Here is a 57,671-nt window from a genome sequence, read left to right on the forward strand (position 1 = left end):
GATACCGTTCCGTCACCGGCACCGCACGCCTCTCTGGCCAGTCCGCACTCAGCGCAATCCGAGACCTCGTCGACGGACGCTTCGCGGTCGCTTGATCGGCCTCATTGCCAACCACCTGAGCAGTTACGTTTTATTGGGCTCATGAAGAATACCTCGGCCTATGCATCTGCGACAGGCGTAGTTGCTGCCGCCGTCCTTTCCATTTCTGCAACCGATGCACAAAACGTGGCCGTGCAGGTGATCGATGCGCGTGGCTTGCCGGTACGCGATGCGGTGGTGGAGATCGCGCCTCCGGTCGGAGATTCGCGCCCCCTCGCGTTTCCCTGGCGCAATGCAATGGCGCAGCGCGACCAGACTTTCGTTCCCGGCACCCTGATCGTTCCGCTTGGCAGCAATGTCGCCTTCCCCAACCTCGATACGGTGCGCCACAGCATCTACAGCTTTTCGCGCCCCGCGCGCTTCAAGATCGACCTGTACAGCCGCGACCAGACCCGCTCCCAACGGTTCGCCATTGCCGGGACGGTCGTGCTGGGGTGCAATATCCATGACCAGATGCGCGGCTATATCCGCGTCGTGTCTACGCCTTATGCCGCCCGGACGGACACCAACGGCTATGCGCACATCGCCGGGCTCGGGGCTGGCCGGTATGCGGTCACGGTGTGGCATCCGCGCATAAGGGCCAACGATGGCGAAGTGCGCCAGACGCTCGCGCTCGGAGCGGCAGCGGCGCAAATTCGCGTGACGGCAAGTTGACGTGATGACCGCACAATTCAGGCCGCTGCTCAAGCGGTTCGGGCGGTTGCGCCAGCGACTGGAGGAATCGCTGCAGGCGCGCATCCTCTTCCTGTTCATCGGCCTGCTGTGCGCGATCATGGCGGTCTCGGTCATAGCTGCGGGCACGGGGATCGCCCAGTTCACACGCAATTCCGCTGCGCGTGACATGGCGGCCAATGCCCGCGTGTTCGATCAGGTGATCAAGCTGCGGACCCAGCATTTGCGCGAATCCGCTACGCTGGTCGCGCGCGATTTCGGCTTCCGCGAAGCGCTGGCGCTGGGCGATCAACCGACGATCGGGTCGGCGCTTGACAGCCTTGCCTCGCGCACCAGCGCCAGATCCGCTGCCGTGATCATGCTGGATGGATCGGTCATTGCCGATCCGGCGATGCCGCTGCCGCAAGGCAAGCTGGTGCTCCCCATGCTCGAAAAAGGGCGGATGGACGGCATCGTGCGGCTCGACGGGCGCTATGCGCTGGCCGTGGCCACCCCGGTCGAGATGCCCGATCTGGTCGGCTGGCTGCTGTTGTTCCAGCCGATGGACAAGGCCGAACTGGCATCGCTTGCCAGCCTGGCAGCCGTCCCGATCGAAGCGCGACTGATCGACCGCGCCGCACGGCCCGCTGCGCTCGCTTCGGCCCGATCCGGTCAGATCCTGCTGCTCGATACCCCCACCGGGCGGCAATTGACCCGCGTGTCAGACCTGCCGGGCCTTGAACAAGGGCTGGCGCCGCAATTGCTGCTGCGCCACTCGCTCGACAAGGCCATGGCCAGCTATCGTTCGTTGGAGTTCATCCTGATCGGGATCGCGTTGGCCGGGGCCGTACTTGGGCTGTGGGTGGCCTTGCGGCTGTCGCGTTCCATCATCAGGCCACTGAACAGTCTGGTCGAGGCGACGCAACGCGTGGCGGCTGGCCATGTCACCAGCGTGCCGGTGTTCGGGCACGACGAGGTCGCGACGCTCGCATCCAGCTTCAACGCGATGGTCGAGGCGATCGACGATCGCGAGCGCAAGATCGTCCACACCTCGCTCCACGACGGCCTGACCGGACTTCCCAACCGGTTGTTCATGATCGAAAAGCTCGATCGGGCGGTCGCCCGCCAGTCCGATCGCGCGCGCACGCTGCTGGCGTTCATCGACCTCGATGACTTCAAGGCGATCAACGATTCGCTGGGCCACCCGCTGGGTGACGCGCTGCTTTGCCATATCGGCAAGGAGATCCAAGCGATTTTCCCCGACGCGATGGTCGCGCGCTTCGGTGGCGACGAGTTCGGCATGTTCCTGTCAGGGCTGGATCAGAATGCCGATTGCCCGCGGATCGCCGCGCGCCTGCACGAGGCGCTCAACCGCGCGACGGTTCTCGATGGGCATGCGATCCCTGTTTCGGCCAGCTTCGGCATCGCGATCGGACCGGATGATGGCCACGACAGCGAAACCTTGCTCAAGAACGCCGATCTGGCGCTGTATCGGGCCAAGACCGAGGGCAAGGGCACTTACACGTTCTTCGAGGCGTCGCTCGACGAACTGGCCCGCCAGCGCCGCCAGATGGAAGTCGATCTGCATCAGGCGATCCGCGAAGGCGGCTTCGAGCTGTATTTCCAACCGCTCTACAGCCTGTCGGAAAACCGCTGCAAGGGATTCGAGGCGTTGTTGCGCTGGAACCATCCGCAACGCGGCCGGGTCAGTCCGGTGCAATTCATTCCCCTTGCCGAGGAAACCGGGCTGATCGTGCCGATCGGCGACTGGGTTATCCGCGAAGCCTGCCGGCAGGCCGCGCAATGGCCTGAGCAGGTTTCGGTGGCGGTCAACGTCTCACCCCGCCAGTTCGCCAACCCGGCCTTTGCCCAGACGGTGGTTCAGGCGCTGGCGGCGTCGGGCTTGCAGGCGACACGGCTCGAACTGGAAATCACCGAAAGCATATTCATCGGCAATGTCGAACGCACGCTGGCTTCGCTGCATGCCTTGCGCTCGCTAGGTGTGCGTCTTGCGCTCGATGACTTCGGCACGGGCTATTCCTCGCTCAGCTATCTGCGCTCGTTCCCGTTCGACAAGCTCAAGATCGACCAGAGCTTCGTGCGCACGCTCGACGACGACCCGGCCGGGCAGGCGATCATCCGCGCGATCACCACGCTGGCGCGCGCGCTGGGGATCGAAACGCTGGCCGAAGGGGTGGAAACCGACAGCCACATGCAGATCCTGCGGCTGGAAGGCTGCGATCTGATCCAGGGCTACCTCATCAGCCGTCCGGTCTCGGCCGGCGAGGTTGCGGCATTGATCGATGGCACAAGCCATCCGCATCTGGCCGCGCGCAACGCCGCTTGAGGTCTGGGCCTTCATCAGTCCTGCTCTAACCGCCAGTCGATCGGCGCTTGTCCGTGCGCTTGCAGAAAGGCGTTGGTCTGACTGAAAGGGCGGCTTCCGAAAAAGCCGGTGCGGGCCGACAGCGGGCTGGGATGGGGCGCGCGCAGCACCAGCAGCGGGCTGCCGATGGCTTGCTCCGCCGCGGCCAGCGCCGGGATGCGGGCGGCCTTTTTCTGGGCATGGGCGCCCCACAGCACGAACACGCATGGCTGCGGCCGCGCGGCGACGGCAGACAGGACGGCATCGGTGAATTCCTCCCAGCCGCGCCCCTGATGCGAACCGGCCTTGCCTGCCTCTACCGTCAGCATGGTGTTGAGCAGCAGCACGCCTTGATGCGCCCAGCCTTCTAGGTGGCCATGCGCCGGGCGCGGCAGGCCAAGATCGCTGGCCAGTTCCTTGGCGATGTTGACCAGGCTGGGCGGTGGCTTGACGCCGTTCGGCACGGAAAAGGCGAGGCCATGCGCTTGCCCCGCGCCGTGATAGGGATCCTGCCCCAGAATCACCACCTTGACCGCATCGAGCGGGGTCAGTTCAAGCGCGGCCAGCCGCATGTCACGCGGAGGGAAGATGGCTTTGCCCGCCGCTTCCTCGGCCGCAAGGAGCGCATTCAGCGCTTGCAGGGCAGGGCTGGCAAGGACGGGCGATAGCGCAGCCGCCCATGAAGGTGGCAACGGACGTGTGGAGATGTTCATCGCGCTCAGCGTAGCGCGGGCGATGGCCATGCGGCAACGCCTTGGCGTGGGATGCGCCCTTGTGTGCTTGCGGTGCGGCGTCCGAGCGCCTAAGCATCCGCCAATGGCCGTATACTTGCACGAAGAAGATCTGCCCGAAGGCGCGTTGGCGCCGGGCGTTGTTGCCGTCGACACCGAGACGATGGGTCTGATCACCACGCGTGACCGCCTGTGCCTTGTCCAGATTTCGGATGGCAGGGGTGATGAACACCTTGTCCGGTTCGGCATCGGCAGTCGGTTCGATGCGCCGAACCTGAAGGCCGTGCTGGCGGATCCTTCGCGGATCAAGCTGTTCCACTTCGCCAGGTTCGATCTGGCCGCGATCCACCACTACCTTGGCGTGATGGCGACCCCGGTCTTCTGCACCAAGATTGCCAGCAAGCTGGTGCGCACTTACACCGACCGCCACGGGCTCAAGGATCTGGTGCGCGAGCTGACCGGCAAGGAAATCTCCAAGCAGCAGCAATCCAGCGACTGGGGCGGGGCGGTTCTGAGCGATGCGCAGCTCGAATATGCCGCCTCCGACGTGCGTTATCTGCATGCCTGCCACACGGTGCTGGTCGAGCGGCTGGCGCGCGAAGGACGCACGGCCACGGCTCAGGCCTGTTTTGACTTCCTGCCGACCCGGGCGCTGCTGGATATTGCCGGCTGGGCCGACCGGGACATCTTCAGCCACGAATGAGCATGGGGCTTCGGCGATGACCAACCGCGCCGATGCCATGCGCACCCGTCGCCACCTGCTGGCGGCACCCGGCGGTTCGCACGACCGCATGGTGCGGATCCTTTCGGTCGGCCTGCCAGGGCTGGTCGGGGCACTGCTGGCGGTGATGGTGCTGACCCCGCTCAGCCCGCGCGGCGAAATCAGTTTCCTGCTCGATCGCAACAAAGTGGCGGTGCTGCAGGATCGCTTGCGGGTATCGAGCGCGATGTACCGCGGACAGGATGGCAAGGGCCGAGCCTTTTCGGTCAGCGCAGGCAGCGCGGTGCAACACTCCGCGCACGAAAGCCTGGTGCAGATGCGGGAAGTCACTGCGCGGATGATGCTCGATGATGGCCCGGCGATCCTCGCTGCCGATGCGGGTGCCTATGACTTTGACCGGCAGACCATCGATGTGCCCGGCCCGGTCGATTTCCAGAGCGCCGATGGCTATCGCATGGTCACGACGGGTGCCGATATCGACCTCAATACCCGCCGCATGGTCAGCAAGGGCCGAGTGGAGGGCCGCATTCCCGCTGGCACTTTCTCGGCCGACAGGATAGTTGCCGACCTCGACAACCGCACCGTATCGCTCGATGGGCGGGCACGACTGCGGATGGAGCCAGGCAAGCTCAGGATGCCAGGAAAGCCGTGATGACACCCCAAAGCGCCCCCGCACTGCTCGACAAAACAAGCCTGCAGCGCGCGTTGCGCAATGCCGCGCTGGGCTTTGCCATATCGGCCGCCGTCATCGCCGGGGCGCAGCAGCTTGGCGCGCAGGCGATTGGTGCCCACAATTCGGATGCGCCGGTGAACTTCGGTGCTGACCACATCGAACTGCAGGACAAGCAGAAGCGTGTGGTTCTGACGGGCAATGTCGACATCGTGCAGGACGAACTGCATCTGACCGCCGCACGCACCACGCTGGCCTATACCGATGCTGCCAAGCTGACGCTCAACCGCATCGATGCGGCTGGCGGCGTGGTCGTGACGCGGGCCAACGAACGCGCCAGCGGCGATGTGGCGGTCTATGACTTCGACCGGCGGATCATCACCATGGCCGGCAACGTTGCGCTTCGTCGGGGCAAGGACACGCTCAACGGCGGGCGGCTGGTGATCGATCTGACCACCGGTCAATCCAGTGTGGATGGGCGCAGCGGTGGCGGTTCGGCGGCAGGCGGTGTTTCGTCGACGGCGAGCGGACGCGTCACCGGCACGTTCAGCGTTCCCAAAAAGACCAACTGAGGCAGCAGAAGGGCCTGAAAGTGCTCTAAACGGCAGACCTGCCGGGGCTCTATTCCTCGGTACGGATGAGCACCATCTCGCCGATCAGCAGGAACAGCGCGAAGGGCGCCCATGCGGCAAGGAACGGTGGGTAGCCGCCAAAGTTGCCCATCGCCAGCGCCGCATTGTCGACGACGAAATAGGCAAATCCCAGCGCCATGCCGATCACCGCGCGGACGAACAATTTGCCCGACCGGGCAAGGCCGAAGGCGGCAACCGCTCCCAGCAGCGGCATCAGCACCGCCGACAGCGGGCCGGACAGCTTGTGCCACCATTTGCCATCGAGCTCGCTGGTGCGGAAACCGGCGGCTTGGATCGCCGCGATCGAGTTCGACAGTTGCGGCAACGATTCGGCATCGGCATCGGTCTTGCGAATGATGACTTGCGTGGGGTCGACACCCGGCGCGAACGTGCGTGGCCCATCGAGCGGGGTTCGGCGTGTGCTCTGCACATCGAAGCTGACGGGGCGATCGAACCGCCAGCCGGGGCGGGCGAACGTGGCGCCGGGCGCACGGACGATCTCGGTCACCATGCCGGTGGGATCGCGTCGGTACCAACTGACGTCGGTCATCCGCATCGCAGCGCCGCTGCCGGTTATGGTGTGGGCAAACAGGATGTTCTGGCCATCCTGCAGCCACACGTTGGCCTTGACGTTGCCATCTGTTGGAACCGGACCATAGTCGGCGGCCTGCCACGCTTTCAACGTGGCGGTAGAGCGCACGACTACGCGTTCGTTGAAGGCAAAGGTGCACGCGCTGGTGATGGCCGCGACAAGGAACAGCGGGGCAAGCACCTGATGCGCCGAAAGCCCGCCGGCTTTCATCGCGATGACTTCGCTGTTCTGGTTGAGCTGCATCAGCGTTATGATGGTTGCCAGCAACACCGAGTAGGGCAGAAAACGGCTGATCAACTGCGGTATCCGCAGCATCACGTAAGTCCACAACTGGGCCTGCCCGTTGCCCGGCGCGGCCAGAATGTGGCCGCTCTCGCTCAACAGGTCGAGCATCTGCAGGATCAGCACCAGCATCAGCATGACCGCGACAATCCGCACCGCGAACATCCGGCCGATGTATTGCGTCATCGTACGCGACGGGAACCACTCAGCCAGCATGGGCAGCCTCGTCGCTCGGCAAAGGCGCGGCAGTCTCGGCCGGGGTCAGCCCGTGCTTGTTCTGGCGTCGTTTGAACAGGCGCACGATCAGCCCCGCACCCTTGGCAAACATCGTTTCCAGCCCACCGATTGGTTGGCCGCCGGGCACATAGGCCAGACGCCAATACATCCACACGATGATCGCGGCAAAGATGGTGAACGGGCCCCACAGCGCCAGCGTCGGATCGACGCGGCCAAGGCTCGACACGTCCTGCCCGTATTCGTTGACCTTGTGATAGGCCACAACCATCACGATCGACACGAACACGCCCAGCGCCGAGGATGAGCGCTTTGGCGGCACCGCCAGCGACACCGCCAGCAATGGCAGCAGAAACATCATCGCCACTTCGGCAAGCCGATAGTTGAGACTGGCGAGGCTCTGGTAGCGCATTTGCGGGGTCGAATTGGCGCTCCAGCCGATGCGCAGCAGTTCGGGCAGGAAGTATTCGCGTTCCTTGTCGCCGCGCCTGCGGAACTGCTCGATCTTGGGCAGATCGATCGGCAGATCGTGGCTGGCGAAAGTCAGCACACGCGGGTTGTTGAGCCGCGGCCCGTCCTGCACGATCTGGCCGTCGGTCAACCGCAGGATCACCGTGTCGGGATTTTCGCGGTTGGCGAAGAATTGGCCCTCACGCGCCGAGATCACCAGAACCTCGCCGGTCGACATCGCGATCCGGGCGAAGATCCCTTGCAAGGAACGGCCTTCGTCGCGGCTGGAATCGACGCGCAGTGCGGTGCGATCCTGCAGCGAGTTGAACTCGCCGACCTTGATCGACGCACCCAGCGCGCCCGATTGGAGTTCGAATTGCAACTGCTCGTAATAGTATCGCGAAAGCGGCTGGACATAGCTGACGATCAGCAGGTTCAGCGCGGCCAGAACCAGCGCGAACAAGTAGGGCACGCGCAGCATCCGGGTGTAGGACAGGCCGACCGCGCGCATCACGTCGAGCTCGGACGACATCGCAAGCTTGCGGAAGGCGAACAAGATGCCCAGCATCAGCCCGAGCGGGATCGCCAGACTGGCATATTCGGGCAGCAGGTTGGCGAGCATCTTGAAGACGATGCCTACCGGCCCGCCTTGCGTCGCCACGAAGTCGAACAGTTTGAGCATCTTGTCGAGCACGAGCAGCGATGCGGCAATCACGAAAACCGCCAGCATGGGCACAAGGACCAGCCGGGCGATGTATTTGTCCGTGGCAGTGAGAAATTTCACAGGCTGCTGATCGTGGCGCTTGTCACAAGAGAAGTCCGGGGCCTAGCCGGGTTCCGCAGTGTGCGGAAGCCGAAAAACGTTGAGCCGAACAATGTACGGCAGTCGAGCGCAAGTGAGAGCTGGTCTGTTCCGAAGGTGCAGGCCGACAGCGCGATCAGGCCTTTTCCAACGTGCACTGCAACGGGTGCTGGTTCTGCTTGGCGAAATCCATCACCTGGTTGACCTTCGTCTCGGCGATTTCATACGGGAAAATACCGCAGACGCCGACGCCCTTCTGGTGAACGTGAAGCATCACCCGCGTCGCCTGTTCCAGATCCATGTGGAAGAACCGCTTGAGCACCATCACCACGAATTCCATCGGGGTGTAATCGTCGTTCAGCAGCAAAACCTTGAACATGCTGGGTTTTTTGGGGCGAGTGCGGGTCTTGGTGGCAATGCCGACCGAGTCGTCCTCGCCCGGACCGCGCTCGCCATCATCGTTGCCAGCGCCGCGAACGGAATGCTGCGCGCCCGCTGCACGGACTGAAAGGGGTCGCGACTCGTCCGCCAGGGGACCGGAAGTGAGGGCACAAAGTTGCATGGTCATGGAAATATCGCATCGCCGGCCCCCATGTTCAAGGGGGCGTGCGGGCAGTGTGTGGCAATACCGGTTGCCGAAACGCAAACGAGCCGAACGGGGTATCCCGTCCGGCTCGCGTGATCCTGTCGCGGTGGCCGCGTACGGCCGGTCCGATCAGGCCGCGTGCTTGATCTTTTCGACCGCGAGGCTGACGCGGTTCGAGATCGGCTGGAACGCTTCGCTGGCGAGCTTGAGGAACGCTTCGCTGTTCTTCGAGCTGGTGGCGACCGCTGCGTCAAAGTGCTTGCGCAGCAGGGCGCTCTGCTTCTCGAGGAATTCGGTCGGCGACTTCACCGTGGTCAGATCCTTGATCTCGACGGTCAGCGCTTCGACGGCCGACTTGCTTTCGGTCACGTAGCCCTTGCCCAGTTCCTGCAGACCGGTGGCGAGGATCTTGCTCGACTCGACGATGGCTTCAACGTTGCCCTTGGCAAACGCGGTCACGTCGCCGAGGTTGGCCTGGCTCTTTTCGAAAGCGGCCTTGGCCTTCTCGGTGGCGTCCTTGATGGCGGACTGGAACTTGTCGGTGAGTTCGGTGGTGGTAGCGGTCATGATGGTCTGTTCCTTGCGGGGTGCCGTCGCTTTCACCGATACGGGTGTGGCGGCTGGCGTTGATTTGGGAGCATTGGCGGCGGCTGGTTTGGCAGGTGTTTTTGCAACTGCCTTTACCGGCCGGGATACGGGCGTCTTCGGAGCGGGCGCCTTGGCAGAAAGCACTTTGGCAGTTGGTGCTTTGAGCTTCGCAGGTGCCTTGATCTTGGCAGGTGCCGCGATCGCTGGCGCCACGTCCGCCTTTGCCGGTTCGCCGGCTTCGCTGACGGCAGGGCGCGCACCCTTGCGAGGACGTCCAACCGATCGCTTCTGCGCAATCGGTTCTGGCGTCGGCGCAGTTTCAGCCGGTTCGGCGACAACTTCCGTCAGCGGTGTTTCAAGCGGTAGGGAACCCCCGCTGTCAATGGCGGGCGCGGGGCCCGCCACAGTGGGGGCGTCCTCACGCAGATCAACCTGTTCGGTCATGTCGGTGCGACTCCTGCTATGCAGCAACGCGCTGACGGTCAGTGGACTCGATCGTCGACCAATGCTGCACTGCACAAAATAGGAATGCGCCCGCAAAAGTCAAGTGAGTTTTGTGCGCTGCACAATGGGTTTTGCGTCCAATTCGGCCCGATCACCGGGACTTTACGTAGCGCCCCGGTGCATCCTCGATGACGGGATCGCCGCGCCCGCCCGGCGCGCGCTTGCCCTTCGCCGTGGTCGTGGCGGGGCTTTGGGTCGTTAGCCAGTCCAGCCAGTCTGGCCACCAGCTTCCCTTGGTTTCGCTGGCGCCTGCGACAAATTCGGCAAAGCTGGCGTGCTCACCGGGGTTGAGCCAGTATTGATACTTACCCGATGAGGGCGGATTGACCACCCCCGCGATGTGACCCGACCCGGCCAGCACGAAGCGGAACGGTCCGGACAGATGCCGCGTCAAGCGCCACACGCTTTCCGCAGGTGCGATGTGGTCCTGACGACCGGCTTGAATGTAGCACGGTGTTGCAATGCGGTGCAGGTCAATCGGCGTGCCATCCACGCTGAGCGCGTCGGGCACCACCAGCCGGTTGTCGCGGTACAGGTCGGTAAGATAGGATTTATGCCACTTGGCCGGAAGGTTGGTGGTGTCGCCATTCCAGTGCAGCAAGTCGAACGCCGGGTACTCCTCGCCCAGCAAATAGTTGTTGACCACGTAGTTCCAGATCAGGTCCGACCCGCGCAGCAGATTGAACGTCACGGCCATGTAACGACCGTCAAGGTAGCCGTCCGCTGCCAGGCTATCGAGCAGCCGCAATTGGCCTTCATCAATGAACACCTTGAGGTCGCCGGCGAGCTCGAAATCGACTTGCGCAGTGAAGAAGGTGGCGCTGGCGACCTTGTCTGCCTGATTGCGTCGCGCCAGCACGGCCAGCGTCGCCGCCAGCGTGGTGCCAGCAACACAATAGCCGATGGTGTGGACGGCAGGCACCTTCAGCCGCGCCCGGACCACGTCGATCGCGTCGATCTGGGCCAGCACGTAGTCGTCCCATAGGACATCGGCCATCGTGGCATCGGCCGATTTCCACGATACAACGAACACCGATATGCCCTGTTCCACCGCCCAGCGGATGAAGCTGTTCTTGGGGTTCAGGTCGAGGATGTAGAACCGGTTGATCCACGGCGGGAAAATGACCAGTGGCGTCTCAAGCACCTTCTCGGTGGTGGGCGTGTACTGGATCAACTGGTACAGCGGCGTTTCGTGCACCACTTTGCCCGGCGTTGCCGCGATGTTGCGGCCCAGTTCAAACGCATCCGGGTCGGTGTGGGTCAGCTGCCCCTTGCGCAAGTCACCCAGCAGATGGTCAACCCCGCGCACCAGATTTTCGCCGTGGGTTTCGAGCGTGCGTTCGACCACCACCGGGTTGGTCAACGGGAAGTTGGCGGGGCTTAGCGCATCGGTGATGACCTTGGTCAGGAACACGAGTTGGGTCTTGCGCTCCTCGGGCAGGCCCTCGACATCGGCGGCCATCGCGTTCAATCGGTCGGCGAGTAGCAGGTACGTCTGATGCAGCAATGCAAAGACGGGCTGTTCGCGCCAGCGCGCATCGGCAAAGCGGCGATCCTTGCGCGGCAGTTCGGGCGCGGCATCGCCGGGCACCGGACGCCCGCCCGAATTGCCGTAAAGCGTCAGCACTTGCGTCCACAGCGTCAGGCTCTCATCCCAAAGCTTGAGCTGGGTTTCGGGCTTGACGATCGGCAGCGCGGCCAGCCAGTCGCGCGTCCATGTGGTCCAGCGAGCCGGATCGGCCAGCCGGGCCAGCATCGGCTCGGCCTTCCCCGCTTGCTCTGCACCGAAATCGAGCCACATTTTCTGCAACTTGGCCGCCGACATCGCCCAGTGCTGCAAGTCGGTAGGGTCTGGCGCGGGGGTTTCGGCTGTGGGCATCAACGGCGCGAACAGCGCGCGCAAGGCTTCGCCTTGCTGGCGGAACAGGTCTTCGACCACGGCCCGACCTTGGGCCTCGTCCGATACGGGGGAATCGTCTGTCGGGGTGTTCTGTCGCTTGTCCATGCGTCCCTCCATCGTGTCCGTACCTGGCCTGTATAGAGCCAATCTGACGGGATGTTAGCCCTGAGGTTTCCTTGAACGAACGATTGGCGTAAGGCCGCCCGGCGGCAATCGGGCCGCAGCCATTATTACGAGTAGTCGGAACCGTGGACGAAGAATTCTACCGCATGAAGCGCCTGCCGCCCTATGTCATCGCCGAAGTCAACGGCATGCGGGCAGCGGCACGCGCCGCCGGGCGGGACATCATCGACCTCGGCATGGGCAATCCCGATCTGCCGCCGCCCCAGCATGTGATCGACAAGCTGTGCGAGGTGGCGCAGAAACCTTCGGCCCACGGCTATTCGGCGTCCAAGGGCATTCCCGGCGTGCGCAAGGCGCAGGCCAACTACTATGCGCGCCGCTTCAACGTCGAACTCGACCCTGAAACCGAAGTGGTGATGACGCTTGGGTCGAAGGAAGGGCTGGCCAGCCTTGCCACCGCGATCACCGCGCCCGGCGATGTCGTGTTGGCACCCAACCCCAGCTACCCGATCCACACGTTCGGTTTCATCATCGCCGGGGCCACGATCCGTTCGGTGCCGACCACGCCCGATGATCGCTATTGGGATTCGCTCGACCGGGCGATGCGCTACAGCGTGCCGCGCCCGTCGGTGCTGATCGTCAACTACCCGTCGAATCCGACGGCCGAAACGGTCGACCTTGCCTTTTACGAGCGGCTGGTCGCTTGGGCGCGCGAGAACAAGGTGTGGGTGCTGTCGGACCTTGCCTATTCCGAACTGTACTATGACGGTCAGCCGACCCGCTCGATCCTCGAAGTGCCGGGGGCAAAGGATGTCGCGGTCGAATTCACCTCGATGTCCAAGACGTTCTCGATGGCGGGCTGGCGCGTCGGGTTTGCGGTGGGAAATCCCAGGCTGATCGCCGCGCTCACCCGGGTCAAGTCGTACCTCGACTATGGCGCTTTCACCCCGATTCAGGCCGCAACCTGTGCGGCGCTCAACGGGCCGCAGGAAATCGTCGAGCAGAACCGCCAGCTTTACCAGCGGCGGCGTGACGTGATGGTCGAATCGTTCGGTCGTGCCGGTTGGGACATTCCCAGCCCCAAAGCCTCGATGTTCGCCTGGGCACCCCTGCCGCCAGCGCTCAAGCACTTGGGCAGCCTTGAGTTTTCCAAGCAGTTGCTCACCCAGGCCGAAGTCGCGGTGGCTCCGGGCGTGGGCTATGGCGAGGATGGCGAAGGCTATGTCCGCATCGCCATGGTCGAAAACGAACAACGGCTGCGGCAGGCCGCACGCAACATCAAACGCTATCTGGTCAGCATGGGCGTGAACGTCTCGGCGGCATGATCTGTGCGCCCGTGGTCGTCCCTTGCGGGCCGCCGCGGGCGATATGCCGTCATTTCTGCCTCGAACGATCCCGCAAAGACACTGGACCGCAGCGGCGTGTCGGGTATTTAATCGCGCGATGAATATAACCGGAGCAGGAGCGAGGGCCGTGGGAACCGAGGCGAGGAAGTTTCAGGATCGCGTCAGCGTGACGATTGCCGATCATGTCGCGCATGTGCTGCTCGACCGGGCCGACAAGATGAACGCGCTCGATGACGCGATGTTTGCCGGCATCATCGAGGCGGGCGAATACCTGCAAGATGCGCCCGGCGTGCGCGCGGTGGTGCTGTCGGGCGCGGGGCGTTCGTTCTGTGCGGGGCTGGACCTGTCGAGCCTGGGCAATGCCGACCGCTGGCAGGGCAATGCTCTGGCCGATCGCACCCACGGCAACGCCAACCGCGCCCAGCAGGCGGCGGTGATCTGGCGCAAGCTGCGCGTTCCGGTGATCGCGGCCATCCACGGTGTGTGCTTTGGCGGTGGCTTGCAGATTGCCAGTGGAGCGGACATCAAGTTCATCACCCCCGATGCCCGGCTGGCGGTGATGGAAGTGAAGTGGGGGCTGGTGCCCGATATGGGCGGCTATCTGCTCTGGCGCGGCAATGTGCGCGACGATGTGCTGCGCGAACTGACGTATACCCATCGCGAATTCAGCGGCGAGGAAGCCGTGGGCTTCGGTTTTGCTACCCATGTCGATGCCGATCCGCTGGCCCGTGCGCAGGCCTTGGCCGCTGTGATCGCCAGCAAGAGCCCGCATGCCGTGCAGGCGGCCAAGGGCCTGTCCAACCGCTGGGCCGATCAAACGTCCGATGAGGTTCTGTTGGATGAAAGCGTCACGCAGATTCCGCTGATGTATTCGCCCAACCAGATCGAGTCGGTGCGCGCAGGGATGGAACGGCGGGCCGCGCAATTCGTCGATCCGTGACCGGTCAAGGCGGGCACGTTGCACCCCGGCATGCTTAGGCGCAAGAATCCGGTTGCGGTGGACGTGCCGCTCGTCTAACCGCGCGTTTCGCCAAGCGACTGTAGCAAGTGCATGGCCGAGGCCCGATGGCGGAGTGGTGACGCGCCGGACTGCAAATCCGTTTACGCCGGTTCGATTCCGGCTCGGGCCTCCATTATTTCCAAAGATTTGTGCTGACCGAAACCGCCGGGACCTCTGCTCCGCGAGCGGCTTCGTGGTGGGGCTTCAGTTCTGGCCGCCTAACATCGGGCGTGCGGGCCGTTGCGCGGAAGATGGGCTGTCGGAATTGCTGTCCGAATTTCTCGCCGCGCCAAAAATTTGGCGTTTTGGCGAAGGATTTTTTCGGTTCATGTCTCTCCGTCAGCGAATGCATTAAAATCACAAGTGGCCTGTGGGAGGGCGCTACGCAGTTGGAAGGGCAACATCACCTTGCGCGGCGCCGTGCTCTTGCGGCGTGGGTTGCGCGCGAGATCGTGCCACACGAGGGGCGCGTGCGCGCGTGGTTTGCGCGCAAACGCTTGAGCCCAGAGGATATTGATGAGCTGATGCAGGAAGCTTATTGCCGAATAGCGATGCTTGATGGCGTCGATCACATCGATTCCGGGCACGCTTATTTCTTTTCCGTGGCGCGAAACCTGTTGCTGCGCCAATTGAAACGGCAACGCATCGTTCAGTTCGAAGAGATCGCCGAGATCGAAAGCTATCGGGATCAAAGCAGCCCCTCGCCCGAGGACCAGGCAGCCAATCGTCAGGCGTATGATCGAGTCAGGGCCCTGATCGCGGATCTACCCGAGCGCTGCGGCAGGATCGTCGAGTTGCGCAAGATCGAAGGCTGGTCGCAAAAGGAGATCGCGGCGCATTTCGGCATGACCGAGAAGGCCGTGGAAAAGCAGGTGTGGGTCGGCGTTCGCGCCGTACGTGAAGGTTGGTTGCGCCAGTTTGCCAAGCCAGCCATGCCCGGCGAAAGCCCGAACGTGGCGCGCGAGCGCAAGGCGGGTGAGCCATGAGCGGCACTCCCCCAGACGATGCGCTGGAAGCAGCGCGTTTTGTCGCGCGGATGGATACCGGGATCTGGAGCGATGCCGATGAAGCCGAACTGCGGGCGTGGCTCTCCAAAGCGCCCCATCGGCATGGCCTTTTGCTGACGACCCATGCGGCTTGGCTGTTGGCTGACGAAACGGCACCGCAAGCGCAGGCCGACAACGCGGATGTGACCGAACCGGTTGCGCCAGGCGCGGTGCGGTTGCCGCGCCGGGCGGTGCTGGGTGGGCTTGCCGCCGCGACTGCGGGCGTGATCGGGTCCGTTCTGTGGTACGATCGCAGCATCGCCTATGCGACCAAGCTTGGCGAGATCCGTCGGGTGCCCCTGGTCGATGGTTCGGTCATGACGATAAATTCCGGCAGCGAAATCAAGGTCCGTATCGCCAAGCGTGTGCGGGAAGTGGAAATCACGCAAGGCGAAGCCTGGTTTGAAGTGGCCAAGGATGCCAGTCGCCCGTTCGTCGTGGCCGCAGGCAAGGCCAAGGCGAAGGCGATCGGAACCGCCTTTTCGGTGCGTAAGCGCGACAGCGGCGTCGAAGTGCTCGTGACCGAAGGGGTCGTGGAAACTTGGTCGGACGATGCCGATGCGCCGCGATTGCGCGTCACAGCCGGGCAACGCGCGTTCATGGGCGAGCAGTCGATCGTCCGCTACGAGGCAACCCGCACGTCCTCTGTGGACCGCGCGCTGGCCTGGCGCGAGGGCATGATCGATCTCAACGGCACGACGCTGGGCGACGCGGCCGAAGAGTTCAACCGCTACAACGACCGCAAGATCGTGATCTCGGACCCATCGATGGTCGGCGAACAGTTTGATGGGCTGTTCCGCATCGGTGACCCAGAAGGATTTGCGCTGGCGGTGCGCGGCTCGCTCAATGCCAATGTGAATATGGATGATCCGCGATGGATAAGGATCGAGCGCGCGCCGTAACGTTAAAAATATCACATCCATCATTAAGCAGAAAAATACGATATTCCGGGGGAAGCGTCGAAAAAATCTGAAACAGAGGAAGGAAAATCCGCCCAAACACCTCTTGGTGTGTAAGGGGATAAATTCCCTTTGAGTTCGATATTTTCGATAGGGGGAGGATTTATGGCATATTCTACGATACGACAGGCGCTACTTGTGTCTACTGGTGTCGTCAGCTCGATTGCCGCTCCGGCCACGGCCCAGGCAGCGGTGGAGCTCAAGCAGTTCGCAATCGAAGCGCAATCCGCCGAAACCGCAATCGGCCTGTTCGGTCATCAGGCAAGTGTGCAGATCGTGGCACCGCGCAAGCTGACCAGATCGGTGCACACCAACGCCGTGTATGGCGAACTGACCGTCGTGGCAGCGCTCAATCGCCTGTTTGCCGGAACGGGTCTCGACGGACGGCAAACCGGTCCGCAGACGTTCGTGATCGTGGCAAAGCCCGCCGCTGCGGCCAAGGTCGCGGTCGCGGCCGCGGCCTCGGCCGGATCGATCAGCCGGGTCGTCGCGCTGGCGGATGCTCCCGTTGCGGCAGACGCGCAGGCGCCCGGCGTCGGTCAGGCTGAAGTCCCCAGCGTTCCCGATGCGGGGCCGATCGTGGTGACCGGCCTGCGCGCCAGCCTCGACAATTCGCGTGGAATCAAGCGTTCGGACTCGGGCATTGTCGATGCAATCGCGACCAAGGACATCGGCAAATTGCCCGACGCCAACCTGGCCGAATCGCTGCAACGCATCAGCGGTGTGTCGATCGACCGTTCGGGCGGCGAAGGCGCCTTCATCACGGTGCGTGGCTTTGGTCCCGAATTCAACACCGTGCTGATCAATGGCCGCCAGATCGCCACTCCCACCGATCCCAGCCAGGCATCGGGCCGCGCCTTCTCCTTCGACACGCTTGCATCCGAGCTGGTTTCGGGGGTTTCTGTCTACAAGTCGTCGACAGCGCGGTTTCAGTCGGGCGGCGTGGGCTCGACAGTCAACATCAAGACGGCGCGTCCATTCGATTACAAGGGGTTGAAGTTTTCCGCCACGGTCGACGGCAACTACGATACCAACGCAAAGAAGGCCGCTCCCGACGCTTCATTCCTGTTTTCCGACACGTTCGACGATGGCCGGTTCGGCGTGCTGCTGTCGGGTAGCTACCAGCATCGCCACACGTTGCTGAAGCAGGCGCAGACCGATGGCTGGCTGGTCAATCCCGGCGTGCCCGCGTCACAAGTCAACGGCGGTGCAGGCGCAACTTCGGCGTCCAATCCGAACGGCAACATTTTCATCCCGCAGAACTTTGACAGCAAGGTCACCCGCGAGGACCGCGAACGCATCGGCGGCACGCTGGTGCTGCAATATCGCCCGAATGACGATGTCACGGTGACCGCAGACGCCCTGTACACGAAGTTCACGAATACGACCGACACACGGTCTTATGGTCACTGGTTCACCGCTTCCAACCTGACGAATGTCACGACCGACGCGCATGGCACCGCAACCGACCTGACACAGGCGACCGGCATTGCGACCGACTTTCACGACAAGAAGTTCGACAAGCGCACCAATACCCGCGAATTGGGCCTGAACGTCGACTGGGCGATCAGCCCTTCGGTCACGCTGACGCTCGACGGCACGTATTCGCTGGCCAAGGAAGATCCCAACGGTGGCCGCGAAGCCTATCTTTCGCTGCTCGGCTATCTCACCGGTTCGGAGCGTTACCGCTCAGACGGTTCGGTTCTGCCGTGGGGCACCGAAACCCTGCCGACTTACGCCAATCCCGCAAGCCCGTGCGGTTCGACGCCGACCAATTCGGGGGTTGCGGCCAGCGGTCCGGTGGTCGGTGCCGGCCAGTCGGTTTGCGAGCATGTCATGCTGCTGCGCGGCTATGGCGTGCGCGATGAAGTGGGCCAGTTGCGCGCCGATTTTGCCTACAAGGGAAGCAGCGACGAAGGCTTCACCAAAGCCAACTGGGGGCTTTACTGGTCGTCCGACACCAAGGAAACCTCACTGTTTTCGAACGATGGTGGGACGGGTTGCACCACTTGTGGCTACAACGCGCCGCCGCCTGCGGGTACCGTCATTTCGACCTTCAACGCCGGCAGTGGCTTCCTGTCGGGGGTCAGCGGATCGGACCGTTTGCCCACCCAATGGCTGACGTTTGACGGCCCCGCGCTGTTCGATGGCATCACTCAGGCACAACGCAAGACCAACCCCAATTTCACGTTCGCCCCGCAACTGGTCAATGACACGATCGTCAAGGAACGTGTGCTCGGCGGCTATCTGGAAACCGAATTTGCCGGCAGTGTGGCCGATCGTCCGTTGTCGATTGTCGCCGGTGTGCGTCTGGAAAGCACAACCACCAGCCTGAGCGGGCTGGCAACCGCCTATACCGCGCTGGTCAAGCTGGCCAACGACCAGACGCAGTATGGATCGACCTCATCGGGTACGACGCGGACCCCGGGACGGACCCACTACCTCGACATCCTGCCGAACATTGCGCTGAAATGGCTCGTCTCCGATCACTTCACGGTGCGTTTCGCAGCATCGCAGACGATCACCCGGCCAACGCTTGAGCAATTGTCGCCGGTCACCACGCTGGTGACGCTGCGTCCCGGCAACTTCGCCGCGAGCCGGGGCAATCCCGAACTCAAGCCCTTCCGGTCGAACAATCTCGATGTCAGCCTTGAATACTATTACGGTCGGTCGAGCTATGTTTCGCTTGGCGCCTATGTCAAGGATGTCAGCAATTTCATTGTGTTGAACCAGACGACGGGGCCGGTCGCGGGTGCCAGCGGCGTCCTGCTCGATCCGGCCAGCGGCACGCCGGCGCAGTTCACGGTCACCGCACCGGTCAACGGTCAGAACGCGACCGTCACCGGGCTTGAGGCGGCTTGGCAGCAGACAATCGGCGATACCGGTTTCGGCTTCCAGTTGAACGGCACGCTGGTCGGTTCGAACCGCCAGCTCAATCTGCAGGATCTCACCAACAAGTTCGCGCTGACCGGCCTGTCCAATTCGGCCAACGCGGTGGCGTTCTATGACAAGCACGGCATCGAAGCGCGTGTGGCGTTCAACTGGCGCGATCACTTCCTGCAGTACCTCGCTCCGCCGCCGCTGAATGGCGCGGGCCAAGCGGTGACCCAGGTAAGGGCATACTCGCAGGTCGATGCGAGCCTGACCTATCACATCAACAAGGCTTTCTCGGTCTTTGCCGAAGGTGCCAACATCTTCGACAACAAGGCTGAGAAATACGCTTATTTCACCAACCAGTTCCTTTATGCCGAGGACAGCGGGCGACGCCTGAAGGTGGGGGCGCGCATCAACTTCTGACGTTTCTGGCGGTTACGCGGGCGTGACAAGGAGCCCTGCCCCCTCGCGGTCAGGGTTCTTTGTGCGTAACCTTGCCGGCATAGTTCGCCAAGCACGAACCGGGTAAGAATGGGATCAGGCATGCCGCGCGAGATCAATTCGGTCTGCATAGTAGGTGGGGGATCGGCGGGCTGGCTGACCGCCGGGCTGATCGCCGCGCGTCATGGCGGGCCCGGTGGGCTCAAGATCACGCTTGTCGAAAGCGTGCGCCTTGGGATCATCGGCGTCGGCGAAGGGACATGGCCGACGATGCGGCATACTTTGCACAAGATCGGTATTTCTGAGACCGACTTCATCCGCGCGTGCAGCGCCTCATTCAAACAGGGCGCCAAATTCGCCGGCTGGCAGACCGGCGCAGCGGACGATTTCTATTATCACCCGCTGGTTCTGCCCGAAGGGTTCCCCGATCTTGACCTCGCGCCCTACTGGCAGGCGGCGGGCGAGGGACCGAACACGCCGTCGTTTTCGGATGCCGTGTGTTTTCAAGAGTTTCTGTGCGAAAACAACCTTGCGCCGAAATTGATCACTTCGCCCGAATATGCCGGTATCGCGAATTACGCCTACCATCTCGATGCCGTTCGCCTGGGCGAGCTGCTTCATGCGCATTGTGTCGATAAACTTGGCGTGGAGCATATCGACGACGACATCATCGCGGTCGAACGGTCCGAAAATGGCGACATTCGAGCGGTTGTCGGGCAGCGCAACGGTGCGATCGAGGCGGATTTGTTCGTCGATTGCAGCGGGTTTTCCTCGCTGTTGCTGGGGCAGACGCTGGGGGTGCCGTTTTGCGATCGCAGCGACATCCTGTTCATCGACCGCGCGCTTGCGGTGCAAGTGCCCTATCCTGATGCGGACTGCCCGATCGTGTCGCATACCGTCTCAACCGCGCAGCGCCATGGCTGGATCTGGGACATCGGCCTGCAACACCGGCGCGGTGTTGGCTATGTCTATTCGAGCCGTCATGTCGGGACGGACCGGGTCGAAGAGGAACTTGCCCGCTATGTCGGTGCGGGGTTCGACCGGCTTGAGTCGCGCGAAATCAAGATCCATTCAGGCCATCGCGAAATCTTCTGGAAGAACAATTGCGTCGCGGTCGGCCTCGCGGCGGGGTTCCTCGAGCCGCTTGAAGCCTCGGCGTTGGTGCTGGTCGAGTTGTCGGCGGATTACATAGCCACCGCGATGCCAGCGACCCGCGCCGGGATGGATATCGTTGCGCGGCGGTTCAATACGATGACCCGGTATCGGTGGGACCGCGTGATCGAGTTTCTGAAGCTGCATTACGTGCTGTCCGAACGTCAGGATTCGGCCTTCTGGCGCGATAACCGCGATCCGGCGTCCATTCCCGACGACTTGCGCGATCAATTGGAGTTGTGGCGCCATGCTCCGCCCGGCGAACATGATTTCACCAGTGCGCACGAGATGTTCCCCGCGGCGAGCTACCAGTACGTGCTTTACGGGATGGGCTTTCGGATGGATGATGCCGCGTTGGCCCGGCGCGTTCGGCAGCCTGACGCGGCGCGTGACGGGTTTGAACGGACGGCGCGGATGAAGCAGAAGCTGGGGGCCACGATGCCGACCAATCGCGCATTGCTTGGCAAACTGGCAGAATATCGTTTTCAACCAATCTGATCGGGCGGCTGATGAATCTGGTGCAACTCACGCGGCACGATCATGCCGGATTGCGTATCGATCCGGTACGCGCAGCGGCTGCGGCGGCAACCGTGCACATGGTGCCGCTGGTGCTTGGTGAGATCCGCAAACTGGCGCCGCACTTCCCCATCGTGCTGGCCAAGGATGGCGAAACCGGGCAATTCTATCCGGCGGCGCTGCTGGGGCTGGAACCGCACGAAAATCTGTTCTGGACCGGCGAGACCTTCGACGCCGCGCAAGTTCCGCTCAATCTGCTGCGCCTGCCGTTCTTCATCGGCGATGGTGCGATCTGCATCGATGCCGACAGTCCCGCGATCACGCCGGATGGCCCTTGCGCGATCGTCGAGTCCGACGGCAGTGACAGTGCGTATCTGCGCTCGATTCAGGCGATCCTGTCCGACCTTGCCGGCCAGCAGGAGGCAACCCGCCGGTTTGTCGACGCGCTGGTGGCGCGTCGGCTGGTTGTCGAATTGACGCTCGATGTGGCCTTTGCCAATGGCGCAAAAGCGAAACTCAGCGGTCTGTACGGCATTGATGAGCAAGCGCTGGCGCGCGATCCGGCGATAATGGCCGACTTTGGCGACGTGCTGACTCCTGCGGCAATGGTGTTTTCGCTGGATCACATCGCCAGTCTGGTGCGACGCAAGAACACCCGCCTTGCCGCTGAAGCGCAATGGTTCGGCAAACCGGCCTGACCGGCGTGCACGCGGTTCAGGCTCTTTCGCTCGGCCGCGAAGGGGTGCCGCTGCGATGGATCGACGATGCCCACCCCGCACCCGCAACTTTGTGCGCGGCGGCAGAGCGCCTGACTTTCGCACGCTCGCCCGACGATCTCTATCCGGGGCTGCGCGCACCTGTTCCGCCAGATTATGGCGCATGGCTGAGCATGACATTGAATGCTGCCGCAAACATGGGCGGCACGCGCCTGATCGATGCGCGCTTTGCCGTCGTTCGGGACGCGCCCGACCGGCTCGTGCCGATCCAGCGCATTCCCCATTTTGACGATGCCGATCCATCGATCTTTGCTGCGGTTCATTATCTGTGCTCGCCGCCGCATCGCGGCACGGCATTCTATCGCCACCGCGCGACCGGGTTCGAGCGGATCGATGGCTCACGGGTTCCCGCCTGGCGACAGGCGCTGATGGCCGACGCCCGCGCGATCGGCCTTCCTCCACCCGTCTATCCTTCCGGGGCAGGCCCGGCCTTTGAACTGATCGGCGCCGCGCCGCTCACGTTCAACCGGCTCGTGATCTATCCGGCGAATTGCCTGCATGCGGGCGAAATCGGTGATTCCTGGCAGGATGAACATCCGCGTTTGACGATCACCGCGCTGTTTCACTGCGAAAGTGCGCTTCACAACGCGACGGGGCGGGTCGCAACGGGCGGGCCTTCCCGCATCGGTTAGCGAGCCAATCGCGGCCCGTCTGTGGTGATGGCGCGCAGGCCATGACACTGCTATTTGCAAGGGGGATGCCTTCGCTCTGGATCGTGATCGCGGCGATTGCCGCCTATCTCGTCGTGCTGATCGCGATCGGCTGGCGTGCCGATCGGCTGGCGGTCTCGCCGATGCGCGAGCGCCTTCGTCCGGTCCTGCATGGCCTGTCGCTGGCCACCCTGTGCTCGGCGTGGACCTATTTCGGCGCGGTCGGCGATGCGAGCAAGGGCAGCTGGCTGTTCGTCGCCAATGCGCTGGGGCCGATCCTGGCGATCACTGTCGGCTATTCTGTCTGGCGGCGGATCGCCCGGCTTGCCAAGCGGGAGAACGTGGGATCGCTCGCCGACTTTCTCGCCGCGCGCTATGGCAAGAGCCGCAGCCTCGGCATTCTGGCGGCCGTGGTCGCGGGTCTGGGGGCATTGCCCTATATCGCGCTTCAATTGACCGTCCTGACCAGCACTTGGCACTATGTCGGCGGTCGTGCCGATCAGGCCGGTTGGCAGACGGCCGGGCTCACCGCCGTATTGGCCGCCATCGCCATCTTCTTCGGCGCGCGCCGACCCAGCCTGACCCAGCACAACCGCGGCCTTGTCGGCATGCTGGCGTTCGAATCGGTGGTCAAGCTGACGGGTCTGCTCGGCGTGGCGGGGCTCGCGCTGCTCCTGTTTTCGCGATCTCCCATGGGCATCGCGCATTCCTTTGCCGAGGCGATGCCGGTGCGGCCCATGTCGGGCGGCGCGTTCCTGACGCTTGTCATGCTCTGCACGGTGACCGCGTTCACGCTGCCGCGCCAATTCCATCTCAGTTTCGTAGCCATCGAGAATGTCGAGGACAGTCGCTCTGCGGCATGGATCGTGCCGGTCTATTTCACGCTGTGGGTAGCGGCCACGCTGGTCATCGCGGTGGCGATCCGGGCAGGTTATGGTGAGCCGGGAGTCACGCCGCAACTGCAGGTGCTGGGCGTTCCGGCCCACGCCGGATACCCGCTGATTGCCCTGCTTGCGCTGCTCGGCGGGCTCTCTGCAGGGGCGGCCATGGTCGTGGTCGAACTGACCGCAGTCTCGGCCATGGTGTCGAACGAGATCGTGCTGCCATTGTTGTCGGGCACGCTGGGATCGCGTCCGGGCGAGGCCGATGCCGGACGCGCGGTCGTGCGGGTGCGACGCTGGACGATCGTCGCGATGGCGTTACTGGCGTGGTGTTATTTCCTCGGCATCCGTACGGTAGAGGGGCCGACCGAGCTTGGCCTCACCGCGCTTACCGCCTTTGCCCAGCTCATGCCGGCGCTGATCGGCGGGATCTACTGGCGGCGCGGTCATGCCCATGGCGCCATCGCGGGGATCATGGCGGGCATGGCGGTATGGGCACTGGCCATCGCCGCGCCCGCGTTCGTCGCGAACGACGGCCAGTTCGCCAGCCTTGCGCTGGGCAGCCTGTGGCCAAGCCCGGGCTGGCCGACCGAACTGGCGGTATGGTTCAGCCTGGCCCTCAACGGCTCGCTGTATATTGTGGTGTCGCTGCGGACGGTGCCGCGTCTGATCGATACGATCCAGGCCAACAGCTTTGTCGAGGAAAGCGGTCGCGCGCCGCTTGGCGATGGGCGGCAGATCAAGGCGACCGTGGCGCACTTGCGCGCGCTGTTGGTGCAGTTTCTCGGGCGGCAAGAGGCCGACAAGGCACTGCGCGAGTTCAATGCTGATGCCCGGCACGGCGCGCTGGGCGATCAGCAATCGATCACCCCGGCGCTCGCCCGCGCGGCCGAACGGCTGCTTGCCGGGGTCATCGGTGCGCCGTCTGCGCGCAACGTCGTGGCCATCGCGCTGGCGGTCGATTCGCAAGACGCAAATGAGATCAGCAGCATTCTCGACGAGGCGGGGCACGCGGTCCATTTCAATCGCGAACTGCTCCAGACCACGCTCGACAGCTTGCCGCAGGCGGTCAGCGTGCTGGACGCGCAACTCGCGCTGGTGGCGTGGAATGCGGCCTTCCTGCGCTTCCTGTCGATTGCGGTGGACGACGTGCATGTCGGCAAGTCGCTGCCGGCATTGGTGCGGGCGGGCGGTCGATCAGCCGCTGCGCAGGAAACGCGCGAGCGGCTGCTGGAATGCGCCGCCGCGGTGCGCGCGGGCGCGCCGGTCGTCACCGAGCATGACGTGGGCGAAGGTCTTGTCGTGCAGATCGCGGGGCGCGGGCTGGCGGGCGGTGATTTCCTGCTGACGCTGACCGATGTCAGCGACCTGCGCGCCGCCGAACACGTGCTCACGCGCAGCAAGGCCGAGCTTGAGGCATTGGTCGAGGAGCGGACCGCCGCGCTGGTTTCTGCCAACCTCGCGCTGGCTGAAGCCACGCGATTGGCCGAACAGGCGACCCGTTCGCAGCGCCGTTTCGTCGCTTCGGCCAGCCACGATCTGGTCCAGCCGCTCCACGCGGCGCGGCTGTTCATCGGCAATGCCCTTGTCGGCGCGGACGATGCCGACCGGGCGACACCGCTGCTGCGCAAGGCCGACCAGTCGGTCGAGGGCGCGCACCGTCTGCTTCATGCGCTGCTCAATCTCTCGCGGCTCGAGCTCGGCGCGCTTGAGCCCAAGCTCGAGGCGGTCGATCTGGGCGGCCTGTTGCAATCGCTGGCTGAGGAGTTCGCACAGCAGGCGTGCACCCGCGGGCTCGAACTCGTGGTGCTGCCGACGTCCCGCTGGGTCCGCTCCGACCGCGATCTGCTGCGCGCGATGCTGCAGAACCTCATGCTCAATGCGCTTCGCTATACGCCGCAGGGGCGGGTGGTGGTGTGTGCGAGGCTCGCTTGCGCTGGCGCTGACGAAGCTGGGGATGCGGCCGGGGGCAGCGTGCGCATCGAGGTGCGCGATACCGGGGTCGGGATCGCATCCGACAAGCTGCCGCGCGCCTTTGCCGAATTCAGCCGCCTTGATGAAGGTCAGTCGCTCGCTTCGGGCGCGGGGCTCGGACTGTCGATCGTGGCGCGGATTGCCGATGTGCTGGGACATCGGATCGCGGTCCGCTCGGCGCCCGGTCGCGGCAGCGTGTTCTCGATCAGAGCGCCGGTCAGCGCGCCGGTCGTGCGGGCTGCAGCGCCCGCTCGTTCGGTTGCCAACCTTGCCGGCCTGCGTGTGTTGTGCGTCGATGACGAGCACGATGTGCTTGCCGGAACCAGCGCGCTGATCGAGCGGTGGGGGGCGTCGGTCGCGGCGGCGGCATCGTGCGGCGAGGCCCTGCAACTGCCGGGCCAATGGGATGTCGTGCTTGCCGACTATCACCTTGGTGACGGCGATGGCCTTTCACTGTTGCGCAAACTGCGCGAACGCGCGAGGCTGCGCTTGTTGGTCACCGCGACACCCGAAGCAGGCTGGATCGCTAATCTCGGGGATGAGGGGATCGCCTGTCTGACCAAACCGCTCGCGCCGCTCGAACTGCAGGCGCGGCTGGTTGGCGCCTTGCAGTCGATTCAGGTCGAGGATGAACGCTCACGCGCCAGCGCCAGCAACTGAGCCCGGGTCAGGACGCCGAATTTGCGGAACAATCCGGTCAGGTGATACTTGACCGTGGCTTCACTGAGCCCCGTTTCGAAAGCGATCTGCTTGTTCATCAACCCACGATGCACCCCGTTGAGCACGCGCATCTGGGTGGGCGTCAGCGGGGTGCGCCGAGCTTCGGCTTGCGGCTCGGGGAACCACGCCTCACCCGCCAGCAACGCCTCGATCGCCGCCGAGAGTTCTTCCACGCCGGCGGCTTTCGACACGAAGCCGGCCGCTCCGCAGGCCATCGCGGTCTGCACGGTATCGCCATCGTCGCTGGCCGAGACGATCGCCACCGGAATGGCCGGGTGCTCTGCCTTGAGCGAGAGCAGGCCACCCATGCCCTGACTGTCGGGCAGTTTGAGATCGAGCAGGATCAGCGATACCGCACTGCCCGAGACAAGCGTTGCTTTCGCCTCGGCCAATGTGTCGCACTGGCCGATCGCAAGGTCTGCCGCGATCTGGCCGATCGTCGCGGCCAGCGCCTGCCGGAACAGCGGGTGATCGTCGATGAGCAGAACGCGCATTGGTCGCAGGCGGCCTCTGGAAAGAAGGGCGGGGCTTGGTCGGAGTTGATCCGCCAAATCGCAGAAGCGCGCAAGGCTGGCCGTTTAGACGAACGTATAGGCGCTTTCGCCGGGGTGGCGATGTAACTGGTTGTCACCCGTGCGGGGTTCGAGGCGCGGGCCAAAAAATCAGGGAGAGACTTTCATGCTCATCGGGCAACAGGCTCGGCGCGCCGCGCGCCTTGACGCCGTTTCGCTTCACTTCGCAGGCCGCAAGGCGCTGTTTTCCGGCAGCGCTGCATTGGCGGCGCTGGCTTGGGCGAACCCGGCGCTGGCGCAAGATGCGACCGCGCTAGCCGCGGCGCCGTCAGCCGACACCGGCGAAATCATCGTGACCGCACTCAAGCGCGCCGAAAGCGTGCTCAAGGTGCCGGCCGCCATTTCTGTCGTCGGTGGTGGAGACCTGAAGACGGCTGGTGTGAACACCGTGACCGATCTGCAGAATCTCGTGCCCGGCCTGAACATCGGCACCGGAGGGTTCGGCGTCAACATCAGCATTCGCGGCATCACCTCGACCGACCAGACCAGCAAGGGCGAGCTGGGCATTGCCTACAATGTCGACGGCGCCTTCGTCGGCCGGGGCCAGGAACAGGGTCTTCCCTATTTCGACATCGAGCGGGTCGAAGTTCTGCGCGGACCGCAGGGCACGCTTTACGGCCGATCTTCCACGGGCGGTGCGATCAACGTAATCACCAAGAAGCCCGTGATCGGGGCCTTCGAAGGCTACGGCAAGTTCGAGTACGGCAACTACAACACCTTTCGTGGCGAAGCGGCGATCAACCTGCCCGTCAACGACAGGATCGCCATTCGTCTGGCCGGCAACTTCAACGCGCGCGATGGTTATCTGAAGCCGCAAGGCTTCAGCATCGTCGACACGAATGCTGTTCCGCCCACGAACAGCTACACGTTCGCGCCGGGTAGCCAGAAGGCCAAGAACGATCAGTCCGACCGGACCGGCCGCGTGTCGATCGTGATCAAGCCGTCCGACGATGTGACGTTCACCGGGATCGCCACGATTGGCCATCAGGGTGGCGTCGGCCCCGGCCTCGCGCTGCTGGACTCGCTGGATGCGGGCGGCTCGCGTCAGTTCGACATCCTCGCAAACCCGGTTCCCGCCTTCCAGGATACCAATTTCCAGAACTTCGTCGGCATGCTCAACGTCAGGTTCGGTGCCGCGCAACTGGACCTGCTGGCCAGTCATCAGCATTTCAAGGACCATACCCAGGTCACCAGCACCAACAATCCGCTGGCGAACACGACGGGTGCGGGGCCAAGCCCGGTGTTCCCGGGCAGTTCGGCATTCACGCTGGCCGACTATCAGGGCGTGTTCAACACCACCCAGCTGGAAGCGCGGATTTCGAACGCCGATCCCGGTACGCTCGATTATGTTGCCGGGGCGAACTACTACTATGAAAAGACCAACGAGAGCGATCACAACTGGAGTGCTCCGGTGGGAACGCCGCTCGATACCATGACCTATCAGAACGGGATCGATCCGCTCAACACCACCACCCACAAGTCGTACGGTTTCTTTGCGCAGGGAACCTATCATGTCACCCCGCAACTCGGCGTCGTCGCCGGTGTCCGCTATACGCATGACGAGACCGTGCGGGTCGGCACGTTTGCGGTACCCTTCTTCAATCCCGCGCTGGGCTCGCCCTTTTCTCCGGGTTCGGCCTGGCTCGATCCCGATGGCCAGCCTTGCCACTATCCCAATGATTGCGTCGGAAACCCGAACAACGGCAATCAGTCTGACAGCAAGGTCACCTGGCGGCTTGGCCTGAACTACCAGATCACGCCGAAGGATCTGCTGTTCGCTTCGGTCTCGACGGGCTTCAAGGCCGGCGGGTTCAACGATTTTGATCCCAGCACCGGCACTACCGCGCCGTATGGTCCTGAAATGCTGGCCGCGTATGAAGTAGGCTACAAGGGCAAGCTGATCCAGGGCCTGACCCTGACCAGCGACTTCTACTACTACGATTATTCGAAGCAGCAGTTCAATTCGCTCGTCTTCTTCGGTCCGGGCGGCACACCGCCGGGCGTGCTCTATACGGCCATTGGCAGGTCGCACAGCTATGGCTGGGAGAACGAGTTCAGCTATCAGGTTGGCCGCGACACGACGATCAGCGGCAATCTGACACTCAGCCATTCCAGGGTCGACGACCTGTCGACGGGCCGGGTCAGCACCAACCAGTTCCAATATGCCGGCCAGCCGCTTGATCGAAACCCGAAGTTCACGGCAACCGGTGTCATCAACCACAGTTTCGAGCTGGGCGGAGGCGCAAGGATCAAGCTGCGCGGCCTCATCAAATACAGCGCCAGCTACCTGCTGACCGACTTGTCGAATGTGGTCCAATTCCGGCAGAAGTCCTACACCCGCAGCGATGCCAGCATCACGTACGCGGCGGCCGGTGATCGCTTCACCGTTCAGGCCTTTGTCGAAAATATCGAGGACAAGCTGCAAAAGACCGCAGTTACCAGCAATTACGCCGGTGCTTATGGCGGTACGAACGGCAATTTCGTGCCAAGCGCGGAAGCGATCCCCAACTCGCTTGAGTTCGGCGTCAACACGCCGCGCTTCTACGGCATCCGGCTGGGAGCGAAGTTCTGACCGCCCCCGATACGAATTCGCCTGGCCTTGCGATGCAACAGCCGCTCCACGCAAGCGGGCCGGACGGTTCCCTCTGGTCGCGGCGCGGCCGGGCGGTGACCGCGCTGTGTTTCGTGCTCAACCTCGTCGACGGGGTGAATGTCTTTGCGCTGACGTACGTCGCACCTGCGCTGCAAAAGGAGTTCGGAGCGGGGCCAGAGGCGTTTTCGATCGTGTTCAGCATCGGGCTGATCGGCATGGCGATCGGTGGCATCCTGTTGGCCCCGCTGGCCGACCGCTGGGGACGCAGACCGTTGATCCTGCTGGCGCTGGGGCTGATGGCTGCGGCCATGATCGCCAGCGCCGGCGCCACCTCGATCGCGACGCTGGGGCTGTGCCGCCTGATCGTGGGCATCGGGATCGGCACCGTGCTTGCCAGCATCACCGCGCTGTCGGTCGGTTTCGCCCCGCCGCGCTATCGCCACATGGCGGCAGGCATTCCGCAGGCGGGCTATCCGGTGGGGGCGACGATCACCGGTTTCGTCACCGCCTGGGCGCTACCCGTTTATGGCTGGCCGAGCATCTTTGCCGGAGCGGGCCTTGCCACCTTGCTGCTGCTGCCGGTTTGCTACCTGATCCTGCCCGAGGCGCCCGAGCACGGGCACAGCGAGGCACCGCGCCTTGGCATCGCACTGGGCGGGGCACGCAGGCGCAACACCGCGCTGCTCTGGGCCTCGACCACCGGTGGTTTCATGGCGCTCTATTTCATCGCCAGCTGGATCACCAAGCTTGCCATCGAGGCGGGGCTTGCACCGGGTGACGCCATCATCGCCAGCGCGATCTACAGCGGCGGCGCGGTGGTCGGCACCGTTGCCATCAGCATGATCGCCACACGGATCGATATCCGACGCCTGATATGCGGGATGCTGCTGGTTTCGGCGGGCCTGTTTCTGGTGTTCGGCGGCGTCAGGATGAGCCTTGGCGGCATTCTCGTCACCAGCTTCTTCATCGGGGTAGCCATGCAGGGTGGGGTCAACGGCAACTATGCGCTGGTGTCCGCCGCCTACCCCGCCAACATGCGCGCCACCGGGCTCGGCTGGGCGATGGGTGTCGGGCGCATCGGCGCGTTGTCCGGCCCGCTCATCGCGGGTGTCGCAATGGGCCGGGGACTTTCGCTGTTTGCGGTTTTCGCGATCTTTTGCGTGCCACTGGTCGTCAATGCGCTGGCTGCGCTTGCGGTACAGAACGACCTTGGCAACGCGCGCTATTGAAACGGAAGGAGGGCGACAGGATGATGCGCGCAATCGGGATGGTGCTGCAGGCGATGGCCTTGCTGGTCGCCTGCACCTCGCTGGCCGGACCGGCACAAGCCCAGCCCTTTGTGCTGGCCCCGCTACCGGCTGCTGCGCCGGTCGTCGCCTGCGCGAGCCTTGCGCAAGTCGATCTTGCGGCGGTCACGGGCGCGGCTACGACGCTGGTAGCCAAGGAGGTGTCGGGCCAGCAACCCTATTGCGCCGTCACCGGCACGATCGCGCCCGCAATCCGCTTCGAGGTGCGCCTGCCGCTGAAAGGCTGGACCCAGCGCTTTCTTCAGACCGGGTGCGGCGGCCTGTGTGGCAGTTTGCGCATCGAGGCCAACAAGGCCTCAGGCTGCGCCCCCGTCACCGATGGCAGCATCGTGCTCGCCTCTACGGACATGGGCCATCAGGGCATGGACACCGGCTGGGGCGACGATCCGCAAAAGCGCATCGATTTCGCGCATCGCAGCGTCCATGTCACCGCGCTGGCGGCCAAGGCGTTGATCAAGGCGTTCTATGGGCAAGGCCCGCGCTTTGCCTACTTCTCGGGATGCTCGGACGGCGGGCGTGAGGCTTTGATCGAGGCGCAGCGCTACCCGGATGATTTCGACGGCATCGCGGCGGGCGCGCCCGCGCTCAACTTCTCCGTGCAGAACAGCTTTCACCACGGCTGGCTGGCCAAGGCCAACACCGGGCCGGATGGCACACCGCTGCTGACCGCTATCGACATGCCGCTGCTGCACAACGCGGTTCTGGCGCAATGCGATGCGCTCGACGGTCTGGTCGATGGACAGATCACCGATCCGCGTGCCTGCCACGTCGATCCCGGCACGCTGCTGTGCAAGGGGCACCCAGTGGCCGGTCAGTGCCTCAGCGCCGCGCAAATCGCCGCGGTGCGGGCGATCTATGCGGGCGCGACCGGGCCGAACGACGAAAGGCTGGAGGTCGGACCGCTCCAGCCCGGCAGCGAGATGGAATGGATCGGCGTGTTCGTGCCAGTCAGCGCCAAGGCTCCGCTGATGAGCGCGATCTTTGCAGGCGACACGATCAACCACCTGCTGTTCACGCCCAATCCGCAGCCGCCCTATACCGTCGCCAACTTCCCCTTCGATGCGGCGATGCATGCACGGCAGGACGCGGCGCGGGCGCTTTACAACGCCGAGGATGCCGACCTGGCCCGCTTTGCCGGGCATGGCGGCAAGCTGATCTTGTGGCATGGCTGGGCCGATCCGCATATCTCGCCGATCAACACGATCGACTACTTCGCGCGGGTCGGCCGCACTATGAGTGAGGCTGCGCGCGACAAGGCGGTGCGGCTGTTCCTCTTTCCGGGCATGGGCCACTGCGATGGCGGCAGCGGTCCCAACGACTTCGGGCTGCTCGGCGCGCTGATGGCGTGGGTCGAGAGCGATAGCGCGCCGCAAGTGCTGATCGCGAAGCGCGCGGCGCTGCACAAACATGACCGGCGCGGTGCGCCTGAAGGGCCGCCTCAGGACGAACCCAAGGGCCTTCCGCCGATGATGATGGGCCCGCCGCGCCTGCAACTACCCCCGCGCAGCCGCCCGGTCTATGCTTACCCCGCCGTCGCGCGCTACACCGGCTCAGGATCGATCGACGATGCCGCAAACTTCGTTGCGGCCACCCCGGCGCGGCTGGATGACATTGCGGACTGGATTGGCGCGCGCAAGTAAGCGCGGGCTATGCGGCGGGGTTGGGGACATGTTTCGCAATCGCGCGGTTCTTGTTTCGCGTTGGCTGCGTCCTATATGCGGACCTTGGCGAAGGTCGCAATCGCTTGTGCGACTGGTGGCCGGATCACGGGTGCGCCGCGATACCGCCAGCCGAAGCCCCCGACAGGAGCGATCACCATGCAGACCAGTGGCAACACCATTCTTGTGACAGGCGGCGGCTCGGGCATCGGTGCGGCGTTGGCGCAGCGCTGGCACGATGCGGGCAACACGGTCATCGTCGCCGGACGGCGGCTTGAGGCACTGGCCGCCGCGTGCGAGGGCCGTGCGGACATGCATGCCATCGCACTCGACGCGACCGATGCCGCCGCGATCGACGCTTTCGCGGATGAGGTCGTCTCGCGGTTTCCCGCGCTCAACGTGCTGGTCAACAACGCCGGCATCATGCAGTTCGAGACGCTTGAAACGCGTCGCGATCTGGCGGGTGCCGAAGCGACCATCACCACCAATCTGCTCGGTCCCATCCGCCTGATCAACGCGCTGGTCGATCATCTGGTCGCGCGGGGCGATGGCGCGGTGATCAACATGACCTCGGGTCTGGCGTTCGTGCCATTGATCGACACGCCGACATACAACGCGACCAAGGCTGCGCTGCATTCCTACACCATCTCGCTGCGCGAAGTGCTGGCGGGCAAGGTCGAGGTCATCGAGATCGCGCCGCCCGCCGTCCGCACCGAATTGACCCCGGGCCAGTCCGATCGCGCAGCCTACATGCCGCTTGACGCCTTTGCCGACGAAGTCATGGCATTGCTGGCGCAACAACCGACCCCGGCCGAAGTATTGGTCGAAAACGTCAAGTTCCTGCGCTTTGCCGAAGCCGAAGGGCGGTTCGAGGCGACGCTTGGCGCGTTGACCGCCATGGCCCGCAACGCCCGCCATGCCTGACCTCGCACGGGCAAGGCCGACTCGAACCGTTCGGTTCAGGCAGCGGGGGTAAGGGCCGATCCTTGCCGCCGGGCGATGACCTGCTGGGCCAGCCAGGCGCTCGCCCCGAACCACACGATGCCGAATGCGGTTGCCGCCATGACCTTGGCAAAGGATTCGCCCTGCTGGATCAATGGCGCGTTGAGCACGGTCAGGAACAGCATGTAGCTGGGGTTGAACAGGATCGGCAGGCGCTGCGCGATCAGCATGAACAGCGCAAATACCATCAGCAGCAGCGCCAGCACCGCCAAAGCGCTGTTGCCGCCATGCGTGCCCGATTGCAGCAGATAGCTGTTGGCAAGGCCTCCGAACGCACCGATGACCGTGGCGGGCAGGGCGTTGAAGCGCGTGCCGTCGACCGAGGTCCAGAACCACAGCAGCAGGAACGCAGCGTAAAGCGGCTCCAGCTTCAATGCCGATCCGACCGCGAGGAAGCCGCCGATCAGGACCACGATGCCCAGCGTTAGCGCAAGGGCCGTCGCAGCGGACGGAGGTGATGGCGACGCGGCATCGGCCGCAGCGGTGTGCTGTTGCATCGGTGGTGATCCTCTCCATGGTCGCCGGATGATCGCTGCCACCCGGTCGAGTCTGTTGCGGATGACAGGCTATCAGGCTTGTTAGGCCGGGCAAGCCTGCTTTGCTCGGGATCAGTGGTTTACGGTTTCCACCGCGCGCGCGCGCCTGTAGGCGGTGACGCATGGTTGCTGTTCTCGATCCTTTTCACGCCATTGCCGTTTCGGCCCGTGCCCACGCCCTTGCCGCACAAGGCCGCGCGATCATCCACATGGAGTTCGGCCAGCCTTCGACCGGCGCTCCGGCGCCAGCCATCGCGGCGGCGCACCGCGTGCTCGACAATGGCGCGATGGGCTATTGGGAAAGCCCCGCGCTGAAGGAGCGCATCGCCCGGCATTATCTGGAAACGGCGGGCGTCACGGTCGATCCGGCCTGCATCACGCTGACCTGCGGAGCTTCGCCGGCACTGGTCATGGCGCTGTCGTTGCGGTTCGGGCCGGGCGACCGCGTGGCGATCGCGCGGCCGGGTTATGTCGCCTATCGCAACAATCTGCGCGCCCTGTTCATGGAGCCGGTGGAACTGCCGTGCGGTCCGGCGGAGCGCTATCAACTGTCTGCCGCGGCGCTGGCCGCGCTAGATCCGGCGCCAGCGGGGGTGATTCTGGCCAGCCCGGCCAACCCCACCGGCACGGTCATTCCACCCGACGAACTGGCCGCCATCGTGGAGGTGTGCCGCGCACGCGGCATCCATCTGATCGCCGACGAGATTTATCACGGCATCACTTTCGGGGCAGAGGCTCGCACAGTGCTGGGCATGGATCCGCAGGCGATCGTGGTGAACAGCTTTTCCAAGTACTTCAGCATGCCCGGCTGGCGGCTCGGCTGGCTGGTCGTACCCCCCGAACTTGCTGAGCAGGCGCGAGCGCGGATGGGCAACTTGTTCCTGACCCCGCCGGTGCTGGCGCAACATGCCGCGCTGGTCGCGTTCGATTGCACCGATGAGCTTGAGAGCCACGTGGCGACCTATGCGCGCAACCGCGAACTGCTGCTGGCCGAATTGCCGCGCTGGGGTCTGGGCGGGATCGCACCGCCCGACGGCGCGTTCTACATCTATGCCGACATCGGCCATCTGACCGACGACAGCCTGGCCTTCTGTCTCAAGATGGTCGAGGAAACCGGGGTGGCGAGCGCACCGGGGGTCGATTTCGACCCGGTCGAGGGGCACCGCTTCATCCGGTTCAGCTTTGCCGTTTCGACCGCGCTGATCGAAGAGGCGATCGAACGGCTGCGGCCATGGTTCGCGGCACAGCCGCGACGCTCACACGCCTGAAACAGTGCTCCGGCCGCACCCACAACGGGCGCGGCCGGATGCCGATCGTTACATCGCGAAGCTGAGCGATGCGCGCATCGAGTAGGCAAGGCCGCCGCTTTGCGGGCGCTCTGCCCCGGCGCTGAGCTTCCAGGTGTAGTCCAGTCCGCCCTGCAGCACGCTGAGGTTGCCGACCCACGCCGATTCGGTCTTGCCCGGGGTCAGCGTGAAGCTGCTGCCGCTGCCAAACGCGGCGGTGGTGTTGCCCAGCGCGCCCGACAGGTGGTTGCGCCGTCCGCCTTCCAGTTCGACGGTGAAAGCGCGGCCTTCATAGCTGCTTTCGCCCGAACTCCAGCTTGCTGCCAGCGTGGTCGTGGCGTTCAGCGCCTTGCTGGTGCGCGGATCGACGACCAGCGCGATCGCGGTGTCGCCGCTTTCGGTGTAGCCCTTTTCCTTGAGGCGATAGTATTCGAACACCGCCTTGGGCTTGAGCTTCAGGCTTTCACCCAGCGGTACGGCATAGGACAGGCCTGCCGTCGCATCGAGGAAAGTGCCCTTCCACTTGCCTGCCGCGCTGTAGGTGAACGCGGCGGAATCGGCCACGCCATTGAACGTGCGGGCAGAGGTGAAGGTGCCCTTGCCATAGCCGACGCGGGCATAGGCATAGAGCGGCCCGGCAGCCTTGCGCCAGAACGCGCCGATCTCGAGATCGTGGGCTTTCACTTCGTTGTAGGCGCTGTTCTTCACGTTGCCGGTGACATAGGCGAACGTGCCGCCGACATTGCCCAGCGAGGTGGTCTTTTCCAGACCGGCAGTGACGCCGAAACCGCTGACGGTGTAGCGGTTCGTGGTCGAGCTGGCGTGCTGCTTGTTGTTGAAATAGATCGGTTCGAACCAGCCGCCGACGTCGCTGATCGTGAAGATCGAGGAATCGTCGTCGATGTGGCGCGCGGCAAGCCGCGAACCGCGCGTCACAAAGTCGAACGTGCCACCGGCATAGTCGGGCAGGAACTCGTTGAACTGGGTTTTCAGCGCAGCCGAATCGGCGACCTGCAGCAGGCTCTTTTCAAGGTAGGTATAGCTCAACGCGTTGCCGACAATCGCGTCATAGGCGGCGGATTCCGCGGTCGTCAGGCCCAGTTCGGTCGCTGATTTGCGCGATACCGTCAGCAGCAGGTTGTTGCCGCTAAGGGTGACCGAACCGTTGTAGAGCACCGGCATCGCCAGCGCCGTGCTGGTCAGGTTGCTGCCGCCGGTCAGCGTGCCTGCGCTGAGCACGGTATAGGTGGCATTGCCCTGTTGCAGCGACGAAATCGTCGCCGCGACCTTCGAACCGCTGGCAAAGGTTGCGGTATCGGCAACCAGCGTCGAACTCGTGCCCTTGGCGCCGTCGATGTAGACCCGCAGCGTGCCCGAAGCGCCGACGTTGAGCGCCTTGATCGTCGAAGTGCCGGTAGCATTGGCGCCGAACGTGCCGCTGTTGACGTTGACCGTCAGTTGCGATCCGCCGGTGACCGTGCCCAGCCAGCGGCTGCTGTCGGACAAGGTCAGCGTCCCGACCTGGCTGTTCAGCTCAAGGTTGCCGGTGAAGCGCGAATTGCCGGCCATCGTCATCGTCGCGGTGCCCGCGGTGCCGAAATTGATGTTGCCGATCCACTTGGCGTCATCGGCCAGAATGACGGTGTTGTTGCCGGTGCCAAGGAAAGCGTTGCCGGTGACCTTGCCCGATTCGATGTCGACCGTGTCGTTGCCGCTGCCGGTATAGATGTTGCCGGTGATCGCGGTGTAGACCGTGGCGGTGTCCGGGTCATAACCCGAAGCCGCCTTGTCGCTGGTCTGCGAAGTGGCGTTGGTCGAATTCAGGTACTGCTTGATCGTGGTGCCCGAGGTGTTGCTCGACAGGTCGATCGCGGCCGAGCGGCCCGTGGTCGTGCCCGATACGGTGATGTAGCCGGTGTTGTTGAGCGTCGTCAGCGTGCCCGAGGCATCCTTGACGCCATAAAGGTTGCCGAACGCGGATTGGCTCGCGGTCGCCTGGATCGTGCCGCTGTTGTACAGCGTCGCGACGTTCGAACCCGCATTGATCGTCACGGCCGCTGACCCGGAATCGACCGTGGTCGTGCTTACCGTTCCTGAAACGGCAATGCCCTTCGACAAAGTGACGTTGCCGCCCTTGCCGCCGATGACCACGCCATAGGCATCGGTCGAGCTGTAATAGGCGTTGGACGAGACGCTGCCGTCGATGCCGAGCGAATACGTGCCCGCAACCGTGGTGCCACCGCCGATGGTGATGTCGCGGGTTCCGCCGATCTGCAGCGCCGGGCCGTTGCCATATGCCTGCAGCACCCCGCGCGAGGTATCGGTCGAGGACGTGGTGAGCGGAGCGTAGACGACCACGCCGCCTGCCACGTTGCCATCGACCTCGACCAGCGCCTTGCCGGTTTGCAGCGCGGTGCGCGACAGTGTCTGAGTCGTGCTGTCATCGGCGGTGTAGGTGTACGATTGCGAGATGCCGCCGTTCAGCTTGACGATCCCGCCGACGTCACCGCCCACGACGACCGCTTGGCTACCCTGGCCGACCGTGCTGATCGTGCCACCAGCCAGCACGTCGCCGGTCACGGCAGCGGTGCGGATGCCGACGCTGTTGTCGCCCTTGACGGTGATCGTGCCGGTGTTGGTCAGCGTCCCGGCCAGCGTGCCGTCGACCGCTATGCCCGCCGAATTGAGCCCTTCGACGGTGATGACGCCGGTGTCGCCATTCTGGATCGCGCCGGTATATGTGCCGCCCGACAGCACATGGATGCCATAGCGGTTGCTGGCGCTGGCGATCGGTCCGGCTGCGATCGTGCTGCTGTCGAGCACTTTGGCGGTGAAATCTTCGGTCACCTTGATGGTGCCCTGATTGGTGATCGTGCTGGACAGGCCGGAGTTGGCCACGATACCGCTTGCCCCATCGGCGCTGCCGACATCCAGAACGCCACCCGAGTTGACGGTCGCGGTCTTGGCCGCATCGATCGTGATGGCATTCCCGCTGGCAACCTTGATCGTGCCGCCGCTGGCGATGGTGACATTGCCCGCGCTTGAAGTGAGCAGCGGTGTCGTGGTGGCAGAGCCGACCGACGTATCCGCGAAAGCCTGCGCCGCAGGAAGCAGAAGGGCCGCGCCGACCAGGGCGCGACGGCCGACGGTGCTGAGGAAACGATTGGATTTGCGCTGCATGGGCGTCTGGTCATCCGGCATGGGAACGTTGCGCGGAAAAGCGCAAGGTTCCGGGGTTTGCGAAAACGGCACTGCGGCAGGACTGGTCTGCCGAGCACCGTTCGTCGGGCTTGGTGAGGCCGGTGCCACCAGCCCGGCTGGGCGGCGACACAAGTCTACTACACCCCAAACGCGCGGTTGTGCCGTTCCCTTCGCCGGCATGCAGAAAAATTGCTGAATGCTGGCAGCGCCGTAAACATGGCGTTCATCTGGCAAACGCCAGCACAAGGCCGGGTTGGTGGAACTTCAATCGGGGTGCATTCGACGGAGCTATGCCCGTGTGCGACGGACAGATTGCATGACCTTCTACGGTGAACTTGCCGGTGAGGCCGCGCTTGTGCGCGATGAACCCGTGCTTGCGGACGAGACTGGCTGGTTGTCCGACCAGCCCTTCGACTCCCGGCATCATTCCCTTGCTCTGGCCCCGGCTCACGCCGGTTCCCGCGCGGCGGCAAGCGGGATGCAGTCGCCCGTCGCCGCCATCGATTGCGGCTCGCTCGACGATACCGCGCTCATGGCGGCAGTGGCGCATGGCGGGGTCGATGCCTTCGCCGTGCTGGTCGAGCGTCATACCGCGTCGCTCTATCGCGTGGCCATGCGTATGCTCAACGATACGCACGAGGCCGAGGACGTGGTGCAGGATTGCTTTGTGCGGATGTGGCAGCACGCGCCCCGGTGGAAGCCTTCGGGTGCCGGACTGGTCGGCTGGCTGCATCGCGTGGCCATGAACCTGTGTTTTGACCGCAAACGCCGCTTTCGCGTGATCACGACCCCCGATTTGCCGGATTCAGCCGATGATGCGCCGTTGGCGGATAGCGTGATGGAAGCCGATCAGGCGCACCGTGCGGTTCGCGCCGCGCTTGATGACCTGCCCGAGCGGTACCGTGCGGCGCTGGTCCTGTGCTATTATGAGGGGTTCACGAATGCCCTTGCCGCTGATGTCATGGGGCTTAACATAAAGGCAATGGAATCGCTCTTGTTCCGGGCGCGACGGCAGTTGCGCGATCGCCTTGAGGCGCATGATGTCGCTTTACGCGATGTCACCACGCATGCCGGATTGCTGGCATGACCGACCGCACACCACAATTGCCCGAACGGCCGGAAGTTGGCCGCGACGATGGCCGCCACGATGCGGCGGTGGATCGGGCACTGGCGCAGGTTGCGATGCCCAAAGTCCCGCCCGGTCTTGTCGCACGGATCGTCCGCGATGTGCCGCTGCTGGCGCAATTGCCGTCGGACGATCAGGCGCAGGCGCCGGTCGTCGTGTCCGATCATCTTGGCCCGAAGATCATCGCGCTGCCTCGGGAATTGCGTCCTCGGCGACCCGTTGCGGCGCCCGGCAATGGCGATTCCGCTCAGGTCTTGCAGGCCGTGCCGCAAGGCCGGTCGGATCGGCAGCGGTTCTTGCTCACGGCATCGGGGCTCGGCGCCATGGCCGCCGCGCTGGTTGCCGTGATTGCGCTGGGATTGAGCGTGCGTGAGGCCGATCCGGTCGCCCGCAGCGAGGATATGCCGATTGCCGCCATCACCGCGCCCGGTGCTCCGGTCAGTGTTCCTGCCGGTGCAGCACCAGCCGCACAGGTCGCACTTGGCCGCGACACTGGCGCCGGGCAGGTGGGCAAGGCCCCGCATGCGCCCGAGGCCGTGGCTGCGGCGGCGCCGCCAACAGGCCTGCCCGTTGCTGGAAGCGCAACCGCGCCGGCTGCCGACCCGGCACATGCCCCGGCCGCCTCATTGCCTGCGCCAGCCCAACTGGCCGCAGGGCCGGTCCAAGGCGCGCCCGACGATGGATCGGCAGCACCGGGCCTGACGCCGCTCGGCACGCGCGGCGTGATGGGGCCGGTTCTGCCGCAGGGCTATGGCTACAGTGGCGGTGGCGGTCTCCCCGAGATTCCCGGCAACGCTCCGGTGCGGATGTCCGGAGGCCCGGGACCGGGACCGGGGCCTGGGCCCGGCGGGCCGCACTGACGCGCGGCCTTCCGGTGTCATCCGCGCCCGCCTGAAACCAGTGCGATCACCGCGCCTACCGCCACAAAGCCTGCAGGGCCGTGCGGGCAGGCCAGATAGCGGCTTTGCCATTGCGGCGCGAACTTCTGCTTGTAGAATCGCAGACCGGCAAAGTTGTAGGCCGCTCCGCCCATCCAGCCGCCGACGCGGTACACCGCGCGGGCCAGTTGCGCCCAGAACGGGGCCAGCCGGCCACCGGGCACGCCCGAGAGTGGGGCGAGCCCCAGATTGAAGCGGTGGCACCCGCGCGCGCGCGCCAGCTCGATCAGGCTGGTGAACAGGAAGTCCATCGTGCCGGGCGGTGCATCGGTCGTCTGGCGCATCAGATCGACCGACATCTCCGCACCGTCGCCCGATAGCCACAAGTTGGCAAAGGCGACCGGCTCCTGATCGCGCAGTACGACTGCCAGATCGAAACGGGTCATGTACTGCGCGTCGAACCCGCCAAGGCTGAAGCCCTTTTCCTGCGCCTTGTGCCGGGCCAGCCAGCCGTCGGAAATCGGCTGCAGCCGGGGCAACCAGCGCGGTACTTCGGTCTGTGGCACGATCTGCAGCGTTACCCCGTCGCGCATGGCGCGGGCGCGGCTGTTACGCAGCCCTTTCATGCGCGGTCCCTGCAAGGTGAAGGCGGTCGGATCGACGATCGCCTCCTCGCCATATTTCATCGTCAGCAGGCCCAGTTCGACCAACAGCGGCAGCATCGCCTCGCTCGCCTGATAGAAGCACAGCAGCGCGTTGCTCAGGTCGGCGAGGCGGCGCAAGTCCCACACCAGTTCGCCCCAGCGTTCGCGCGGGCCCACGGGATCACCCATCACCACCCAGGTGCGCCCCTGCGGGCGGAACATCACAAAGCAATCCCCGTGGCTGCCGACCAGAAAGCGTTTGTCGCCGGTAAAGGCCAGCGCGGCGTCGCTGCGGGGGTGGCTGGCCATCGCGGCTTGCGCTACCGCTGGCGGCAGCGCCTGTTCGCCGCCGATCGCGCGCGGTCGGGTCATCCATTCGCGCACGGCAAAGGCGCAGACCAGCACGCTTGCGGCAAAGCCTGCGCGCAAGGCGCGCGGACCATCACCATAAAGCGCGAAGTGCCACCACAAGTCTGACCGGAAGTGTGCGGTATTGTAGAATAGCGCGCCGATCCCTCCGGCCACGACCACCGCCATCACCGCCGCGATCAGCCATGGCAGGTTGTGCGTCGAAAAGGCACCGGTTCGGCCGCGATAGAAGGCAGGTGCAGCCAGTTGCAGCAGCCCCGCCATCGTCAGCATGACCAGCGCCTCTTCGAAGTCGAGCCCCTTGGCCAGCGAGAACATCGCTCCCAGAAAGAACAACCCGCGCGCTACGCGCATGCCGCTGGCCAGTCGCGCGGCAAGAGCTGGCGCCACCAACAACAGCCCGGTTCCGACCAGACTTGCCGCCAGATGCGAGGTTTCGATGAACGGCAGCGGCAACAGGCGGATCAGGTCGTGCAGGCGCGCATGCTCGGCGGGCGCCGCGCCTGACAGCAGCAGCACCAGTCCCCCGGCAAAGGTCATCAGGCCGAACAGGGGCGGGCTGATCGCCAGCGCCACGCGTCTGCCAGGCTCGATCAGGCCTTGCGCCAGCCGCGCCATCGGCGGAACGAAGCGCGAGGTCTCGATCGCGCCGTTGAGCAGGACGGCCAGCGCGAAGGGTAGCAGGTAGTAGATGATCCGATAGGCCAGCAGCCCCGCCAGCGCGGCATCCACCATTCCAGTCCCGCCGTCGGGCAGGGTGGCGATGATCACCGCCTCGAACACACCAACGCCGCCGGGTACATGGGTGACCAGCCCCAGCGTGATGCCCAGCGCATAGGCGAGCATGAAGCGGGCGAAGTGCCAGCCTTCGTGCGGCAGCAGCAAGTACAGCGCAAGGCTGGCGCAGGCGAGGTCGACCGTCGAGACGATGGCCAGCGCCAGAATGGTTTCGGCACGCGGCAGCACTGCCGCATCGACCAGCGCGGTCATCCGCCCCGGCCTGTACGCCGCGATCACGGCCAGACTTATCACCGCCGCCAGCACCGCTGCGCCCGCCACATGCGCGGTTGCCGGGGTTATCGTCAGGCCCGCCAGCGTCAACGGCGTCCGCATACCGAACATGGCGATGCCCGAGGCCATCCCCACGCCGAGCCAGAACGCAACCCCGGCAATCACCACGATGCGCGCCACCGTTGCCGTCGGCACGCCCGCAGCGCCATAAATGCGCAGCCGTGCCGATCCCCCGGTCAGTGCGCCAAACCCCAGCGTGTGCGACAGCGCATAGCTGGTGAACGAGGCGCGCATGGTGACCGCCAGCGGAACGGAAACGCCGACCAGTCGCTGCGCGAGCAGGTCATAGAAAGTCAGCAGCAGATAGCTTGTCACCGTCAGGCCGAGCGCCAGGGCCAGCGACACCGGGCGCAGTCCGCCGAGTGCCGCCATGGCAGCCGAAAGGTGGATGTCCTTGCCGACATGGATGATCTCGCCGATGGCAAGCGCCAGCACGGCCAGCCCCAGCGCGCTCAGCAATGACCGCCGTAACGCAGGTCTGACAGTTGATGGCAAAGCAAGGTTCATTGGCGCTGCCAGATTTCGCTTTGGCACAGGAAGCGACCCAGCAGGCACCCGGCAATGCGCGCGTGATCGTGGTCGATCATCACGATGTGCGAGGAAAAGCTGTGCCCCAGATCGGGCACGAATACCGTGCCGCTCCAGTAATTCGGGCCGTCGCGATGATACCCCTTGAACAACGTGGTTCCGATCAGGTGTTCCGTCCCGCCGCTGCGCGCGTCGGCCACGGCCTGCGCGCTGGCAGAGATCACCTTGCCGCACAGCCCGGTGCCACACTGATCGATATGGATCGCCACGGTGCTGTCATCGTTGTGCCAGGCGCCGCGCAAGGGGTCGAGCGGTTCGGCAGCCAGCGCGGTGGCTGTAGCAAGGGTCAGAAGCAGGGAAGAAAAATGAAACACGGTCTGGTCAGGCTCGATCGATCTGGAATGGTCGGGTAAACGGCAACATGCTTTGGCAGCGGGTCATTGCATCGGGGCGGGCGGGAACAAGGCGGCATTGGCAGCGGCTTCGGCCAGTGCGTGGTAGTGGCCCAGCATCATGTGTCCGTCTGACAGGCTGATCTGGCTGGCGTGTGACAGTTCGGGGGTCGTGCACAAGCTGTCATCTTCCTGCGTGCCATAGATACAGGTGACGGGCAGCCCTTTGAGCAACCGGGCCGTGCTGCGCGGGTTGCTGTCGGGGGTGCCGGTATAGAATACCCCGCTGGGATTGGCGTGAAAGAACACCTCGGTTCCCGGCACGATCAGCACGACCGAGGAAATGCGCTGGCGCAAGTCCGGCGGCAACACGCCGATGCCGGTGTCCAGAATGTCCGCGCCAAACGACGATCCGATCAGCGCGGCCTTGCTCGCGCCGCTCCGCGCCAGAGCTTGACGCAACGAATCGGCAACCAGTCCGTCAACGAAGGTGCGGTCGCGTCCGCGCAGGAACAGCGCCGACGAATTGACGGCCATCACCGGCACGCCGCGTGCACGCAAGGCGTCGATCGCGCCTTCCCCGGCACCCACGGACAGGCCCATGTCGCTTGAGAAATAGACGGCAACCACGCCGTCACGGCGGGGGTTTGCCGGCTCTTCGTAATGCAGTGCCACCCGGTCGAAATAGCCGCCCACTGCCATCGTCGCAAAAGCGAGGACAGGAACAACGGCCAGCCAGCCTAATAACTTGCGACGACGATTGCGCGGGGGCATGGGAATGACGATACACCTTTGTCGCTATCAAGGCGGTGGGGGCAACATTAACTTGTTGTCATGGACGGAGTTGACGTGGCCGGACGAATCTTGCTGGTCGAAGATGATGCCCAGATCGCCGATTATGTCGCGCGGGGATTGAACGAGCATGGCTTTATCGTCGACCGTGCGATCAACGGACGCGACGGCCTGTTCCTTGCCACCGACAGCCAGTTCGATGTCGTGGTGCTTGACCGCATGTTGCCGGGAATGGACGGGATCGCGGTGCTCAAGGCCTTGCGCGCGGCCGACGTGACAACGCCGGTGCTGATGCTGTCGGCGCTGGGCAGCACCGATGACCGGGTTTCCGGCTTGACTGCCGGGGCTGACGACTACCTCGCCAAGCCGTTCTCGTTCGCCGAACTGCTGGCACGCATCCATGCGTTGATGCGGCGTGGCAGCGGGGCTGGCGCGGCCAAGGCGCAGGAAACCGTGCTGCGCTGTGCCGATCTGGAACTGGATCGGCTGACCCGGCAAGTGCGCCGGGGTGCCCGCAAGATCGCCCTGCAACCGCGCGAGTTCCGCCTGCTGGAATACCTGCTGCTTCATCAGGACGAGGTGGTTACCCGCACGATGTTGCTCGAAGCGGTCTGGGATTATCATTTCGACCCCGGCACCAACGTGATCGATGTGCATATCAGCCGTCTGCGCCGCAAGATCGATGATGGTGAGCCGCAGCCGTTGTTCCACACCGTGCGCGGTGCGGGATACCGCTTGGCCAACGCGTGATTGTGGTCCGGCCACGCTGGTGGCGGTTGCCCGTTGCCGCCATGCGTCGCCGCATATCGCCGACGATGCTGCGGCTGGTACTGGCGATCTTTGCCCTGCAACTTGCATCGAGTGCGGCCGCGATCTTCTTTCTGCGCGGCCAGATGAACGAAGTCGTACGCGCAGACCGGCTGCGCCAGTTGGCCGATGTGCGCGATGATCTGTTGGCCACCTACTATGAAGGCGGCCGACCCGCGTTGGAGGCGATGATCGCCAATCGCCGGGGCAGCGCGGCCGATCCGGGTGTTTTCATCGCCTTGTCAGGGTACGGTGCGACGGGTCAATCCCCCGCCCGGCCACCGGTTCTGCGGAACCTCTCGCAAGTGCCCGCTTTGCCGATTTCATCGTCGGCAAGGCCGGTGACGGTGCATCGCGGAGCGGACTTGCCCAGCCTTGAAGGACTGACGCTGACCGGCTCTCTGCCCGATGGCGAACGCCTGACCGTCGGCGTGATGGGGCTGGGTGAGCGGCGCTTCAATCTGGCATTTGCCACCGCGATCGGATTGACAATTTCGGTGGCGGTGGCGCTGGCGATGCTCAGCGCGCTGTTGCTGTGGTTGGTGATAGGCCGCCGGACCCACCAGATTGCCCAAACCGCGGCGGAATTGGCGCAAGGCAATTTCGGCGCGCGCGTGCCAGAGGCGGAAGCGGGCGACGGGTTTGACCATTTGCGCATCCAGATCAACAGCATGGCCGAACGGATCGACAGTCTGGTCTCACAACTCAGTTCGGTGTCGGGAGCCTTGGCGCACGATTTGCGCTCGCCGGTGGCGCGATTGACCGCAGCGATCGACACGGCGCTGGTTGTGGTCGATGGGCAGGGCGCAGGCGGTACCACGCGCGCGCTCGAAGCCCTTCAGGCAGCGCGGGCCGATGCCGAAGGCTTGCGCCGGATGCTTGAAACCGCGCTGGAAATCACCCGGCTGGAAGGCGGAGCAATTCAGGACCGGCGGGTGCCGCTCGATCTCTGTGCCATCGCACAAGACCTTGTCGAGCTTTACGAGCCGCTTGCCGAGCAGGCCGGGATCACGCTGGTCGCGCAAGGCGATCCGGCGATCGTCCCGTGCGACCGCGAACTGGTGTCGCGCGCGCTGGCCAACCTCATCGACAACGCGATGAAGTATGGCGGGCGCAATGTGCGGGTCAGCACCATCATGCGGGGCGCCGGAGCCGAGATCAGTGTGGCCGACGATGGTCCGGGAATCCCTCCGGCCGATCGTGCCCGCGTTGTCGAGCGTTTCGTCCGGCTCGACAATGCGCGGACCTTGCCCGGTGGCGGGCTGGGGCTGGCAATGGTCGCTGCCGTGGCAAGGCTGCATGGCGGCGAACTGGTACTTGGCGGTGACGAAGGGCTGGTGGCCACGTTACGCTTGCCCGCCTGATGGTTTCACCGACCAAATTGTCCCCTGATTGAATCGCCACTGCCGACTGGCCGCAAGCCCCCATTGAAAACGGGCAACTATCCCTGCGGCGTGCTGACCCGGCCGGTGCGCTCCAGCTTGCCCCAGCCGATGCCGAGTCCCGCCAGCGCCGAGCCAACCGCGCGGATCACCACGCCGTACATCAACTGGCGATAGACGAACCGCTGGGTCAGCAGCAGCAGTGCCGGGAACCGCTTTTCGCGCACGTCGAGCCGGAATGCGACATAGCCGCAGATCAGGTCAACGGTGGTGAACGCGATCCAGTACAACCCCATCCGCAGCACGTCGGTCTGGGTCTGCGCCCAGCCATGCTGCGCCACGCGCACGATCGTGCCGATGATCGATACCGCCAATGCAAGGTCGATCAGCGGAGAGATCAGCGCAAACAGGATCTGGAACAGCCAGGCCTGGGGCATGCCGACAAAGGCAAGCCCTTGCGGCTGGCGCTCGCGCAGGATCGAGGCGTGCTTCCACAAGCATTGCAGCGTGCCGAAAGCCCAACGGAACCGCTGCTTGCCCAGCGCGCGCAGCGTTTCGGGGGCTTCGGTCCAGGCCACGGCGTCCTCGTCATACGCCACGCGCCAGCCCTTGCGCTGGATGGCGATGGTCAGATCCTGATCTTCTGCCAGGGTGTCTTCGGGATAGCCGCCGACGTCCTCCAACGCCTCACGCCGCCAAGCCCCGACCGCGCCCGGCACGACCATGATCGCATCGAAGCGGGTGAGCGCGCGACGTTCAATGTTCTGCGCGGTGACATATTCGACCGCCTGCCAGCGGGTGACGATGTTGACGCGGTTACCGACTTTGGCATTGCCCGCGACCGCGCCGATTTCGGGCATTTCGAACCAGCGCACCAGTTTGCCGATGGTGTCCGGTTCGAACTGCGTGTCGGCATCGAGCGCGACGATGATATCGCCGCTGGCTTGTTCCAGCGCGCGGTTGAGCGCCTTGGCCTTGCCGCCGTTGACCATGGTCATCAGCCGCACCCGCGGTTCGTTGCCGAAAGCCGCGCTGACGATCTCGCTGGTGCGGTCTTTCGATCCGTCATCGGCGACGATCACCTCGATCGTGCCATAACTGGTGGCAAGGATGCGATGCACCGAGGATTCGATGACCCGCTCCTCATTGTAGGCCGGAATGATCACCGAAACGAGTGGACGGTATTCGGATTCGGGTTTTCCGGAATCGGCCGGCAGGCCGACGCGGCGTTCGGGGAACAGCGCCAGCACCGTCAGCCCGACCGCACGCACCACGCCGAGCGCAATGGCGAAGAAGAACGTCCAGTTCAGCGCCACGAGCAGCACTGCCAGCGCCGCGAAGATCCCGACATCGGCGCGCACGGCGACCAGATCCCATCCGCCGACGCGGGGCATGACTTCATCATGGCTCAATCCCGCAAGGGTCGATGTGGGGACGAAGGTATAGCCGTCAGCGCGCAATCGCTCGATGATCCGGGGCAGGGCGGCAACGGTCTGGCTGCGGTCGCCGCCGCCATCGTGCAGCAGCACCACATTGGCGCTGCGGTCGGGCGTAGCGCCTTCGACCTGGGCAACGGTGCGGTTGACGATGGCATCGACGCCCGGGGTGGTCCAGTCGCCCGGATCGACGTGGAGTCCGACCACCGTATAACCGCGTTCCTGTGCGATGACCGCTGGCACCAGTTCGTCGGCGGTGGTCGGCTCGGCGTCACCGAAATAGGGTGCGCGGAACAGCCTGGTTGATCGCCCGGTATAGGCTTCGATAAGCCGCTGAGTGGCGTTCAGCTCCAGCCTGATGCCGGTGGCTGACGTGTCGGCCATGTTGGGATGCGTGTAGCTGTGATTGCCGATCTCGTTCCCGTCAGCGGCCATCCGTTCGAGCAAGGCATGATTGGATACGCCGTTTTCACCGATGACGAAGAACGTCGCCGGTACTCGGTACTTCTCGAGAACCGTCAGAATTTGCGGCGTCCATTTCGGGTCTGGACCGTCGTCGAAGGTCAGCGCGATCTGCTTCGGCTTGTCGCCCGTGCGGCGGACGACATAAGGGGTCGGCAGCGTGTCATAGCGCTCGCTGGTGATGATCGCTGAAGTCCGGTCCCAGCCGATCGTGCGGCTGCCGGCTGTCGGCGTGGCATCGATACGCAAGATCTCGCCATTGCCTTCGACATCGACATTCGTCGTCTGGGCGATGATCGCGAGGTTCGGGGGTGCCTTGGCGCGTGTCTTCCACGCTTTCAATGCCGTCCAGAAGCCGGGATCTTCAGAGCCGAGCCGCCAGAGCGCAACCGAGCCGACGCCAAGGCGCGACAGCACCTGCATCTGGTTCCAACTGGCCGCCGCATCGACCAGCCAGACATCATGGCGCACGCCCGGGGTGCCGGGGTCGGCGTCGTTGTCCTCGTTAAATGCAAATCCGGCATTGCCGCTGGGCTTGTCCCACAAAGGAACCGCGCCGCTGTCATGTGCCGAGAGCCAGGCTTCTTCGACGGTGAGGCTGTCGGCCTTGCCCTGATGCCAGTCATAGGCATAGCTGCCCAGCGCGACGATCAGTTTGTCGGCCGGCACGCCGCGCACTTGCTGCGACAGATGGGTCACGAACCAGCCGTTCGAGGCGATCGGCCCGGATTCACCGCCCTGCCAGTGTTCGTCATAGGCCATGAGCACGACCTTGTCGGCCACTTGCGCCAGACTGCGCGCCGACCAATCGGCCGAATCGACCGGCATAGTGACCGCGACCAGACGGTGGCGCGGTGCCAGTTGTGCGTGAAGTTCGCCAAGAAACTGGTGCAACTGGGCGATGGCGGGCGGTTCCAGGCTTTCGAAATCGACCATCACGCCCGCGTCGCCGCTGGCATCGAGTGCGGCGGAAATGGCCGTGATCAATGCATGTCGGCGGGCAGGGTTGGCCAGCAGGCGGGCGGTACCTGCTCCATCCCATCCCGTTTCCGTGGCATTTTGCAGAACCGGAATGACCAGCGGACGATGGATCGCGCTGGCAAGCACACGCCGCATCGGCAGATCATCGTTGGCCGCCAGCCGCCCCGATGGGGTGAGCGAGAACAATGTCGGCGCCACCCAGTCGAGCTGGTTGATATGACGCGCCAGCGTGGCGGCACTGCTGTCGGCATCGGGTACATAGAAGCCGAGCGTCACCGCATTGCCGCCAGCACGCGCGCCTTGCGTGGGGCGGCGGCCAAACAGTGCCGACAGGCGATGCGACAGACGGCTGACCTGCGTGCGCAGCGGCAGCGGGGCGTTGCGTTCAAAACCGAGGCGAAGCGGTTGGCCAGCGGGAACGCTGGCGACCGTGGTCGCGAACACGACCGCTATGGTCAGGATCAGGCCGATCGCGATCATGGCTATCACGCGCGTTCTGCGCCGACGGCGGCCGGTCGGATCAAAGAAAACCGGACGTGACAACAACAACTCCCTGCAAATCCCGATTCAGCGGGTGCGCTTTACCACATGTTTGCCGGGTGGCGATGGATGATTGGAACGGAATCGGAACAGGGGACCGTCTCGTCACGCCTCCGTGCAACCATCCATCGCCGGTTCCGGCACTATCGCGCAATGCTCGCCTGCGGGATGAGCAAATCATTACCGATTGGCCATGCCGGGCGATGACCGCCCGTTCCGCCGCCCTGCTTTGCGTCCTTTCGGATTTATCGAACGCAATACGCAGGAGAAGCCGGGTGTTGGCGGCGGCCGCCATGCCTATATTCGGCTGGCAATCACCAAGGTTTGACAAGCGAAGGACGCAACCATGCGACAGCCGGTATTCTTTCTGAGCCACGGCGGCGGCCCCTGGCCTTGGCTGGAAGGCGATTTTCGCCGCTCGTTCGACTGGCTGGAAGCCTCGCTGGTAGCGCTTCCTGCCCAGTTGCCCGAGCCGCCGAAGGCCGTTCTGGCGGTTTCGGGCCATTGGGAGGAGCCTGACTTTACCGTTTCGTCGGCAGCCGCGCCGGGCATGGTCTATGACTATTACGGTTTTCCCGAGCACACTTATCACATCCGTTATCCCGCGCCGGGATCGCCGGAGCTTGCCGGGCGGGTCGTTGAAGTGGCGCAGGCTGCCGGCGTTGCCATCGCGACCGATCCTGAGCGCGGGTTCGATCACGGCACTTTCTCGATGCTTCAGCCGATCTGGCCGCAAGCTGATGTGCCGGTGGTCAGCCTGTCGATGCGGGCCGACTACGACCCTGACGCCCATATCGCGCTGGGGCGTGCCCTGGCGCCGTTGCGCGACGAAGGGGTGCTGATCATCGGTTCGGGCTTCAGCTATCACAACCTGAGGATGTTCGATGAACGTGCCTTTGCCCCCTCGGCGGCGTTCGACGGCTGGTTGCGGCACACTTTGCTCGACCTTGGCCCGGCCGATCGTGAGGCTGCTTTGTTGCGCTGGGATGAAGCGCCAGCAGCACGTTTGGCCCATCCGCGTGAAGATCACCTGATCCCGCTGATGGTCGCGGCCGGTGCGGCGGGAGATGATCCGGCGATCTGCTGCTACTCCGAATATGCGATGCGCGGTGGCATCTCCGCCTCATCCTATCGTTTCGGCACGGAGACCACGCCGACCGGGTTCGACAAGATCGGCGCGCGCGAGGTTGCCGCCTGAGCGACCCCGCTCAACGCCCGTCGAGCCGCCTGCCCAGCGTTTCGACGGACTGCGTTTCATAGCCCAGCGCGGCGTAGAACGCCTTGGTCGCCAGATTGTCGGTGCGGACCATGAACATGATCTTGGGGCACTGGCGGGCGCGCAGCCAGTCCTCTGCCGCCGCCATCAGCGCGCGACCGATGCCGCAGCGTTGATGGCCGGGGGTGACGCTCAGATAATAGACCCAGCCGCGATGGCCGTCGAACCCGACCATCACCGCACCGTCAAGCGCGGCAGCCTCTTGCGCTACCAACACGCACGAGGTCGGATTGGCCAGCGCCAACCGGAAGTCGGTCTCCGGGTCATTCCAGGGCCGCGTCAGCCCCGCCGCCTGCCACAGCGCGATGACGGCGGCTTCATCCGCAGCGGTGGCTTGCCGGATCGACGCTGCCACGGCCGCTCATTCCCACTCGATGGTGCCGGGGGGCTTGCTGGTGTAGTCGTAGACCACGCGGTTGATGCCCTTCACCTCGTTGACGATGCGGGTGGCTACGCGGCTGAGGAAACCGGCGTCGAACGGGTAGATGTCGGCGGTCATGCCATCGGTGCTGGTCACCGCGCGCAGTGCGCAGACCGCGTCATAGGTGCGGAAGTCGCCCATCACGCCGACGGTGCGGACCGGCAACAGCACGGCGAACGCCTGCCAGATCGCATCATACAGTCCGGCGTTGCGGATCTCTTCGAGGTAGACGGCGTCAGCCTTGCGCAGGATGTCGCACTTTTCGCGCGTCACTTCGCCGGGGATGCGGATGGCAAGGCCGGGGCCGGGGAAGGGATGGCGGCCGACGAAGATGTCGGGCAGGCCCAGTTCGCGGCCCAGCGCGCGCACTTCGTCCTTGAACAGTTCGCGCAAGGGCTCGACGAGCTTCATGTTCATGCGCTCGGGAAGGCCGCCGACGTTGTGGTGGCTCTTGATCGTGACCGAAGGCCCGCCGGTGAACGAGACGCTTTCGATCACGTCGGGATAGAGCGTGCCTTGCGCCAGGAAATCGGCTCCGCCGACCTGCTTTGCCTCTTCTTCGAACACGTCGATGAAGGTCTTGCCGATGAACTTGCGCTTGGCTTCGGGGTCGGTGACGCCCGCCAGGCCGTTGAGGAACAGCGCAGAGACGTCCTTGTGGACGAGCGGAATGTTGTAGTGGTTGCGGAACAGGCTGACGACCTGCTCGGCCTCACCCAGCCGCATCAGCCCGTGATCGACGAACACGCAAGTCAATTGGTCGCCGATCGCCTCGTGGATCAGCACCGCCGCCACCGCCGAATCGACGCCGCCCGAAAGCCCGCAGATAACGCGTGAGGTGCCGACCTGTTCGCGGATTTCGGCGATCTTGGTCTTGCGGAATTCGGCCATCGTCCAATCGCCGGTGCAGCCGCAGACGTGGCGCACGAAGTTGGCGATCAGGCGGCCCCCGTCCGGCGTGTGGACGACTTCGGGGTGGAACTGGGTGCCGTAATATTTCTTCTCGTCATTGGCGATGACGGCAAACGGCGCGCCATCGCTGACCGCGACGATGCGGAAACCGGGGGCAAACTGCGTTACCTTGTCGCCGTGGCTCATCCACACCTGATGCCGCTCGCCGACCGCCCAAAGTCCGTCGAACAGCACGCACGGTTCGGTGACCGTCAGGAACGCCCGGCCGAACTCGCCCGAATCGCCAGGTTCGACCGTGCCGCCCTGCTGGTGGCTCATGACTTGCTGGCCGTAGCAGATGCCGAGGATCGGCAAGCCGCTGTCAAACAGCACCTGCGGCGCGCGCGGGCTGCCTTCGGCGGGCACACTGGCGGGCGAACCCGACAGGATGATACCCTTTGGCTTCATGCGGTTAAATGCCGCTTCGGCCTGATTGAACGGGGCGATTTCGGAGTACACACCGGCTTCGCGCACGCGGCGGGCGATCAACTGGGTTACCTGGCTGCCGAAATCGACGATCAGGATCGACTCGCCCGGATGGGCAAAGCCATGGGGGCTCAAGGGCGTCTGGCTGGTCATGACCGGCCGATAAGCATAGTGATCCGTGCTGTCCAGATGGAGCGGCGCAGCGAGCGGTGTCGATCCATGCAATTGCGTATGGCTTTAATTGCAAAAACTGCAATTATCCGCGAGGTATTAGCATTTGTCATATACGCTGTTCGGCGTATCTGCGGCCTCGTTCAGTCGCTCCTGCAATCCACACCCTGCCGGCGCACCGAACTGGGAGATAGCCTGGAAGTGCCTCACAGCAAGGAGGAACTTCCCATGCGCAGCATAACCGCGATCATCTTTCCGATGATCTTGGCTGCCGGCCTCAGCGGCCTGATGTTCACCGCCACGCTCTCCTGAGCGGTACGGGAACAGCCAATTCAGCAAAAGCGGCTGCCTTTACCCATGAAGGCAGCCGTTTTGCTTTGTCTGGCGGGCGCGCTACACGCGTTCGGGTGACGACCTCCCGCTTCGCTCCCAGCCCCAACGGTCCGCTGCATCTGGGCCATGCCTATTCGGCGATGATCGCACATGACCGTGCCGCCAGCGATTCGGGCGAATTCCTGCTGCGGATCGAAGATATCGATGGCACCCGCAGCAAGCCCGAGCTGGCCGATGAATTCCGCGCCGACCTTGACTGGTTGCGCCTGCCCTATCGCGAGGTCACGCCGCAATCGCAGCGCCTTGCCAGCTATCGCGATGCGGCCGACAATTTGCGCGCAATGGGGTTGATCTATCCCTGCCGCTGCACCCGCAGCCAGATCGCCGCCGCCGCAACGCGAACGGGGCCGGACGGACCGATCTATCCCGGCACCTGCCTCAACCGCCCGATCGTGCCAGAACCCGGCGTTGTCTGGCGGCTGGACATGGAGCAGGCGACCGACCTTGCAGGTCCGCTCGACTGGACCGACGAACGACGCGGCGTGCAGCAGGCAAGGCCCGAGATATTCGGCGATGTGGTGTTGTGGCGGCGCGATGCGCCGGCCAGCTACCATCTGGCCGCAACGCTCGACGATGCCGCCGACGGCGTCAGCGTGGTGACGCGCGGTGCCGATCTGTTCGCGGCGAGCCACGTCCATCGGTTGCTGCAAGCGCTGCTCGGGCTGCCGGTGCCGGTCTGGCACCACCACCGCGTACTGGTCGAAGCCGATGGACGCAAGCTGGCCAAGCGGCGCGGCGCTCCGGCGCTGGCTGACCGGCGGCGTGCGGGCGAGGATGGTCGCGCGGTCGTGGCCGAGTTGCGCGCCGCCCTATTTGACACTGGTATTTCGCTGGCCGAAACCGTAGACCGCGAAGCATGATGTACATCCTGATCCCGCTGCTGATCGTGCTCATGGGCTTGGCCGTATGGTCGCTCTTGCGCGGTATAATCGTGTTTCTGCGCACCACGCGTGAGGGGCTGGAGCGCGGCGATGCTGGCATCAAGGACATGCAGTTGCTGCAGAACAAGATGATGTTCAACCGCATCAAGTTTCAGGGTCTTGCCATCGTGGTGGTGGTCGTGATGCTGGCGGCCTCGCACACCAAGTAACCGGGCGCGGGCAGCTTACGCTGGCTTTGACCGCCGGAAGGCGCAATTCGATGGTAAAACTCAACAAGATCTACACCCGTACGGGCGATCAGGGCACGACCGGGCTGGTCGACGGCTCACGCCGCGCCAAGTCTGATCCGCGCATGGTCGCGATCGGTGAGGTGGATGAGGCCAACAGCAGCATCGGTCTCGCCGCGCTTGCCGTCCCTCCGGCTACTGCTGCCGATCTGACGCGCATCCAGAACGACCTGTTCGACCTTGGCGCCGATCTGGCCACCCCGCTTGGCGACATAGGCGGCGAGGACTTTACGCCGTCGGACATGGTGCTGCGGGTGATCCCGGCGCAAGTCGACTGGCTGGAAACCGCGATCGACGCGCTGAACGAGGCATTGCCCCCGCTGACCAGCTTCATCCTGCCCGGCGGTAGCGAAGGGGCGGGCAGGGTGCATCTGGCGCGCGCGATCTCGCGCCGGGCCGAACGTGCTGCGGTGGCGCTGGCCGAGGTCGAGCCGGTCAACCCGGCGGCGCTGGCCTATCTCAATCGCTTGTCCGACTATCTGTTCGTGCTGGCTCGCGCGCTCAACGCCGGGGCCGACCCGTTGTGGGTACCGGGGGCATCGCGCGCCTGACAAGTGGCGCAACTGTGCCTGCCCGGTAAATGTCCGGTTGATGCCCGGTAGACTTCGCAAACGCAGCAGACTAACCGCCGCAGCATAACAGGCTGACGAGGTGGTCCATGAACAAGGTTGCGGTCATCGGGGCGGGGCAGATGGGCTCCGGCATAGCGCAAGTCGTGGCGCAGGCGGGCATTCCCGTCTTGCTGTCCGATGTCAGCATCGCCCTTGCCACCAACGCCCGCGATCGCATCGCCAAGGGCCTTGCCCGGCTGGTGCAGAAGGAAAAGATCACTGCCGATGATGCTGCCGCTACGGTCGCACGGATCACGCCGGTCGGTGATTACGCCCCGCTGGCCGAGGCCGATCTGATCATCGAGGCCGCGACCGAGCGCGAAGAGATCAAGCAGCGCATCTTTGCCGCAGCGGGCGAAGTGCTGGCACCCCATGCGATTCTGGCGTCGAACACCAGTTCGATCCCGATCACGCGGATGGCGGCGGTCGTGCCCGATCCGGCGCGGTTCATCGGCGTCCACTTTTTCAACCCGGTGCCGCTGATGAAGCTGGTCGAACTGATCCCGGGCCTGGCCACCGCACCGGCCACGATCGCTGCCGTGCGTACGCTGGCAGAGCGGCTGGGGAAGGAAGTTGTGCTGTCGCAGGACGAGCCGGGCTTCATCGTCAACCGCATTCTGGTGCCGATGCTGAACGAAGCAGCCTTCGTGCTGGGTAGCGGCACCGCCAGCATCGCCGATATCGACAAGGGCGTGAAGTTGGGGCTCAACCACCCGATGGGCCCGTTCGAACTGGCCGACTTCATCGGGCTGGACACCTGTCTTGAGATCATCCGCGTGATCTTGGCCACGACTGGCGACAGCAAGTACCGCCCGGCGCCACTGCTGGTGAAGTATGTCGAGGCCGGTTGGCTTGGCCGCAAGAGCGGGCGCGGATTCTACGATTACGCAGGCGACGTGCCGGTACCCACCCGCTGAGGTAACTACGTTACGTAGCAATGCGGAATTGCCCATTAACCTGCGCGGGAGGACAAAGAACAGGCCTCGCGCGCAGCCTCCTGCGCACCCCAATTGCCCGTCGCTGACGCGGCGCGCGGGGCTCCATCGTGATCTGACCGACCCTTCATCTGGCCACGCCCGGCCAGCAGGCGTCGATACGGCGCATCCTTCTCACAGGTCACGATGATGCGGCTTGTGCCGCCCTGCCCGGCGGCACATTGGGTACAGCTCCCGAAGTAAGGAGAGTGCCCTTTGCCGACCATTCTGTTGCTGGCGTTGTCCAACGTGTTCATGACGGCCGCATGGTACTGGCACTTGCGCGGTGGCCCACAAGTTGCCGAGGCCCGCCCGATCGCCATGGTGATCGCCATAAGCTGGGGGCTGGCGCTGTTTGAATATTGTCTGGCGGTTCCGGCCAACCGCATCGGCTTTGCCGCAGGATGGAGCGCGGGGCAGCTCAAGGTCACGCAGGAAGCGATCGCACTGGTGGTGTTCGGTCTGTTCATGGTGTTCGTGCTGGGCGAACCCTTGAGCTGGCGCCATCTGGCCGCTTTTGCCTGCATCATGGCGGCGGTCGGCTTCCTTTTCATTGGGCGCTAGGCGGCGACGCGAAGCCGGAAGTCCCCTCAGGGTCATCGCTGCGCAAGGGTGCGGAGCGTAGCGGGCCGTATCAGGCCCATGCCCGATCAAGGCGCATGGTCAGGTCATGAAAAACCCGATCATCCGCATCCTGTCCTTGGCCGTGCTGGCCGCAGCGCCCCTGTCCGTCGATGCCGGAGCAGCGGACACCCCGCGCTTTGCCGACTGCATCGGCAATCATCGCGTCACCTGCGTGGTCGACGGCGATACCTTCTGGCTCGATGGCACCAAGATCCGCATCGCCGACATCAACGCTCCTGAAACCAGCCATCCGTCCTGCCCGTACGAGGCGCAACTGGGAGCGCAGGCCACCCGCCGCCTTACCGAACTGCTCAACGCCGGAGCTTTTACCCTCACCACCGAGGGCCGCGCGACGGATCGCTATGGCCGGGCCTTGCGCGTGGTCATGCGCGGTCGACAAAGTCTGGGGCGGGCATTGGTGGATGCGGGACTGGCCGAGGCGTGGACCGGCCACCGCCGCAACTGGTGCGGCGCGGGTTAGGCGCCGTGGTCAGGCCGCGCGCAGTCCGGTCATGCCCTTGGCGCCACGATCCTGCGCCGACAGCCCGTCGAACACGGCGTCGATGATGCGGGCGAGCTTGTCCTCGGTCAGCCGCTCCATCAGCTGGCTCATCGTCGTCAGCGAACAGTAAGGCGCGACCATCTGGTTGACGAGGCTGATCGTTTCGTCGACGTCGAGCCCGACGAAGAAGCCCTCGCCCATCGCTTCACCGATGATCACGCCAAGGTAGTGGTCGGCCAGATCGACATAGCTGCGCACTTGTTCGAAATATTCATCGCCCAGTTCCATGTAGGTCTGGTGTGCCGTCGGATCGGCGCGCCAGGCGT

At 64.4% G+C, this 57,671-nt stretch carries 48 protein-coding genes and 1 tRNA gene (1 of these 49 running past the window's edge); 33 read left to right on the forward strand and 16 right to left on the reverse strand.

All coding sequences use genetic code 11. The features are described from left to right. Window positions 1–141 precede the first annotated feature (141 nt). Window positions 142–753 (forward strand): methylamine utilization protein, encoded by a 612-nt coding sequence (locus tag LDN95_RS15525; protein ID WP_226018508.1) that lies wholly within the window; start codon window positions 142–144, stop codon window positions 751–753. Between the two features lie 4 nt (window positions 754–757). Next, window positions 758–3,097 (forward strand): bifunctional diguanylate cyclase/phosphodiesterase, encoded by a 2,340-nt coding sequence (locus tag LDN95_RS15530; RefSeq protein WP_226018509.1) that lies wholly within the window; start codon window positions 758–760, stop codon window positions 3,095–3,097. 14 nt (window positions 3,098–3,111) lie between these two features. On the opposite strand, the gene ung is transcribed toward LDN95_RS15530, so the two are convergent. Continuing rightward, window positions 3,112–3,858, reverse strand: a complete 747-nt coding sequence (gene ung / locus LDN95_RS15535; protein ID WP_226018510.1) for a uracil-DNA glycosylase — start codon at window positions 3,856–3,858, stop codon at window positions 3,112–3,114. A gap of 73 nt (window positions 3,859–3,931) precedes the next feature. On the opposite strand from ung, the gene LDN95_RS15540 reads away from it, so the two are divergent. From LDN95_RS15540 to LDN95_RS15550, 3 genes are read left to right on the forward strand one after another with little or no spacing between them, the layout of a single operon-like run. Next, window positions 3,932–4,549: a ribonuclease D gene (locus LDN95_RS15540; protein WP_226018511.1), complete on the forward strand. Its 618-nt coding sequence runs from the start codon at window positions 3,932–3,934 to the stop codon at window positions 4,547–4,549. Between the two features lie 16 nt (window positions 4,550–4,565). Further along, window positions 4,566–5,219 (forward strand): LPS export ABC transporter periplasmic protein LptC, encoded by a 654-nt coding sequence (locus LDN95_RS15545; RefSeq protein ID WP_226018512.1) that lies wholly within the window; start codon window positions 4,566–4,568, stop codon window positions 5,217–5,219. Then, window positions 5,219–5,809 carry an LptA/OstA family protein gene (locus LDN95_RS15550; protein WP_226018513.1) on the forward strand — a complete coding sequence of 197 codons (591 nt, stop codon included), beginning with the start codon at window positions 5,219–5,221 and terminating at the stop codon, window positions 5,807–5,809. Before LDN95_RS15545 ends, LDN95_RS15550 begins: the two co-directional genes overlap by 1 nt. Before the next feature lie 49 nt (window positions 5,810–5,858). Here LDN95_RS15550 and lptG read toward each other — a convergent pair whose 3' ends face one another. The 5 genes from lptG to LDN95_RS15575 form a co-directional block, all read right to left on the reverse strand. Then, complete coding sequence (gene lptG / locus LDN95_RS15555; RefSeq protein ID WP_226018514.1) at window positions 5,859–6,959, reverse strand: LPS export ABC transporter permease LptG; 1,101 nt, start codon at window positions 6,957–6,959, stop codon at window positions 5,859–5,861. Then, complete coding sequence (gene lptF, locus LDN95_RS15560) at window positions 6,949–8,211, reverse strand: LPS export ABC transporter permease LptF (RefSeq protein WP_226018515.1); 1,263 nt, start codon at window positions 8,209–8,211, stop codon at window positions 6,949–6,951. Before lptF ends, lptG begins: the two co-directional genes overlap by 11 nt. Before the next feature lie 154 nt (window positions 8,212–8,365). Continuing rightward, window positions 8,366–8,791, reverse strand: a complete 426-nt coding sequence (gene clpS, locus LDN95_RS15565; RefSeq protein ID WP_370631702.1) for an ATP-dependent Clp protease adapter ClpS — start codon at window positions 8,789–8,791, stop codon at window positions 8,366–8,368. A gap of 153 nt (window positions 8,792–8,944) precedes the next feature. Further along, window positions 8,945–9,382, reverse strand: a complete 438-nt coding sequence (locus LDN95_RS15570; protein WP_226018517.1) for a phasin family protein — start codon at window positions 9,380–9,382, stop codon at window positions 8,945–8,947. A gap of 616 nt (window positions 9,383–9,998) precedes the next feature. Next, entirely contained in the window at window positions 9,999–11,912 is a 1,914-nt protein-coding gene (locus tag LDN95_RS15575) for a PHA/PHB synthase family protein (RefSeq protein WP_370631697.1), read from the reverse strand. A 143-nt stretch (window positions 11,913–12,055) separates the two neighbouring features. On the opposite strand from LDN95_RS15575, the gene LDN95_RS15580 reads away from it, so the two are divergent. The 10 genes from LDN95_RS15580 (at window position 12,056) to LDN95_RS15625 (ending at window position 26,205) form a co-directional block, all read left to right on the forward strand. Continuing rightward, entirely contained in the window at window positions 12,056–13,255 is a 1,200-nt protein-coding gene (locus tag LDN95_RS15580; RefSeq protein WP_226018518.1) for an LL-diaminopimelate aminotransferase, read from the forward strand. A gap of 118 nt (window positions 13,256–13,373) precedes the next feature. Further along, a complete protein-coding gene (locus LDN95_RS15585; RefSeq protein ID WP_226018519.1) occupies window positions 13,374–14,216 on the forward strand; it encodes a crotonase/enoyl-CoA hydratase family protein in 843 nt (280 codons plus the stop codon). 119 nt (window positions 14,217–14,335) lie between these two features. Continuing rightward, window positions 14,336–14,409 (forward strand) — tRNA-Cys (locus tag LDN95_RS15590). A gap of 16 nt (window positions 14,410–14,425) precedes the next feature. Further along, a complete protein-coding gene (locus tag LDN95_RS15595; RefSeq protein ID WP_226018520.1) occupies window positions 14,426–15,262 on the forward strand; it encodes a sigma-70 family RNA polymerase sigma factor in 837 nt (278 codons plus the stop codon). Beyond that, complete coding sequence (locus LDN95_RS15600) at window positions 15,259–16,224, forward strand: FecR family protein (RefSeq protein WP_226018521.1); 966 nt, start codon at window positions 15,259–15,261, stop codon at window positions 16,222–16,224. Before LDN95_RS15595 ends, LDN95_RS15600 begins: the two co-directional genes overlap by 4 nt. Window positions 16,225–16,419: 195 nt before the next feature. Further along, complete coding sequence (locus LDN95_RS15605) at window positions 16,420–19,578, forward strand: TonB-dependent receptor (RefSeq protein ID WP_226018522.1); 3,159 nt, start codon at window positions 16,420–16,422, stop codon at window positions 19,576–19,578. Between the two features lie 120 nt (window positions 19,579–19,698). After that, a complete protein-coding gene (locus tag LDN95_RS15610) occupies window positions 19,699–21,246 on the forward strand; it encodes a tryptophan halogenase family protein (RefSeq protein WP_226018523.1) in 1,548 nt (515 codons plus the stop codon). Window positions 21,247–21,257: 11 nt separating this feature from the next. Beyond that, window positions 21,258–21,962: a SapC family protein gene (locus LDN95_RS15615; RefSeq protein ID WP_226018524.1), complete on the forward strand. Its 705-nt coding sequence runs from the start codon at window positions 21,258–21,260 to the stop codon at window positions 21,960–21,962. After that, the gene (locus LDN95_RS15620) at window positions 21,941–22,672 is read left to right on the forward strand and encodes a DUF6445 family protein (protein ID WP_226018525.1); all 732 of its coding nucleotides are present in this window, start codon (window positions 21,941–21,943) and stop codon (window positions 22,670–22,672) included. Before LDN95_RS15615 ends, LDN95_RS15620 begins: the two co-directional genes overlap by 22 nt. 65 nt (window positions 22,673–22,737) lie before the next feature. Continuing rightward, window positions 22,738–26,205 (forward strand): ATP-binding protein, encoded by a 3,468-nt coding sequence (locus LDN95_RS15625; RefSeq protein ID WP_226018526.1) that lies wholly within the window; start codon window positions 22,738–22,740, stop codon window positions 26,203–26,205. On the opposite strand, the gene LDN95_RS15630 is transcribed toward LDN95_RS15625, so the two are convergent. Next, window positions 26,163–26,759 (reverse strand): response regulator transcription factor, encoded by a 597-nt coding sequence (locus tag LDN95_RS15630; protein WP_226018527.1) that lies wholly within the window; start codon window positions 26,757–26,759, stop codon window positions 26,163–26,165. The genes LDN95_RS15625 and LDN95_RS15630 overlap by 43 nt on opposite strands. Before the next feature lie 184 nt (window positions 26,760–26,943). Here LDN95_RS15630 and LDN95_RS15635 point away from each other — a divergent pair, with 184 nt between their 5' ends. The 4 genes from LDN95_RS15635 to LDN95_RS15650 all read left to right on the forward strand — a co-directional run bounded on the left by LDN95_RS15635 (window position 26,944) and on the right by LDN95_RS15650 (window position 33,319). Next, window positions 26,944–29,409: a TonB-dependent receptor gene (locus LDN95_RS15635; RefSeq protein ID WP_226018528.1), complete on the forward strand. Its 2,466-nt coding sequence runs from the start codon at window positions 26,944–26,946 to the stop codon at window positions 29,407–29,409. Between the two features lie 32 nt (window positions 29,410–29,441). Beyond that, window positions 29,442–30,659, forward strand: coding sequence for an MFS transporter (locus LDN95_RS15640; RefSeq protein WP_226018529.1), 1,218 nt, complete (start codon window positions 29,442–29,444; stop codon window positions 30,657–30,659). A gap of 20 nt (window positions 30,660–30,679) precedes the next feature. Beyond that, complete coding sequence (locus tag LDN95_RS15645; RefSeq protein ID WP_226018530.1) at window positions 30,680–32,377, forward strand: tannase/feruloyl esterase family alpha/beta hydrolase; 1,698 nt, start codon at window positions 30,680–30,682, stop codon at window positions 32,375–32,377. 177 nt (window positions 32,378–32,554) lie between these two features. Further along, window positions 32,555–33,319, forward strand: a complete 765-nt coding sequence (locus tag LDN95_RS15650) for an SDR family oxidoreductase (RefSeq protein ID WP_226018531.1) — start codon at window positions 32,555–32,557, stop codon at window positions 33,317–33,319. Window positions 33,320–33,354: 35 nt separating this feature from the next. On the opposite strand, the gene LDN95_RS15655 is transcribed toward LDN95_RS15650, so the two are convergent. Next, window positions 33,355–33,894 (reverse strand): hypothetical protein, encoded by a 540-nt coding sequence (locus tag LDN95_RS15655; RefSeq protein ID WP_226018532.1) that lies wholly within the window; start codon window positions 33,892–33,894, stop codon window positions 33,355–33,357. A gap of 161 nt (window positions 33,895–34,055) precedes the next feature. Here LDN95_RS15655 and LDN95_RS15660 point away from each other — a divergent pair, with 161 nt between their 5' ends. Continuing rightward, complete coding sequence (locus tag LDN95_RS15660) at window positions 34,056–35,201, forward strand: aminotransferase class I/II-fold pyridoxal phosphate-dependent enzyme (RefSeq protein WP_226018533.1); 1,146 nt, start codon at window positions 34,056–34,058, stop codon at window positions 35,199–35,201. Window positions 35,202–35,249: 48 nt separating this feature from the next. Here LDN95_RS15660 and LDN95_RS15665 read toward each other — a convergent pair whose 3' ends face one another. Further along, window positions 35,250–38,420 (reverse strand): autotransporter domain-containing protein, encoded by a 3,171-nt coding sequence (locus LDN95_RS15665; RefSeq protein ID WP_226018534.1) that lies wholly within the window; start codon window positions 38,418–38,420, stop codon window positions 35,250–35,252. A 316-nt stretch (window positions 38,421–38,736) separates the two neighbouring features. Between LDN95_RS15665 and LDN95_RS15670 the strand changes: the two genes are divergently transcribed. Both LDN95_RS15670 and LDN95_RS15675 read left to right on the forward strand, forming a co-directional pair. Continuing rightward, a complete protein-coding gene (locus LDN95_RS15670; RefSeq protein ID WP_226018535.1) occupies window positions 38,737–39,507 on the forward strand; it encodes an RNA polymerase sigma factor in 771 nt (256 codons plus the stop codon). Next, a complete protein-coding gene (locus LDN95_RS15675; protein WP_226018536.1) occupies window positions 39,504–40,406 on the forward strand; it encodes a hypothetical protein in 903 nt (300 codons plus the stop codon). The genes LDN95_RS15670 and LDN95_RS15675 overlap by 4 nt, the downstream gene beginning before the upstream one ends. 17 nt (window positions 40,407–40,423) lie before the next feature. On the opposite strand, the gene mprF is transcribed toward LDN95_RS15675, so the two are convergent. The 3 genes from mprF to LDN95_RS15690 all read right to left on the reverse strand — a co-directional run bounded on the left by mprF (window position 40,424) and on the right by LDN95_RS15690 (window position 44,130). Continuing rightward, entirely contained in the window at window positions 40,424–42,967 is a 2,544-nt protein-coding gene (gene mprF / locus LDN95_RS15680; protein WP_226018537.1) for a bifunctional lysylphosphatidylglycerol flippase/synthetase MprF, read from the reverse strand. Window positions 42,968–43,011: 44 nt separating this feature from the next. Continuing rightward, window positions 43,012–43,410 carry a DUF2147 domain-containing protein gene (locus tag LDN95_RS15685; RefSeq protein ID WP_226018538.1) on the reverse strand — a complete coding sequence of 133 codons (399 nt, stop codon included), beginning with the start codon at window positions 43,408–43,410 and terminating at the stop codon, window positions 43,012–43,014. A gap of 63 nt (window positions 43,411–43,473) precedes the next feature. After that, a complete protein-coding gene (locus tag LDN95_RS15690; protein WP_226018539.1) occupies window positions 43,474–44,130 on the reverse strand; it encodes a virulence factor in 657 nt (218 codons plus the stop codon). Between the two features lie 147 nt (window positions 44,131–44,277). On the opposite strand from LDN95_RS15690, the gene LDN95_RS15695 reads away from it, so the two are divergent. After that, on the forward strand, window positions 44,278–44,970 hold the full coding sequence (locus LDN95_RS15695; RefSeq protein WP_370631698.1) for a response regulator transcription factor: 693 nt from the start codon (window positions 44,278–44,280) through the stop codon (window positions 44,968–44,970). Between the two features lie 41 nt (window positions 44,971–45,011). Further along, window positions 45,012–46,391, forward strand: a complete 1,380-nt coding sequence (locus tag LDN95_RS15700) for a sensor histidine kinase KdpD (RefSeq protein ID WP_226018541.1) — start codon at window positions 45,012–45,014, stop codon at window positions 46,389–46,391. A 77-nt stretch (window positions 46,392–46,468) separates the two neighbouring features. Here LDN95_RS15700 and LDN95_RS15705 read toward each other — a convergent pair whose 3' ends face one another. Beyond that, window positions 46,469–49,831 (reverse strand): glycosyltransferase, encoded by a 3,363-nt coding sequence (locus tag LDN95_RS15705; protein WP_226018542.1) that lies wholly within the window; start codon window positions 49,829–49,831, stop codon window positions 46,469–46,471. A 190-nt stretch (window positions 49,832–50,021) separates the two neighbouring features. Between LDN95_RS15705 and LDN95_RS23190 the strand changes: the two genes are divergently transcribed. Both LDN95_RS23190 and LDN95_RS15710 read left to right on the forward strand, forming a co-directional pair. Continuing rightward, window positions 50,022–50,156, forward strand: coding sequence for a hypothetical protein (locus LDN95_RS23190; protein WP_255630935.1), 135 nt, complete (start codon window positions 50,022–50,024; stop codon window positions 50,154–50,156). Between the two features lie 18 nt (window positions 50,157–50,174). Continuing rightward, on the forward strand, window positions 50,175–51,026 hold the full coding sequence (locus LDN95_RS15710; RefSeq protein WP_226018543.1) for a class III extradiol ring-cleavage dioxygenase: 852 nt from the start codon (window positions 50,175–50,177) through the stop codon (window positions 51,024–51,026). A gap of 10 nt (window positions 51,027–51,036) precedes the next feature. Here the strand turns inward: LDN95_RS15710 and LDN95_RS15715 are convergent, their stop codons facing one another. Together LDN95_RS15715 and guaA are read right to left on the reverse strand one after the other, a co-directional pair. Next, window positions 51,037–51,459 carry a GNAT family acetyltransferase gene (locus tag LDN95_RS15715; protein WP_226018544.1) on the reverse strand — a complete coding sequence of 141 codons (423 nt, stop codon included), beginning with the start codon at window positions 51,457–51,459 and terminating at the stop codon, window positions 51,037–51,039. Between the two features lie 6 nt (window positions 51,460–51,465). Next, window positions 51,466–53,055 carry a glutamine-hydrolyzing GMP synthase gene (guaA, locus tag LDN95_RS15720; RefSeq protein ID WP_226018545.1) on the reverse strand — a complete coding sequence of 530 codons (1,590 nt, stop codon included), beginning with the start codon at window positions 53,053–53,055 and terminating at the stop codon, window positions 51,466–51,468. Window positions 53,056–53,073: 18 nt separating this feature from the next. Here guaA and LDN95_RS15725 point away from each other — a divergent pair, with 18 nt between their 5' ends. From LDN95_RS15725 to LDN95_RS15755, 7 genes are all read left to right on the forward strand, one after another. Beyond that, a complete protein-coding gene (locus tag LDN95_RS15725) occupies window positions 53,074–53,385 on the forward strand; it encodes a hypothetical protein (RefSeq protein WP_226018546.1) in 312 nt (103 codons plus the stop codon). 95 nt (window positions 53,386–53,480) lie between these two features. Beyond that, window positions 53,481–54,326 (forward strand): tRNA glutamyl-Q(34) synthetase GluQRS, encoded by an 846-nt coding sequence (gene gluQRS, locus LDN95_RS15730; RefSeq protein ID WP_226018547.1) that lies wholly within the window; start codon window positions 53,481–53,483, stop codon window positions 54,324–54,326. Then, complete coding sequence (locus tag LDN95_RS15735) at window positions 54,323–54,556, forward strand: HIG1 domain-containing protein (protein WP_226018548.1); 234 nt, start codon at window positions 54,323–54,325, stop codon at window positions 54,554–54,556. Before gluQRS ends, LDN95_RS15735 begins: the two co-directional genes overlap by 4 nt. 50 nt (window positions 54,557–54,606) lie before the next feature. Further along, on the forward strand, window positions 54,607–55,185 hold the full coding sequence (locus LDN95_RS15740; protein WP_226018549.1) for a cob(I)yrinic acid a,c-diamide adenosyltransferase: 579 nt from the start codon (window positions 54,607–54,609) through the stop codon (window positions 55,183–55,185). 107 nt (window positions 55,186–55,292) lie between these two features. Further along, window positions 55,293–56,162, forward strand: coding sequence for a 3-hydroxyacyl-CoA dehydrogenase NAD-binding domain-containing protein (locus LDN95_RS15745; RefSeq protein WP_226018550.1), 870 nt, complete (start codon window positions 55,293–55,295; stop codon window positions 56,160–56,162). 273 nt (window positions 56,163–56,435) lie between these two features. After that, window positions 56,436–56,783: a DMT family protein gene (locus LDN95_RS15750; protein ID WP_226018551.1), complete on the forward strand. Its 348-nt coding sequence runs from the start codon at window positions 56,436–56,438 to the stop codon at window positions 56,781–56,783. 106 nt (window positions 56,784–56,889) lie between these two features. Continuing rightward, a complete protein-coding gene (locus LDN95_RS15755) occupies window positions 56,890–57,324 on the forward strand; it encodes a thermonuclease family protein (protein WP_370631699.1) in 435 nt (144 codons plus the stop codon). 9 nt (window positions 57,325–57,333) lie between these two features. Here the strand turns inward: LDN95_RS15755 and LDN95_RS15760 are convergent, their stop codons facing one another. After that, window positions 57,334–57,671 carry the 3' portion of a TetR/AcrR family transcriptional regulator gene (locus LDN95_RS15760; RefSeq protein ID WP_226018552.1) on the reverse strand. Its footprint extends 298 nt past the window's final position, so 338 of the gene's 636 nt are visible here — the last part of the coding sequence; its start codon lies off the right edge, out of view; the stop codon is at window positions 57,334–57,336.

Origin of the sequence: Novosphingobium sp. FKTRR1 (assembly GCF_020404405.1) — a bacterium.
Classification (GTDB): Bacteria; Pseudomonadota; Alphaproteobacteria; order Sphingomonadales; family Sphingomonadaceae; genus Novosphingobium.

Excerpts from the sequence above, each read along its gene's own strand:
- LDN95_RS15525 (WP_226018508.1), top strand. The coding sequence starts at position 142 with ATGAAGAATACCTCGGCCTATGCATCTGCGACAGGCGTAGTTGCTGCC.
- LDN95_RS15530 (WP_226018509.1), top strand. The coding sequence starts at position 758 with ATGACCGCACAATTCAGGCCGCTGCTCAAGCGGTTCGGGCGGTTGCGC.
- ung (WP_226018510.1), bottom strand. The coding sequence starts at position 3,858 with ATGGCCATCGCCCGCGCTACGCTGAGCGCGATGAACATCTCCACACGT.
- LDN95_RS15540 (WP_226018511.1), top strand. The coding sequence starts at position 3,932 with ATGGCCGTATACTTGCACGAAGAAGATCTGCCCGAAGGCGCGTTGGCG.
- LDN95_RS15545 (WP_226018512.1), top strand. The coding sequence starts at position 4,566 with ATGACCAACCGCGCCGATGCCATGCGCACCCGTCGCCACCTGCTGGCG.
- LDN95_RS15550 (WP_226018513.1), top strand. The coding sequence starts at position 5,219 with ATGACACCCCAAAGCGCCCCCGCACTGCTCGACAAAACAAGCCTGCAG.
- lptG (WP_226018514.1), bottom strand. The coding sequence starts at position 6,959 with ATGCTGGCTGAGTGGTTCCCGTCGCGTACGATGACGCAATACATCGGC.
- clpS (WP_370631702.1), bottom strand. The coding sequence starts at position 8,791 with ATGCAACTTTGTGCCCTCACTTCCGGTCCCCTGGCGGACGAGTCGCGA.
- LDN95_RS15570 (WP_226018517.1), bottom strand. The coding sequence starts at position 9,382 with ATGACCGCTACCACCACCGAACTCACCGACAAGTTCCAGTCCGCCATC.
- LDN95_RS15575 (WP_370631697.1), bottom strand. The coding sequence starts at position 11,912 with ATGGACAAGCGACAGAACACCCCGACAGACGATTCCCCCGTATCGGAC.
- LDN95_RS15585 (WP_226018519.1), top strand. The coding sequence starts at position 13,374 with ATGAATATAACCGGAGCAGGAGCGAGGGCCGTGGGAACCGAGGCGAGG.
- LDN95_RS15600 (WP_226018521.1), top strand. The coding sequence starts at position 15,259 with ATGAGCGGCACTCCCCCAGACGATGCGCTGGAAGCAGCGCGTTTTGTC.
- LDN95_RS15610 (WP_226018523.1), top strand. The coding sequence starts at position 19,699 with ATGCCGCGCGAGATCAATTCGGTCTGCATAGTAGGTGGGGGATCGGCG.
- LDN95_RS15615 (WP_226018524.1), top strand. The coding sequence starts at position 21,258 with ATGAATCTGGTGCAACTCACGCGGCACGATCATGCCGGATTGCGTATC.
- LDN95_RS15620 (WP_226018525.1), top strand. The coding sequence starts at position 21,941 with ATGGTTCGGCAAACCGGCCTGACCGGCGTGCACGCGGTTCAGGCTCTT.
- LDN95_RS15625 (WP_226018526.1), top strand. The coding sequence starts at position 22,738 with ATGCCTTCGCTCTGGATCGTGATCGCGGCGATTGCCGCCTATCTCGTC.
- LDN95_RS15630 (WP_226018527.1), bottom strand. The coding sequence starts at position 26,759 with ATGCGCGTTCTGCTCATCGACGATCACCCGCTGTTCCGGCAGGCGCTG.
- LDN95_RS15635 (WP_226018528.1), top strand. The coding sequence starts at position 26,944 with ATGCTCATCGGGCAACAGGCTCGGCGCGCCGCGCGCCTTGACGCCGTT.
- LDN95_RS15640 (WP_226018529.1), top strand. The coding sequence starts at position 29,442 with ATGCAACAGCCGCTCCACGCAAGCGGGCCGGACGGTTCCCTCTGGTCG.
- LDN95_RS15645 (WP_226018530.1), top strand. The coding sequence starts at position 30,680 with ATGATGCGCGCAATCGGGATGGTGCTGCAGGCGATGGCCTTGCTGGTC.
- LDN95_RS15650 (WP_226018531.1), top strand. The coding sequence starts at position 32,555 with ATGCAGACCAGTGGCAACACCATTCTTGTGACAGGCGGCGGCTCGGGC.
- LDN95_RS15655 (WP_226018532.1), bottom strand. The coding sequence starts at position 33,894 with ATGCAACAGCACACCGCTGCGGCCGATGCCGCGTCGCCATCACCTCCG.
- LDN95_RS15660 (WP_226018533.1), top strand. The coding sequence starts at position 34,056 with ATGGTTGCTGTTCTCGATCCTTTTCACGCCATTGCCGTTTCGGCCCGT.
- LDN95_RS15665 (WP_226018534.1), bottom strand. The coding sequence starts at position 38,420 with ATGCCGGATGACCAGACGCCCATGCAGCGCAAATCCAATCGTTTCCTC.
- LDN95_RS15670 (WP_226018535.1), top strand. The coding sequence starts at position 38,737 with ATGACCTTCTACGGTGAACTTGCCGGTGAGGCCGCGCTTGTGCGCGAT.
- LDN95_RS15675 (WP_226018536.1), top strand. The coding sequence starts at position 39,504 with ATGACCGACCGCACACCACAATTGCCCGAACGGCCGGAAGTTGGCCGC.
- LDN95_RS15690 (WP_226018539.1), bottom strand. The coding sequence starts at position 44,130 with ATGGCAGTGGGCGGCTATTTCGACCGGGTGGCACTGCATTACGAAGAG.
- LDN95_RS15700 (WP_226018541.1), top strand. The coding sequence starts at position 45,012 with ATGCGTCGCCGCATATCGCCGACGATGCTGCGGCTGGTACTGGCGATC.
- LDN95_RS23190 (WP_255630935.1), top strand. The coding sequence starts at position 50,022 with ATGCCGGGCGATGACCGCCCGTTCCGCCGCCCTGCTTTGCGTCCTTTC.
- LDN95_RS15710 (WP_226018543.1), top strand. The coding sequence starts at position 50,175 with ATGCGACAGCCGGTATTCTTTCTGAGCCACGGCGGCGGCCCCTGGCCT.
- guaA (WP_226018545.1), bottom strand. The coding sequence starts at position 53,055 with ATGACCAGCCAGACGCCCTTGAGCCCCCATGGCTTTGCCCATCCGGGC.
- LDN95_RS15735 (WP_226018548.1), top strand. The coding sequence starts at position 54,323 with ATGATGTACATCCTGATCCCGCTGCTGATCGTGCTCATGGGCTTGGCC.
- LDN95_RS15740 (WP_226018549.1), top strand. The coding sequence starts at position 54,607 with ATGGTAAAACTCAACAAGATCTACACCCGTACGGGCGATCAGGGCACG.
- LDN95_RS15745 (WP_226018550.1), top strand. The coding sequence starts at position 55,293 with ATGAACAAGGTTGCGGTCATCGGGGCGGGGCAGATGGGCTCCGGCATA.
- LDN95_RS15755 (WP_370631699.1), top strand. The coding sequence starts at position 56,890 with ATGAAAAACCCGATCATCCGCATCCTGTCCTTGGCCGTGCTGGCCGCA.